Below are 48,487 nucleotides of genomic sequence, written 5' to 3'. Positions count from 1 at the left end.
GCGGCGGCATCGACGCCTGGCAAGAGCACATCTCCGAACTCTCGGCCGAAGCCGACGCCGAGGCGAGCTAGAGACCATTTCTCTCGATGACCTAGAGGCCGAACGTGGCGTGGAGAATTAACTTCATGCCGCGCGGTGCGAAAGCCTTCCGAAAGCTAGCCAGGCCAACGCAGAAGAGAGTCAGCAGGTTTCTTCGCGAAGTCTACGATTAATCAGCCAACGGGTCGGTTCCGCCGAGCTTCATCTCGAAACGCTCGTAGTCCTCTAGGTTCGCAAAGTGCCGCGAGTAGAGATCACAATCGCGGTCTACATAACCATAGAGGGCTGGCGCGACATCCACGATATGCCGTACCTTCACGTCCTCACCATCGGCCTGCTCGTTCGCCATCGCTTCAACGCGCTCTCGAGCCTTCTCTTCCGACTCCGCATACACAATATAAAAGTCCTCGCGGAAGAAGCTTTGGGCAGATGAACTGGACTTCTTAGCAAGCTCCATCACGACAATTCCAACATAAGGTTCCATTGCCGGCTACTGTCCTTTCCGGTTCTTGGTCAGCTTGGGCTCGACTCTACCTGCTCACCCAGACCACGTAGCGTGGAAAGAATCAGCCGGTCGCCCTTTAAGCTCATCTCCAATGAAGATCCATTCCGCGCCCACGGCTTCAGCAGCGTCTACTCGCTGCGCGGCGGCATCGACGCCTGGCAAGAGCACAACGACACATAGCTCGCACTCTTGCTCAGTCTCCTCTGCTCACATGGCATCTTGTAAAAGGCATCAACCAGAAGGCGTTTTCAGAGCCAAAAACGCCTTTTACCCCCGCGCAAATGGCGTTTTTGATCCCAGAGATGCCTTTTGACAGATGCCATTTGCCAGACGCCTTTCGCAGAGGTCCTCGGCCGGTCGCCTTGTAAACTCACTGGCATGAGAAGCCGCCAGTATTACGTCGCTACCGCTGTGGTGTGTGCTCTCACGCTGGCGTACATGCTGCTGCGCTGGGGCTCGGTGCCCGATCCCATCCCGGTCCACTTCGATGGTTCGGGCAACCCGGACCGCTTCGAGCCAAAGTCATTCCTCAACGCAACGGTCCTCGTGTGGATCGGCGTTGTGTTCGCCATCGCGCTTCCGTTGTGCGTGCCGCCGCTCTCGCTGGCTCGAAAGACAGCGCAGGTTCCAGCAGAGTCAGCTCTTCCGTTCTCCGAGGCCACCGCCCAGCGCGCGGAGCTGCTCACTGGAAAGACCACCATGTTCATTGCCCAAACAGTCCTCACTATGACGGTCTGCCTGTGCCTCACCGCGGTGTGCACCGTCATTCCGGACATCCCCTTCTCGGGCTTTCTCCTCGTGGCCGCGTGGATAGCCTTCACCGTGTTCATCATGATTCAGGGCCTCAGATTGACGCTGACATCTGCGAAGGCTGTGAAAGCCATACCAACCGACGATGATGAACAGGTTCGCAACGAAGCACTTCGTTTTGCCGGCAGCATGGGCATCTACAACGAGCCCATAGACCCCATGTGCATGGCGGTCTTTTCCATGAACCCTTCGAAGCTGCAGATCAACACCGCGCACGAACCGGGCCGGCGCTACCTGTGGCGCATGGGCATCGCCCTTAGCGCATCCATGGCATTCTGCGTGCTCATCGCCGTACTCTAGATGCATGGAGCAGCTGTTTGAGCGCGCACACTCGATTCTTTCTGATGCCACCCACGTCGAGGTTTTCACCGGCGCGGGCATGAGCGCGGACAGCGGCATCGCCACGTACCGCGATGCGCAGACGGGCATCTGGGAGAATGTGGATCCGGTGGCGATGGCGTCGATAAGCGCATGGCGAACCGAGCCTAAGCCCATGTTCGCCTGGTACCTGTGGCGCGCACAGCTGGCGCAGCGGGCCGAGCCCAACGCCGGGCACCGCGCGATTGCTGCCGCACGCGGCATGACGGTGACCACGCAAAACATCGATAACCTGCACGAGCGCGCCGGAAGCCAGGACGTGGTTCACCTACACGGCTCCTTGTTCGCCTTCCGCTGCACCGACTGCGATACGCCGTATGACGAGGACATTGCGCTGCCGAACGAACCGGTCGAGAGCATCACCCCACCCGAATGCCCCGTGTGCGGCGGGCTCGTACGCCCGGGCGTGGTGTGGTTCGGCGAGGCCCTGCCCGACGACGAATGGGCCGAGGCCGAGCGCCGCATGTCCACCGCGGACGCGCTGCTCATCGTTGGAACCTCCGGCGTGGTCTACCCTGCCGCCGGCCTGCCGCAGATTGCCCACGCGCGCGGCATCCCCATCGTGGAAGTCACCCCGCAGCCCACGGACCTCTCGCCGCTTGCCAGCGTGGTGGTCACCGCCACCGCAGCGGAGGCGCTATCTCGCATCCTGGCGGGGCGGATCGGATAAACAGCAACCCGATATCCCGCGACCCTTGCCCACCGAAATGTACAAGATGTACATTTGCAGTATGAAAACGATGTCAGTGGCATCCAGCCAATTCCGCCAATCCCAAAGCCAAATTCTTGAAGAGGCACAGCACACACCCGTCGCCATCACTAGCCGTGGAAGCCGTGTTCGCGCTTTTGTCGTCTCTCCCTCATTTTTCGCCCGCGCAGTCGAAGCACTAGAAGATCGTGAGGATGTTCAGGCGGCAGAGATTGCCCGAGGAGAAGCCGTAGAGATTTCACACGAAGACCTCAAAAAAGAACTCGGACTCACCTAATCGCCTTCTATGGCTAACTCCACTTATCACATCACCTATAAGGCATCCGCAGCCAAGGAGCTACGCAAGCTCGACAGGCCGACACAGAGGCGACTACTTGCTGCAATCGAAGACTTAGCCGTTACCCCTCGCCCGGATGGAGTAAAGAAACTAAAAGCTTCAGATGACCTGTACAGAATTCGAGTCGGACACTATCGCGTGGTTTATGAAATCATAGACGGAAAACTCGTGGTGCTCGTCCTGCGCGTTGCTCACCGACGAGATGTTTACCGGAAATAGGTAAAATTCCTCTCAGATAAACTAAACCGGTTCCACCCTGCCAGAAGGTGAATACTCCACTTCGATCGGAAGATAGTTCTTACACATCTAGATCGATGTCGTGCTCCTTAGCCTTTCCGTCCAGTACTTGCTCGTAAGACTCCAATAGCCGGCGAGCATTGACTGGGGAGCCGAAAAGATAATCAGTCTCTACCCACGCCGAATAGTTATCCTCTGACATCACGAAACCGCCTTCCTTACCACAACCATTATTCCCCCCGAGAGGAGATGAATCCATGCTCTACCTTGTTCCAGGAGCCTTAGCGGGAATCACCTTTTACGCCATTCTCATAGCAGTGAGCTGGGCCATCGAAAAAGCCTGGCCACAACGACGTCTAGGCGCACATAGCCGGTTGACCCTCCACTGCCTTGCCGCAGTTGCATTTTCAATTTTTCTCGCCTTGCCTGGCGGCGGCGGAAACTGGGCCACCCACCTGCAAATTAGCGGGTTCCTACTAGTGGGATGCGTTCTGAGCTGGGTGACTGCAGCGATGAACAACGGAGACAATGCCTGACGCCGTAGAGCGATAACGTCCCTTAATCGTCATTCCTCACATCCCTAATGCATACAAACCCTGTGAGTTGTTCTCCGGGGAGGCATAAGGGCTTCTTCCCTGCATTTTCTCTTCGCTCATTAACGGAGAAAACGAATTGAGCGAACTGGGGAACAATCTGTACCGATGGAAAAAGCTCCCTTAATTGGCGAGTAATACGCCATCCCGCGTCGTACCATCGAAATCTATCGAATTGGTCCTTCCAACGCGGACGCTGGCAAAAGCTATCGGGTTTCTCGAGGAAATTCTGCTGGAATTCCTCCGTCCACTCAAGGATTTCGCTTCCCAGACCGGGCCCAATCCCTAAGTCTTCAGGAAGATAGAATCCGATTCTATTAGCCCCAGAAACTATGAGTTCTTCAGACGGCCACAGCGAACTTGGGTGGCTGTACTCTGGGCGGAGGAATATTTGCCGATTGGCCATGGAACCAGAATAGCCCAGTGCCACTGCTAAATATACGCAAGATTCTGGTGCAATCACCAAAACAATTGGCGGAGGCGGCGGGATTTGAACCCGCGGTGAGTTTCCCCACGCTGGTTTTCAAGACCAGTGCATTCGGCCGCTCTGCCACGCCTCCTCGTCACGCGTCAGCATGCACCGCGCGCAACACGTTCAGAGTACTAGACTCCGCCGCGGGAGAAGAATTCGGCTCAACACGTCACCGATAATCGCCTCACAACCGCAGGTTCGCCAGTGCTACTCGTCCTACTGATTGCTTTGCGACGCCGCGGGTGCGCCATCCGACTCCTCATGCTGAATGCGCGAGACATGCAGTCGGGCGTGGGCGATGGCGTCGAGAGTGTCGTCGAAGACGTGATTCTCGTGCGCAAGCTGGTCAAATACGCCGAGTTCGCGTAACACCGGAACATGTTCGGGCTTCGTGGCTGAGAGTAGGACCCGGGTGCCGTGACGTTCAAGGCGCCCGATCGTGTCAGCGAGCATCTGGGCGCCAGTGGCGTCAATCGTCGTGACATAGCGCATGCGGAGCACGACAACCTTGACCGACGAAGCATCAGCGAGATCGAGGAGGAAATCGTGCGCTGCGCCAAAGAAGAGTGGGCCTTCCAAGCGGAAGGCGGCGATGTGCTCATCGAGGAGTTCGCGTTCCTTGTCGCGGTGGTCTCCTGTCTCCAGTGGAGCGGCCTCTAACACCGCCGTGCGGGCGGTATCGCGCAGCGCGAAGAAGCCCGCTATTACAAGGCCAATGAGCACGGCGACGACAAGGTCGAACACGACGGTGGCGGCAGCCGTAATAAGCAGGGTGACCCCGTCGCCCTTGGTGGCGCGCATCACCGAGCGGAGGTTCCGCGGATGGATCATCTGGATCGCAGTGGCGATAAGCACGCCGGCAAGCGCAGCGAGAGGAATCTCGCCCACCCACCGGGCCGCGACGAGCACTGCGACGAGCAAAAGCAGCGAATGGAACACCGCCGCCAGGCGCGTACCTGCGCCGGCCCGCACGTTGACGGCAGTTCGGGCGATCGCGGCGGTCGCGGGGATTCCGCCGAACAGGGGCGCGACGACATTGGCCACGCCCTGCCCAAAGAGCTCGCGGTCGGGATCGTGACGGTCGCCGACAGTCATCGCGTCGGCAACCGTTGCAGACAGTAACGATTCCAACGCACCGAGAGCTGCGACGGCGACCGCTGCCAACAGCAAGGAATCCAGGTGCTCCCACGGGATGTGCGGCAAGCGCGGAGCAGGCAACGTCGACGGGATGTAGCCGATTGTCTTCAGGTTACTGTCTGCCAGCATGTTGATGGCCGTCGCGGCAGCTACCAACACCAGCGCCGCGGGAAAGCCACTACGAACGCGCGCCGCAACCACGATTCCGGCCGCCACCGCGAGGGTCATCACTGGCGCCTGCCATCCCGGGGCATCTAACCAAGCTTTGATTGCGCCCCACGCCAACCCGAGGACCTTCTCGCCGTCGACGTCAACACCGAGTGCAGCAGGCAGCTGTTGGAGGCCGATGATCACCGCAATACCGGCTGTGAAACCTTCGACGACAGGCAAAGGCATGTACTTCATCGCGCGGCCAGCGCCGGTGAATGCCAGTAAGAGCAGCATGAGTCCCGCCAGCACGCCGACAACGAGCACCCCATCGGCACCATGGTCGGCCACGATGGGGATTAACACGACGGTCATTGCGCCGGTCGGGCCGCTTACCTGAACATTGCTACCACCGAAGACCGCGGCCAAGATGCCCGCGACGATGGCCGTCGTAATTCCGGCTGCGGCGCCAACACCGGACGCAACGCCGAAGCCGAGCGCGAGGGGCAGTGCGACGAGGGCCACCATGAGGCCTGCCGAAAGGTCGCGCCCGATCGTCGCGCGGGACCAGTCCGAGCGGCGCGGTGCGAAACGCAGGGCACGCGATCGGATGCCCACCTTAGAGACGGTGGAGGGGTAGGTCATGCTACTTTCTTGCTCCTTAAAAGCTCAACGACATCCAAAGGATACACAAGGCGCCATCCTTCGACGGGCCGCATTCGCAATTCTGGCCGATGCCTCATGTTGACGAATTCCCACCACACCCCAACCCTTCGACACTAACTTGGCCAAGTCAGGGTTGGGCGTGACGCCTGCCACAAATTAATGAAAACCATTGCCATATAAACCCTCCTCTGGTTTACTCGCGGCCATGCAGACAGTAGATACCCTCATCATCGGCGGTGGCGCGGCCGGCCTGCAGGCAGCCCTAGTCATGGTCCGCGCCCGCCGCAGCGTGCTCATTGTTGATTCCGCCACTCCCCGCAACCGTTTCGCCCATGAAATTCATGGAGTCATTGCCCTCGAGGGCACGCCACCCCTTGAGTTCCAGGAGCGCGGCAAGGAGCAGCTGCGCAACTACGGCGTACAGATCCTAAACGCCACCGTAAAATCCGTCACCGATAATGACCGAACACTCACCGCCACGTTGAGCAACGGTGAGACCGTCGCGGCCCGCTCCATCATCGTCGCCAGCGGCGTGGACGACGTACATCCAAACATCCCGGGCCTGCAAGAAAACTGGGGAAATACGGTCCTCCACTGCCCCTACTGCCACGGATACGAGGTGGCGGACAAGAAGCTCGGCGTGCTCTACATCGGCGAGTTCTCCTTCCACCATGCGGCAACCCTCCGCCAGTGGTCGAAGGACATCACTTTCTTCACCAATGGAATGGAATTCACCGACGAACAGCGCGCGGATCTGACCCGGCGGGGCATTGCGCTTATCGACGGCCCCGTCACCGCCTTCCAGGACGGAAAAGTCCTGGTGGAAAGCGGCGAGCATGCCGTCGATGCACTGTTTTACATGCCCATTCCCCACCCACACGATGACTTCCTCGCTGACCTCAACCTCAAGCGCCACAGCCCACCGGCTGCGATGGGCGGCAGCCTGATCGAGGCTGATCTCACCGGTGCCACCAGCCACCCGCGCGTCTGGGCGGTGGGCAACGTGGTCAATCCAGGCGCACAGGTGGCCATGGCCATGGGCCAGGCCAATGCTGCTGCTATTACGGTCAACGGCTTCCTCGTCGAGGACGATTGGATTTAAGTACGGTGGTGTGGCATGAAAGCCATCATTCAGACCAATCCGGAAGACCCACACTCGCTGGAGCTAGGGGATGCAGATAAGCCGCAGCTAGGCGCCGGCGAAGTCCTCGTTAAAGTCAAAGCCGCCGGCGTAAACCGCGCCGACCTGCTCCAGGCCCGCGGGCACTACCCACCGCCGCCGGGCGCTTCGGAGATTATCGGCCTCGAAGTCGCAGGCGAAGTCGTCGACGCAGGCGACACCGACGTCGCGGTTGGCTCCAAGGTCGGCGCACTGCTGGCCGGCGGCGGCTACGCCGAGTATGTGGCCGTGCCGCAGGGCCAGCTGCTGCCCATCCCCAGCGGCTACTCCTTTGCCGAGGCCGCCTCCGTCATCGAGGTGGCCTGCACGGTCTGGTCCAACATTGCTATGGAAGCGAAACTAGAAAAGGGCCAGACCATCCTCATCCACGGCGGCGCGGGTGGCATCGGCACCTTCGCCATCCAGGTGGCGAAGCAACTGGGCGCCACCGTCGCCGTGACGGCTGGCTCGGACGAAAAACTCGAGACCTGCAAGGAACTCGGCGCGGACATCCTCATCAACTACAACGAGCAGGACTTCGCCGAGGAACTGAAGAACCAGTGCGATGTCATCCTCGACATCATGGGCGCGAAGTACCTCAAAAAGAACCTCATCGCGCTAGCCAAGGGTGGCCACATGGTCACCATCGGCATGCAGGGTGGCACGAAGGCCGAGCTCAACATGGGTATTCTGCTTAACAAGCGCCTGACCCTGCAGGGCACCACGCTGCGCTCCCGCTCGTTGGAGGGCAAGGCCGCCATCGTTGCGGACACCGTCAAAAATGTCTGGCCTTGGTTGGAAGACGGCAGCGTCAAGCACCACCTGCATCGCACATTTGCGCTTGCTCGCGCCGCCGAAGCCCACAAAGCCCTCGACTCCGGCGAGGTCACGGGCAAGCTCGTCCTCGAGGTCTAAGCCAAAGACGCGACCACGCGGGTGAGGTGCTCGACGTCGTGATAGGTGCTAAACGGACTCAGCGAAACCGTAACGGCACCGCCAACCTCCTCCACACCCATCTCCGTAAGCAGTGGGGTGTGCGGGGCGATGGTAGTCACCAACCCATTATCGAAGAGGCGGCGGTGGATCACGTCCGCAGGCACATCGCGCACGGCGAAGGTCAGGCGCGGGAGGCGGTCATCGGAGGCGTCGGCTGCCGCTTCCCCCGTCACACCAAGGATGTGGACGGCCGGCAGCGTGCCCAACAAGCTGTAGAGATCCCCGGTGAGATCCTCCATATAGCCGGAGAGAGCTTGCATCGAACGCGTCAGGCGCACGCGGCGCGAACCGCGCTCCCCGCCGGCGAGTTCCGCCACATGATCCACTAGGGGGCCAACGCCACCCGCCAAGCCCGCGGAAACCGGGCCAACGACAAGCTCATCGAGGCGGCGGAACATCGCGGTATCGCGGAAGACCAGCGCTGCCATCTGCGGGCCACCGAGAGCACCCACATCCACGCCGAGGATATCCGCCCCAATCGCATCAAAGTCGAGGAGACGGTAGGGGGCGATCGAGGAGACGTCGACAAGCACCCAGGCGCGCGAGCGCTCATGGACCGTATCAATAATCTCCGACGCCGAGGTGACCGTACCCAGCAACTCGTGGGCGGCAGAAAAGGCCACGAAACGCGTCGATCCATCAACCAGATCGGCGTACTGGAAGGCCGGTAGCTCGCCCGTGCCCAAGTCCGGCTGCGCCCACCGAATGTCAGTACCGAGGTGTGCGAACGCGCTCGTAAACTCCGGAGAATCAAAACGGGAGAGCACCACCGAGGACTGGCGGCGCAGTAGCGGGCGCAGTGCAGCGCCCAAAGCCTGGTACAGCACCGGCAGCGATGGGCCCAGGATGACGCGCTCCGCCGTCGCTCCCGTGAGATCGGCCACCGCCCGGCGCGCGGAAGCATACATATCCGCCGCGTGGAGCTCTCCTGGGTCGTGATGCGCCGAGTGCGCGCCCACGGCATCCTCCAACGGTTTCACCGTGGCGGACATGCGGAAAGAACGGGCCACGCCAGAGGCCACGCGCTCCGCAATCTGCGGCGCGGCATGCGCGTTCAGGTAGGTCCAACCATCGGACAGACCAGTGTAAAGACCTCGCACGCTGGCGACGTCATACTGTTCCGTCATGCTTCAACCCTTCCTCCCGATGCGGATGAACGCTCCCTACTCTATACGCCCCATGTACATCTTTCCTAACCCTCGATTTTCCCAGCTCGTTCGTGTTTTCCCAGGTTAAGGGCGTGTGTGTAGGTGTTTGCCGGACGTGCGCGCTAGGGTGAAGGACGTGCAAGACAAGAAAAACCTGCGTGACGACGTCGCCCGCATGACCTCCGCGCCTGCACCCGGTGAGGAGCCGGCCTCGCGTTCCATGACCATGTCGGCGGCCTTCGCCGATCTGTTGCAAGGCGCTCGCCAGCGCGAGCTGTGGTTCAAGCTGGGCATCCAAGACATCAAGCAGCGCTACCGCCGCTCGGTGCTGGGGCCTTTCTGGATCACCATCGCGACCGGCGTGATGGCCGCGGCCCTGGGCCTGCTGTACTCCATGCTCTTCCAGATCCCCGTGGCAGAGTTCCTGCCCCACGTGACTGTGGGCCTGATTATGTGGAACTTCATTTCGGGTGCCATCAAGGAAGGCTCGACGGTCTTCATCGACAACGAGGGCCTGATCAAACAGCTGCCCGCACCACTGTCGGTACACGTCTACCGCCTGGTCTGGCGGCAGACCCTCTTCTTGGGTCACAACCTCATCATCTGGCTGTTGCTCATTCTTATTTTCCCGCGCCACTTGGGCTGGGAGTTCTTCCTGTTCATCCCGGCGCTAGGACTCTTCCTAGTCAACGGCGTGTGGGTAGCCATGTTCTTCGGCATCATCGCCACCCGTTTCCGTGACGTTGCCCCGCTGCTGGAGGCCCTAACCCAGCTGCTCTTCTACGTCACGCCGATCGTGTGGATGACCAACACCCTGAAGGATCAGGGAGGTGCCGTGGCCAGCCGCGCACGCATCGCTGAGATCAACCCGCTCTACCACTACATGGAGATCATCCGCGCCCCCATGATCGGCGAGCCCGTCGCCGGCTATCACTGGCTCATCGTCATCGGCTGCACCGTCGCCGGCCTGCTCATCGCCGGCCTGGCCATGCGCCAGTGGCGCTTCCGCGTCTCCTACTGGGTCTAGAAAGGATCGTCCATGGTTTCCATTGATACGTATAACGCTTGCGTGGACTTTCCCATCTTTGATGCCAAGTCCCGCTCCCTCAAGAAGGCGATGCTCTCCACGGCCGGTGGCTCCATTGGCAAGAATGACCAGAACGTGGTCATGGTGGAAGCGCTCAAAGACATCAACCTCCACCTGCGTGAGGGCGACCGCGTCGGCCTCGTCGGCCACAACGGCGCAGGCAAAACCACTCTGCTGCGACTGCTCTCCGGCATCTACGAACCCACGCGCGGCGCTGCCGACGTCCGCGGGCGTGTGGCCCCGGTCTTCGACCTCGGCGTGGGCATGGACCCAGAGGTCTCCGGCTATGACAACATCATCATCCGCGGCCTCTTTTTGGGCCAGACCATCAAGCAGATGAAGGCCAAGATGGATGAGATCGCGGAATTCTCGGAGCTGGGTGATTACCTCTCCATGCCGCTGCGCACCTATTCCACCGGTATGCGCGTGCGCCTAGCACTGGGCGTGGTGACCTCCATTGAGCCGGAGATCCTGCTTCTCGACGAAGGCATCGGCGCCGTCGACGCCGCCTTCATGGCCAAGGCCCGCGTCCGTCTTCAGGACCTGGTGAAGCGCTCCGGCATCCTAGTCTTTGCCTCCCACTCCAACGACTTCTTGGCGCAGCTGTGCGATACCGCCCTGTGGATCGACCACGGCCAGATTCGCTCGGTAGGCGAGGTCTCCGAGGTCGTCGGCGAGTACGAAGGCCCCGAGGTGGGCCAGTACGTGCGGGATTTGCGCAAGCGCTTCGACAACGAGGAGAACGTCTAGAGCTAATACCCAAGCATTTCGCGCAGCTCTTCACTCATCCCGGCCACAGTCACTTCCGGCCCCGGCTGATAATCCTCTTTGCGCAGCACGGCCTTGTTTCCTTCGATGGTGTAGCCCAGCTTGCGCGATACAGCCTGGGAAGCCTCATTGCCCAGTTCCCACTCGGAGCGCAGCTGGCGCGCGCCCAAGTACTCGAAGCAAAATACCGCAGCGGCGTGGCGGACCTGCGTACCTATCCCGCGACCCTGAAGACGGTGGTAGATCCACGATCCGGTTACGACCTCATGGTTATCGGGAAAATTCTGCGCCCGCAGATCCACCGAACCAATGACTTCACCGCCAAGGTGCACGCCGAAGTCCAACGACCACTCCTCCGGAGACATCTGCGCACGGTGCGCCCACCGGAAACTCGGGTCCGGCTTCTGCTTCAACCACGGGAACGTGTACTCCGGAAGCGGCTCACCAAAAATCTCAGTGGCACTAACACCGTGGATGGCGGCGATGTCGCTATCACGCAGCACCCGCAAGGTCAGCTCGCCGACCTGCACAGTGAGTTTGAATGGAGCCCACATCTCTTCGATACTTTTTACAGCCATGGCAGCATCGTATAACTCATCACGGATGGCACAATAGAATCCATGACTGCCACCCTGTCCCAGGCCGGAACGACGGCCGCTGTGATCGTCACCCACCAGCGCGTGGAGCTGCTGCGCGCCTCCCTTGAGCAGGTGGTGAACCAGACACACCCGGTGCAGTGGGTGATCGTGGTGGATAACGGTGCGGAAGCAGCAGTAGAGGATCTCCTCCACGAACTCGCCGGCGAGCGCGGCGTCTACGTGCCTTCGGAAACCAACCTTGGCGGTGCGGGCGGCTTTGCGCTGGGATTCCTGACAGCTCTGGCCCTCGGCGCGGATGCAGTGTGGTGTGCTGACGATGACGGCCGCCCCGCCGACCACCACGTGCTCGAGGAGCTCTACCGAGTTGCGGAAAACAACAGCCTCCACGAAGTCTCCCCAGCCGTGTGCAATATCGACGAGCCCGCCAAGCTGGCTTTCCCACTGCGCCAGGGCCTGGTGTGGCGGCGTTACATGAGCGAACTAGAGGGTGATTTCCTCCCCGGCATTGCCTCTCTCTTCAACGGGGCACTCATCTCTGCCGAAGCCATGGAGATCATCGGCGTACCGGACTACCGCCTGTTCATCCGTGGCGATGAAGTGGAGTACCACCGCCGCCTGGTCAACTCAGGCTTAAGCTTCGGCACCGCGCTGACCACCAGCTACCTGCACCCGGATGGCTCCGATGAATTCAAGCCCATCCTCGGCGGCAAGATGCACACGCAGTATCCGGAGGGCGAGTTCAAGCGCTTCTTCACCTACCGCAACCGCGGCTACCTTCTGTGGCAGCGCGGCATGCGCAAGCTGCTGCCGCAGGAATTCGCGCGTTTCGGCTGGTTCTTCATCGTGCAGCAGCACGACGTGAAGGGATTCATGGAATGGCTGCGCCTCCACAACCGCGGCCGCAAAGAAGACTTCCGCCGGCCCTAAAACTCAAAGGACTTTCGCGTGCTGCGGAAAATCACCCACCGCTGAACAAAGAAGTTGATAAGCGTTGCCGTGCCCTGGGCAATCACGAAAGCCACTGTCAGCGCCCAGGACGAAGGCCAGTCCAGCGTGTGATCAAAGAAGGGGAAAGCCCAGCGATACAGCACAATGTTGATCGCATAGGTCATGGCGTAGGTGGCAAACACGGCAGCAAAGCGGCGCTTCGAAGCCCGCGCGTTGAAGGTCCACCGCCGGTTCAATAAATAAGCCACGAAGGTGCCGGCGGCAAAGCCAATAGTTCTCGAGGCCACATCGCCAAACAGACCTAAACCAATTTGAAAGAGCCAGGTCAGGGAGACGTCGATAAGCGCGGCAATAGCCCCCGTGATCGCGAACTTCGTACCCTGCGCCTGCAGGGAATTCGACCGTGAGAGGCGTTCGGCGCGACCGGGCATGGTTACTTTCCTTTGAAGATGAAGGCGCGCTGAATGGCGAAGTTGGTCACCGTGGCCACGCCTTGTGCGATGACGAAGGCGATGGTGTCCTTGAGTGCGCCGTCGAAGCCCAGGCTGATCAGCGGGGCGTTGAGCACCCAATACAAGAAATTCTGCACGGCGAAAGTAGACAGATACAACAAGCCCACGGCACCGGCGGTGCGACCAGAAACCTGGGCGCCAAAAGTCCACCGGGCATTCGCCACATAGGCGGCGATAGTGCCGAAGACCCAGCCAATCGCCTTCGCCAAAGAACGGTGCAGGCCTAGGTACGTCAGAAAGAGGGTAAGGCCATAATCAATCGCCGCAGTGAAAACACCGACGGATACGAAGCGCACGAGTTGGGTCTTCATGCTAGAGGTAGGTTCAGTCACGGCGAAATACTCTACCCGCGGACAAGAGCGCGGTAAATGTCCAGGCGGTCCACGGGCGCGACGGCGTTTTCACCATAGGCGCCGAGAGAAGAAAGCACCTTAAGCGAAGCCAAGCACAGCTCCCGAATTTCCGGGCCACGCAGCTCCTCGCCATCATCGTCGACCCACCCCAGCGCGGCCATAGAGGTCTCCGCTACGGAATCGGTCAATTCGCGCCCGCCCATGCAGGACAGCGCTAGAGCCAACGACCAGAAAGCATCCTTACCCTCGTTCGTCACCTCACGCGGCAAAGTGCGCAGCTGGCGAAACACCCCAGCATCAATGCTCACCTCACGCTTCAAATCCAGCGCTTGGAGAAGTGGAACGAAGTCATAGAGCCGGGTTCTTTCAATCAGCGCGCGAACGGGACTAGCCACAAGTTCCAGAACCTCATCAATTGTTTCCTGACCGGTGAGCTCCGCATTCACGGCGGTGAGATCGAAGGGTGTGTGGAAAGAACCGGAACCGCCCACGCACAGGGCCTCCGGCGTCCCGCTATCGCGCGGGTAGGTCTCCACCACAACAATCTCGAAATCCCACAGCCCCCAGGCATAATCAACCTGCTCGCCTTCGCGGCTCAAGAATTCGCGCACGGTGTGGTTCGGATCGATGCGCTGGCCGCGGGCATCTGTGTGCTCAAAAAAGTGCCACGGTGAATCCTCGTGCGGCAGCCCGAAGCAGATTTCAAGAATATGGTGGAGCTCTTCCAACGTGAGCGCATCGGAAAAACCGATCTGACGGTGAACCTCGGCATCCGCGCGGACGTTAGATACCTGACACAGCAGGGTTCGAGCAGAATCACCACGATTGGCGCGGACCTGCGCCAAATCTGTGACCTTTGAGCTCATGTGCCCCACCATACGCACTTTTAGTTGCGGGCGGTGAGCTCGCGTGCTTCAAGCTCGCTGAGAATGAAAACGATGGCGGCACTGATTCCACCCCAGACGGTCCAGGGTCTTGCCACCCCGCGGCGGCGAATAAATCGCACCACGCTGCGCTCAGTCTTTACGGTGATCCATCCGCCCAGCAGCAGAATGCCGAAGGCAACCGGGATGGCCCACACGGGGACATCGGGAGTCTCCGGCTCCGGCCGGTCCTCGTGGCTCTCGGCATTAGTAATGGCCACGAGTGCGCCGAACCCGAGGATTGACAGCACATAGGCGAGAACGAGCGCAGTCTTATTCTTAATCCAGTCGGGGAACGCGGTCATAATGCCCACGGCCGCGGCTTGGATGATGCGTCCGGCAAGGGTGTCATCCAGCGCATAATTATCTTGCTTGGGAGAAGTCATACCGCCCCACTTTAAGCGGGCGGTAGGCTACCGTGCATGTACTCCTCTAAAAAAGAGCACCTCACCCCAGCACAGCGAGCAGCGCAAGATGAGCGCGCCGAGGAAGACAAGCGCCACGGCCACTTTCTGGCGACAGAACACACGTCGCTACCGCTCAATGGTTTTATGACGCGGCTCATCGCCGAGGAACTTCCCATCCTCGATTCCACTTCGCGCGGCCGCGTCTATGAGATCCTGCGTGAGTATGACGGCCCAGAGATTAGCTCCCAAGAAGAACTGCCGGAAGAAATCCGAGAGATCATGGATCTGTACTAATTCCGAACTAAAACCACAGACTCGGACAATACAAACGTTCCGTTTACTTGGCTTTTGTACCTAATCTCACGTTTTCACTCCCGCCACAGGCACTACCGCCTAGGTAGTGTAGAAAACCGACCCATCACATCGAATCAAAGAGTAAGAGATGGAACTGCATACTACTGAGAAGTCCCTCCACGGTTGGGGCCGCACGGCGGCGACAACCGCCCACGTTTTGTCCACCCCAGACGTCGACGTCATCAAGACCGCCGTCGCCCAGGTGGCTGAGGACAATGCTGATAAGCCTTCCCACCTGCGCCGCGGCGTCATCGCCCGCGGTATGGGCCGCTCCTATGGCGACCCCGCGCAGAACGCCGGTGGCCTCGTCATCGACATGCAACCGCTCAACAAGATCCACTCCATCGATCCGGAGTCGGGCATTGTCGACGTCGACGGTGGTGTCACCCTCGACCAGCTCATGAAGGCCGCCCTGCCCTACGGCCTGTGGGTTCCTGTTCTGCCGGGTACCCGCCAGGTCACCATCGGCGGTGCTATTGGCCCGGACATCCACGGCAAGAACCACCACTCCGCCGGTTCTTTCGGCGACCACGTCACCTCCATGGAGCTGCTCGTGGCAGACGGCCGAGTCCTACACCTGGAACCGGAAGGTGAGAACAGCGATCTCTTCTGGGCCACCGTCGGCGGCATGGGCCTGACCGGCATCATCCTGCGCGCCAAGATCAAGATGACGAAGACGGAAACCGCCTACTTCATCGCGGATACCGACCGCACGGATAACCTCGATGAAACCGTGGCCTTCCACTCCGATGGCTCGGAGCACAACTACACGTACTCCTCCGCGTGGTTCGACGTCATCTCCCCGGAACCAAAGCTGGGCCGCTCCACCATTTCCCGCGGCTCCCTGGCCACCCTGGAGCAGCTCGAGGAGCTCGCCCCGAAGCTGGCGAAAGACCCGCTGAAGTTCAATGCCCCGCAGCTGATGACGGTTCCGGATATCTTCCCGAACTTCACCATGAACAAGCTCTCGCTCATGGCTATCGGCGAGGCCTACTACCTCATGGGCGCCCCGGCGCGTAACCAGGTCAAGAACCTCACGCAGTTCTACCAGCCGCTGGATCTTATCGGAGAGTGGAACCGTGGCTACGGCTCCAACGGCTTCCTGCAGTACCAGTTCGTGGTGCCGACCGACGCCGTCGAGCCCTTCAAGGACATCATCCGCGACATGCAGAAGTCCGGACACTACTCCGCGCTCAACGTGTTCAAGCTCTTCGGCCCGGGTAACAAGGCCCCGCTGTCCTACCCGATGCCGGGCTGGAATGTCTGCGTGGACTTCCCCATCAAGCCGGGCCTGGGCGCCTTCCTCGACGACCTGGATAAGCGCGTCATGGAATTCGGCGGCCGCCTCTACCTGGCCAAGGAGTCCCGCACCTCGGCGGAGAACTTCCACAAGATGTACCCGGGCCTCGAGGGCTGGCTCAAGACCCGCAACGACATCGACCCGACCGGCGTCTTCGCCTCCGATATGTCCCGCCGCCTCGAGCTGCACTAGAAAGGAACACCCTCATGCTGAATGCAGTAGGCCAAGCACAACACATCCTCCTTCTCGGCGGCACCTCCGAAATCGGCCTGGGCATCGTCGAAGAATTCCTCGAGCGCGGCCCGGCCAAGGTCACCCTCGCGGCACGCGCCGACTCCCCGCGCATCGCGGATGCCCGCGCGACCATCGAGTCCCGCGGTGGCGACGTCGAGGTCATCGACTTTGACGCGACTGACTTCGAGGGCCACGGGGACGTCGTCAAGCGCGCCTTTGAGCGCGACGACGTCGACGTTGCCATCATCGCCTTCGGCACCCTCGGTGACCAGGAAGAACTGTGGCAGGACCAGGCCAAGGCGGTCGCCTCCGCCCAGACCAACTACACCGCACCGGTCTCCCTCGGCGTCTTGCTCGGCCAGAAGTTCAAGGAGCAGGGCCACGGCACCATCGTGGCGATCTCCTCCGTCGCCGGCATGCGCGTGCGCCGCTCCAACTTTGTCTACGGCGCCTCTAAGGCCGGCGTGGATGGCTTCTTCATCAACCTGGGTGAGGCCCTGCGCGGCTCCGGCGCCAAGGTGCTCGTAGTTCGCCCGGGCCAGGTGCGCACCAAGATGTCGGCGGAAGCCGGCGAAGCGCCACTGACCGTCAACGTCTCCGACGTGGCTAAGGCCACCGTCAAGGCGGTGCTGGATGGCAAGCAGTCCATCTTCGTGCACCCGCTGTTTGAGTACGTGTCCTTGGGATTCAAGTTCATCCCGCAGGCAATCTTCCGGAAGCTGCCTTTCTAAAGTTCCGCTAAGTCCACGGCGTGTGGGAGACTACTTACATGACTGAGTCTCCCACCATTGAATATGACGTCGACCGCCTCTCGCGTCGCGCCAGTCTCGTGGGCATTGCCGCCGCCGCTGTAGGTGGCGGCCTTGTTACGTTGATTGGTTTCTTTGCCTTTAAGACGGTCTCCCTCCCGGCGTTCAGTACGTCGATGGTGACCCGCGCGTTGAGCACGGCGGGAACTGCACTCACCGTTCTGCTGGTGGGAGCTCTGTGCGCGTGGTGGGTGATTGGCGCTTCGCCGCGCCCCCGTTGGCGGACGTGGCTCACCACCGCTGTGTGCTACATTTCGCCCGCGCTGCTCACACTAACCAGTATCGGCTTGCCTCTTTCGGCCTCCCGCCTGTGGCTCGACGGTGTCCAAGTCGACCAGGTATTCCGCACCCAATTCCTCACCCGCGCCACAGAGGCCAGCTCTTATGCGGACATGAACTACGAGGGCTTGCCTACCTTCTACCCGCTGGGCTGGTTCTGGATGGGCGGGCGGCTCGCCAACCTTCTCAACATGCCGGGCTGGGAGGTCTACCAACCCTGGAGCCTCATCTCCCTGGCCATGGCCGGGTGCATCCTGGTTCCGCTGTGGCAACGGCTTACCGGATCCCTGCCCGTTGCCACCGCCATTGCCTTGACCACCACGGCGGTGACCCTGACCATCGGTGCTGAGGAGCCCTATTCCGCAGTCATCGCCATGGGTGTCCCAGCGGTCGCCGTCCTGTGTTCGCACGCTTTCTATAGGGCTTCCTGGTTCTCCACCGCCGCAATCGCTATCTACTTGGGAATCTCAGCCTGCTTCTACACGCTGTACACGGGCGCCGTGGCGCTGACCATCGTCAGCCTCATTGCACTCGTCACGTGCGTGGGCGACCGTACGTGGACTCCCCTCGTGCGCCTCGCCGCCATCGCGGCCGGATCCCTGGCCATCGCCGCGATTGCTTGGGCACCGTATCTGCACGCCGTCCTGCACGCCACCGCCCCGCTAGAATCCACCGCGCAGCACTACCTGCCGGAGGAAGGCACCCAAATCCCGGCGCCTTTCCTCTCCTTGTCCGTCATTGGCGCCCTCAGCCTTATTGGCCTGATCTACCTCATCTTGCGCGTTGACGAACCCGAAATCAGAGCCATGGGCACCGCGCTTGTCGGAACCTACCTGTGGACTCTGGCCTCCATGGTCATGACCCTTGCCGGCAGCACGCTGCTGGGCTTCCGCCTGGAGCTTATCGTCGCGGTGCTTTTCGCCACGGCCGGCATTCTCGCGCTGGCCGACGTCCGCCTCATGGGCCTTCCCACGCTTTATCCGGCAGGATTCTCTGAAGCCACCAGCAAGCGCGTGACCCTGGCCTTTGCCATCCTCATGGGGCTTGGCGGTGTTTACTATGCCCAACAGATCCCGGCAACGAACGTGACCGCCTTGGACCACGCTTATACCGATACCGACGGCTACGGGGAACGCGCGGACCGCTACACCAGCGATTCTTCCGCTAATTACGGCAAGATCCGTGAGTTCATTGATGCCCAGGGCTACGAGGCCAATGACACCGTCGTCCTCACGGACGAAAAGCTCTTCATGGCCTATAACCCCTATTACGGTTTCAACGCCTTCACCAGCAACTACGCCAACCCGTTGGGAGAGTTCAGTACCCGCAACCTGCAAATCGAGGAGTGGGCTTCCAAGTCTTGGGAACAGACTCCGGAAGAGTTTGCGAAGTCGCTTGAGTCCGCGCCGTGGCGCGGGCCGGACGTCCTCATCTTCCGCGGCGATCTAGAAGAGCCCGGCGATGGTTATAAGACGCACTTGGCTGAAGACATCTACCCCAACCAGCCCAACGTGCGCTACCGCGCGGTGTTCTTCAACCCGGAGGTCTTTGAGGAAGGGTGGAACACGCAACAAATCGGCCCCTTCATCGTGGCGGCGCGATCTTAAGAAGCCAAGGCGGTGACGTAGACTGATCGCCGTGTCAGATCGGAAAACCTCTTCATTACGTGCACCGCAGTCCCTGCGACTCACCGCCATCATCGCTGGATTCATTGGTTTCCTGTGCTTCGTGGCGACGCCGCTGCTGCCGGTGAACCAGACCCAATCCTCCTTCGATTGGCCCCAGCAGGGCTCCCTGCAGTCCATCAACGCCCCGCTCATCTCGGTGGCGCCGGAAGAAATTGATGCAGAGATCCCCCTGGGAGCCGTCGACAAGCTGCGCGATGGCCAGGACCTGCTCTACGGCACCGTGCCCCCGGAGTCCAAGAAGGCCTCCAACCGCGGCATGTTTGTCCGCGCCGGCGAGGGTGGCCTCTCGGTGACAAGCCTCGATGAGGTCATTTTCTCTCTCACGGCCGAGCAGGTGGCACAGCTGCCAGAGGACGCCACCCTCAGCATCGCCTCCACGGGGGATGGGACCACCGTCTCCGTGGGCAAGCACAAGAAAACCACCGAGGAAGATCTGCGCCCGCAGGTCACCGGCGTCTACACCGAGATCGACGACACTCCGGAGAACCTCGCCGAGCTTGGCGACGACCTCCGCATCCACGTCGAGATCAACTCCCGGTTTACCTCCTCCCCGACACCGCTCAAGCTCATCGCCATGTGGCTGGGCCTGGCCATGGTGGTCATCAGCCTGGTCTGCCTGTGGAGGATTGACCGCCTCGATGGCAAACGCCTTGGCTTCATGCCCGAAACCTGGAAGCAGATCCGCCCGCTCGATGGCGTCGTGGCAGCTGTACTCGGCTGGTGGTATGTCTTCGGCGCCAATACCTCCGATGATGGCTTCATCCTCACCATGGGGCGCGTTTCCGATCACGCGACCTATATGGCGAACTATTACCGCTGGTACGGCGTCCCCGAGGCCCCGTTCGGCGCGCCGTATTACGACCTCGTGGCATGGCTGGCGCAAATCTCCAGCGCCTCCATCATCGTGCGCCTGCCCTCCCTCATCTCGGCGCTCATCATCTGGTTCGTTTTGTCGCGCGAGATGCTCCCGCGCTTCGGTGCCCGCGTGAACGAGCGCCGCCTCGCGCACTGGACCGCCGCGTTCATGTTCCTGGCTTTCTGGCTGCCCTATAACAACGGCGTACGTCCAGAGCCCATCGTGGCCCTCGGTGTCATGCTTACGTGGGCTTCCTTCGAGCGCGCCATCTCCACCCAGCGTCTTCTGCCTGCAGCGGTGGGCACCATCATCGCCACCATCACCCTGGCCGCTGGCCCCACCGGCCTGACCGCGGTAGGCATCTTCTTGGTCTGCCTGCCCGCGCTGTTCCGCATCATGGGCACGCGCGCCCCCGAAGTCACCTGGCCGGCACTCATTGCCCCGTTCCTTGCCTGCGGCACTGCGGTTATGGTTGCCGCCTTCGGGGACCAAACGTTAGCGTCAGTCATCGAATCCACGCGCGTGCGTTCCGCGGTCGGCCCGTCCCTGCCGTGGTACTCCGAGTTCGTCCGCTACTCCACGCTCTTCGAGCCCTCCGTGGATGGCTCCCTGACGCGCCGTTTCGCCATGTTCACCATGCTTTTCTGCTTGGCGCTCATCATCTACGCCTTCATCAAGAACCACCGCGTCGTCGGTGCGGAGGCAGATCCCACCAAGCGCCTGCTGGCCATCATGGCGCTCTCGGCCTTCTTCCTCATGTTCACGCCGACGAAGTGGACGCACCACTTCGGTATCTACGCCGGTATCGCCGGTGTCATCGCCGCGCTGGGCTCGGTGGTCCTTTCCCAGATCGCCATGCGCTCCCCGCGCGCCCGGACCTTCTCCATCGCCGCGGTGATTTTCCTCCTCGCCATCTCCCTGGGTGGCTGGAACGCTTGGTGGTACGTGTCCTCCTTCGGCATCCCGTGGTGGGACCGCACGGTGCAGTTCAAGGCCATCGAGGCCAACACCGTGGTTCTCGCGATCGCCATGGTGGTCCTAGCGATTGGCCTTTACCAATCTCTCGTCCACAGCTACCGCAAGAACAAGGCTGAAGCCGACGGCACCCTCGAGGAATTCGAGGCCGCCAACGCCGCCAAGGTCTCTCGCTGGGCAGGCGCCATGTCCGCACCGATTGCGATGGCCTGCATCCTCATCGTGGCCTTCTCCTGCGCCTCCTTTGCCAAGGGCTACGTGGCCCAGGCGGATTCCTACTCCGTGGGCAAGGGCAACCTGGCATCCCTGCACGGCGATGTCTGCTCGCTGGCAGATGCCACCATGGTGGAAACCAACACCAACGATTCCTTCCTCACTCCGGTCAATGGCGACCTCAAGGATTCGCTGGTTGATGAGGATGAGGACAACTTCGGTTTCGGCCCCAACATGATCAAGGAAGATATTGAGCCGGAGAACCTCAACTCGGCATCAGTAGGCGCCATTGCCAACACCACAGGTGATGACTCGGCTGCGTCCAATGAACAAAAGGAACTCACCGAATCCGAGGAAAAGGCAACCGAAGTCACCGACTCTTCCGCCGGTGGCGTGCGCGGAACCCTAGGCATCAACGGCTCCGAGATGCACCTGCCCTTCAACCTGGATTACACGAAGGTCCCGGTCATGGGCTCCTACGATGAGTCGCAGCGCTCCACCGCTACCATCACCACCCAGTGGTACAACTTGCCGGAGCCGGGAGAAAACACCCCCGTCCTCGCGGTCTCTGCCGCCGGTAAGATTTATCACCACGACGTCAACGGCGTGGAGCAGGAAGGCACCGAGCTCACCTTGGAGTACGGCACCCTCAAGGACGGCAAGGTCACCAACAAGGGTGAGGCCGAGCTTTCCGACGTCGGCGCGACCCCCAAATGGCGCAACCTCCGCATTGCTCTGGACGAGCTCCCAGAGGAGGCCAACGTTGTGCGCCTCGTTGCGGTAGACGATTCCACCGATGAAGACGACTGGATGGCGTTTACCCCGCCGCGCGTCCCGGAGCTTGCCACCATCAACTCCCAGTTCGATTCCTCTACCCCGGCACTCCTCGACTGGTCCGTGGCCCTGCAGTTCCCCTGCCAGCGCACCTTCGACCACTACGCCGGCGTGACCGAGATCCCGCAGTTCCGCATTCTTCCCGACGCCGCCGCACAGACCTCCCTCACGGACTTCCAGTCCTTCTCCGGTGGTGGTGCGCTGGCAACCGCGGAGGCAGTGAACTACTCCTATGAGATCCCGAGCTACCTCAACAACGATTGGGCGCGCGACTGGGGCTCCATTGAAAAGTATGAGCTGCGCACCAACTCCCGCGGCGAGGCCCCGCTCGAGGCGGACATCGACCAGGAAATCATCCAGCGCTCCGGACTGTGGAAGAACTCCGAGATGAAGATTCGCCCGGAGGGTGAGCAGTAGGGATTAGAGAAACTCGGCCGAATCTTTAATGCGCTGACGCGCCACGGTCGGGGTCGAAATACGGTGCATGGACACATACTCCGCAGTCTGTGCACCGGGGATCTCCACGCGCTCAGCAATCTCGTCCTGCGCCGCGGTCTGGACCAAGATGTCAGAATACAGCCCCGGCAGCTTCTCAACATCGAGGACGTAGTCGCCGCGGATCTCCTCCGGCAGCTTGGCCAGCGCGCCGAAGTCGGGGAAGGTGAGGAGGAGGGCGTCGGCAGGCACCAGCGCTGCGAGCGCCCCACCGGAGGAATATCCCCACACCGTCACGCGGTTGGCCCCATGGTCGCGCGCATAATCGACGGCCGCCTGAACCGACTGGACCATCTCCGCCACGGTGCGCTCCGGCGCCAACGGATAATCGACGTCAATGATCGTCGTGCCCGACAACTGCGCTGCGGCAGCAACTTCGGGCCGCCATTGCATTTCTAGTGCCTTGCCGTCACCGCGCCACCAGCCGCCGGAGTGCAGCGACACTGCCCAGCGGCCATTCGGCTCTGAAGGAACAAAAATCGCTCCCACCTCAGAGTCCTCAACGCTCACGCCTTCCGTAAAGGCGGTGCCGGGCAGCGAGTGATCCACTGCGGAGCCCAGCACCATCATGGAGGCTTGCACGATGCGGTCCGGAAGCAGCGCACAATAGCGGTCCGCATCCGGCGAACCTCCACCAGCCCACGGCGGGCGGAAATCCGGCAGCGGGTAGTGCACCTCCATGTAGGAGGAGAGCTGCTCGAGCTGTTGTTCAGGGCTTAGCTGGCGACCCTGGCCGCCGATATTCCACTCACTCATGGCCCCCAAGAGTACTACCAGATGGTGACGCGCTCCTCCGGTGCAAGACCACCCTCGACATCAAAAGCCTCGTAGAATTCATCGATGTTCTCGGCGATGATGTTGCAGCGGAACTCTGCCGGCGAGTGCGGGTCAATGGCCAAATACTGCGTGGCCATCTCCGGACGGATGGCAGTACGCCACACGCGCGCCCACGCCAGGAAGAAGCGCTGCAGACCGGTGTACTCGTGCTCTGCCAATTCCGGCTCAGCGCCCTCGGCCTCAAACGGCGCGACCTGGCCGTTGATGTCCAGGCCCTTGTCGGCGCAGTAGTTCTTGTAGGCCACCACGGCAATGCCCAATCCGCCCAAGTCACCGATGTTCTCACCCAGGGTGAAGCTGCCGTTGACGCCTGCGGAATCAGTGCCCTCCAGCACCTTCGGCACCTGCCCCTGGAACTGGTCCACCAGCTTCGCGGTCAACTTCTCGAAGGCCACGCGGTCCTCATCCGTCCACCAAGAGTTGAGGTTACCCTGGCCGTCGTACTGCGAGCCCTGGTCATCAAAACCGTGGCCAATCTCGTGACCAATCACCGCACCGATAGCACCGAAGTTCTCCGCGGCGTCCGCCTCAGGATTGTAGAACGGCGGGCGCAGAATCGCTGCCGGGAAGGTGATGTCATTGACCACTGGATTATAAAAAGCATTGACCGTTTGCGGGGTGGCGAACCATTCATCGCGGTCCGCCGGCTTACCAATCTTGGCCAGTTCATAATCGTGGTTCCACGCATTACCCGCGCGCACATTGGCCACCAAGTCCGCGCCCTTCGGTGAAAACTCCAGGTCAGAATAGTCACGCCAGGTATCTGGATAACCGATTTTAGCCTTGAACTGGGCGAGCTTCTCCAGCGCGCGCTCGCGGGTAGCCGGGGTCATCCACTCCAGCTGCGAAATCCTCTCACGATAAGCGGCGGTAAGGTACTCCACCAGCTCATCCATCTCGGACTTCGAGGAGGGCGGGAAGTGCTTGTCCACGAAAACCTTGCCGATCTCCTGTCCCACCATGTTTTCCGCCAAGCCCACGGCGCGCTTCCAGCGATCACGCTGCTCCGTGGCGCCCGAAAGCTTGGTTCCGTAGAACTCGAAATTCTTCTTACCGATCTCCTCAGTAAGGTACGGCGCGCGCGACAGCAGAATGTGCCACGTCGCCCACAGCTGCCAATCCGCCATACGGCCGGCGGTAAACAGGCCCTCGAGGTGCTCAAAATAAGATGGCATCATAGCCACCACACGGTGCTCGGGCAGTCCCCCACCCTGCAGGATGGCGCGGGTGATGCTGGGCAGCTTGGCGACGTCCACCGGGTTATACGTCTTCACCGCATCACGCGAGGCCACCACGTCCCAGTGGCCGGCCGCGATTTCCTTCTCTAGGTTTACGATGCGCGTTGCGGCCGCATCCGCACCCAGCCCGAAGAGGCGCGCGGGATCTAAGAATTCAAGCATCGCCGCAACGTGCTTCTCGTAGGCCTCGAGCGTCTGCGCGTGAGCTTCCTCGCGGTAATAAGCCTCATCCGGCAGACCTAAACCGGACTGAATAATGTAGGCCACCGCCTCCTCGGCGCCGGAGTCCTTTTCTACCCAGAAGGTAACCGGGGCGCCGACGCCCTCGCGCTCCAGCACTCCCAGGTTATGTGCCAGCTCCTCCGGGTCCGCCGCCACCAGCTTGTCCAGATCCTCGGAAAGCGGTGCCGTTCCCGCAGCATTAACTCCTTCAACGTCCATGTGGGAGGAATACACGATCCCTGGGCGGCCCGTGTCTTCCTTAACGATGTCGTGGACGAGTTCCTCGGCTTCGTCGCGAAGCGCGTGAAAAGTCCCGTCGACACCGCGATCGTCGGGAATAACGTGGGACTCGATCCAAGGGCCATTAACAAACTGATACAGATCCTTCATGCACTTCACTCTATGTCAGATGTACCCATTAGTGTGGTGTGCATGACTTCTTATCGTTTCCCGCCAGCGAAGATGACGGGGCCGTTTTTCGCTGTGCTTGGGGTGACCCTCCTCGTGCTCGGCACGCCCGCCGTCCTCAGCTTGGCGCTGCCGGACCACGATCCTGAAACCGAGCCTGTTGTCCTCGACGATCCTGAGTGGCGTCAGCCTATCGACGGCGTCGAATGCAGCGTGAACTACGATTCCGTGGCCAACCAGGCGTGGGATTGCGGCGATACCTTGGTCGAGGCCTACCTCACCTCTGATGTCGACGATGACGAGCTGGCCCTGCGCCGAGCTGTGCGCGCCACGACCTTCGGGTCGATGCCGAAAGAAGAAGTAGAAAACCAAGACGGCATCCTCGTACTGCGAACGTATACATACATCCCGGTCGTTGCCTTTAGCGTGGCCAAGGACGATCTCAACTACGAGCTCGTCTTTTCAGACGGAAACCCAGAAGAAATCGCCGATCAGTTTATGGAGGCCTTCAAGTGAGCAAGATCTTCCGCGTGGCGCTGTGGGTCTTCATTGGCGTGTGCCTACCCGCAGCTCTGATCAATCTGTTGGGTTCCTTTATCGTTGCCCCGCTGCCGGGCCTGATAAGCCTGCTCATCGGACTAGCCTTCCTCGCACTGGGTCTATACCTGTGGCATCTCAGCCCAATGTGGGCGTCACCGGCCAAGGGCTGGGCTACAGCCAGCGTGTTGTGGGGAGCCGGCACCGCGGTGTCTTTGGCTCTCCTCTCCGCGCTTCCGTTCACCTCCCTCACCAAAGGAGTGGGCTGGGAGGAATCCATGATGTCCTGGTCCGGCGCTTATCCGGAGGAGTTCGCCAAGGCGCTGGGCGTGGTCTTTGTGTTGCTCAGCTTCCGCCAGCTCAACCGACCTTGGCATGGGTTTATCGTCGGTGCGCTTGTGGGCTGGGCTTTCGATGTTTTTGAGAACATCCTCTACGTTTCCCTCGGCGCCGTGATGCACCCGACGTCTGATTGGATCGGCATGCTGCAGATGTGGGGACTCCGCCTTGTGGCAGGCCCAGGCCTGCACATGTCACTGACGGCCATCGCGGGTTTCGGCATCGGCTGGGCCATTTACGCTGCCCATAAAACCTGGTGGTGGCGTCTCGGCGTAGGCGTAGGAGCGCTCTTTGCTTCCTTCTGTCTCCACTTTGCATGGAACTACATGTGGGATGAGACGTGGCAGTTGGTCACGCAGTATATTGTCGTCGCACTCATCCTCTACCCCACCGTCATCACTCTAGGGATTCGGGCCCACCGTCTGGCTAAGACGGATGATACCTACTCGCACTCGCCCGGCCTCGCCAGCCTGCAGTGATTTAGTCGAGGTGCCCCGCCAAGGGTATTTTCACAATGGCTACGCTTAGCATGCCTGCGAAGAGCTCGGCACCGCCCGCTTTAGTTCCGCACACGCTCGATCGCGCGCGTCCTGTAGAGGCGTCGGCAAGCCAGGCACCTGCGGTGCAACCTCCACTGCTCCCAGCACATCCCCCGTGAGATCCGCAGGGGATCCATAGGTATTAGCCGCCACGCTATATCCAGGACCGAAAGAAGCACTAGCGTGAACCTGACGGTTATCCGACCACCCGAATTTCGTTCCAATGATGCCCGGGATGCGTGCGGTGCCAAAGTCCTGGCGGTAGCCGTCTGATGCTACAGGCGCCGCCGTCGCCATGCCCTTCATGAGCGGCGCGGCAACCGGATCGCCAGATATCGCCCCTATGAAGCGAGTGAGATCCTCCGTCGACGTCGTAGTATTTCCCCAATAACCATTGTGGTGAGTCTCCCCCAGTCGATACTCCCCGATGATGGAGGGAATGGCCTGTGGGTACTTCCGCTCCAAGTCGCTGGCGGTGCCGTCCTCAGAAAAACGAATCATGTTCTCCACCCGTGCCTTATCCTCCGATGCGCCATATTTCAGCACCCACATACCGAGATACAGCTTCGCCAGGGAAAGCGCGGGGCGGGACTCGTGGCTATTCCCAGTGGAAACTGAATTTCCATCGGCGTAGCGCACGGTCATCTGGGTGCGTGGTGGGACTTTTCCAGGATCGAACGTCAGAGCCTGGGCAGTAGGCGCGGTGGTGGCCGCCAGTGCAAGGCCAACAATAAAGGAGCGAGACTTAAACACTTGTATAGATTAACTCAAGTCACAGCTTTAACAGCCCTAATTGGAGCTTTAACGCCCTAAACCCCTACTGGAAGTCTCGAATGTTCGTTTCATCCAGCTCTTATCCCACAGAGAGCGTGGAGCATCAGTTTTCCCATTTACCCCTTTAATCACAACTTCCTTCCGCGGTATGGACTCCCCCAGAGATACCGAATAAGCTCTTACTTCGAAAGGGATTTCGAACGGTGGGGGTTCGTCCCTTCGCAGTAACTCGACCAATAGTAGGGGGTTGAAGTGTCTTCCACTTCAGACGTTGTTGTTTCCTATTTTTCTCATTCCAATCCGAGCGACCCAGTATGTATGAAAGGTAAAGACATACGCCAAGCAGACTACGAGTTCTGGTCTAGCGTCCTTCCCGCCTTGGACGAAGACTCAGACACAGCGTGTATGCGCCTTGGGCTCAAGACCGGCAAAACGGCCGGGGCAGTTGCTCACATAGTCATGGGGATTTACCGCCTTAGAGAACTCCCCCAGCTCAAAGCCCTGCAAGATGCTTATTATTTGCTGGACCTGCCTGCCTTGATTGCCATTGACCAGGTCATGGCTAAGCTGGGTCAGCCTTCCCCAGAGGTAGTAGCTGCCATTGATACTTCGTTGGCCCGTTGGTTCACTCCGACGAAGCCCAACCAGGCGTTTCCCAGCACCTCGCAGATTCGCCGCCGCATGCGTGATCTGGTCAAGGTTCATGATGACTCCATCGCGGTGGAAGATACACGCCCGAAGAACCGGTATTCCATACTCACGCGCGCCCAGCGCGCCACCATCGAACTAGAAGTTGACAGCAGCATCGGGGTCATTATTCATGAGGCTATTAAAGCAGCGGCCGAAAAGCATGAGGTGTCGATGGCCGAAGCACTCATCCTTCTCGTCACTGGGAAAGTAGAGCCAGAAGCAGCCCGCGTAGTACTCCACGCCTATCAAGCTAGTGATGTCGCGGATGCACCAGTATATGTAGAAGGTCATGGCTGGCAGCTAGGCAATATCCCCGCGCAGGCCGAAACAAAAAGGGATTTGAGCACTAAGCCGGAAGCCTCTCAAAGCTACGGACCAAGCACGATGGTACGCAAATACGTTGAGGGCCGCGATGGCACCTGTCGTGCAGCTGGTTGCGGAATGCCTGCGTGGCTATGTCAGTTGGACCACCGTATTAACTACGCCGATGGCGGGCCAACGCACCCAGACAACATGGTCGCGCTATGCCAGCATCACCACAACATGAAGACCGACGGACGGGCCTTTTATATTTTGGACCCGGATACCGGGGATGTGGTCTGGCTTTTTGAGGATGGGACGTGGGCAATCACCGAACCTTCCGGACCACTAGCCCCTAAGAACAAGCGTTGGGCGCGAAGTGTGGCACAAGATATTGAGGAATTCCGCGCCCGGAAACACCGTGAGGCCCAAGAACTTAAAACTGAGCTAGACAAAGAACAACAAGAAGCCGTAAACCACGCACATACAGAAAAGGCAGAGAACAAGGGATCTGAAGGCGGAGAGGAGATCCCCTTCTAAGAAAGGTCCGTCGTTTAAAACGACGAAGGGATCGTCGTCTACCCCATGTCGACTAGAAGAACTCCACCAATGATCAGCGCGACCCCTAAGACCTTAAACCAGGTGAAAGGCTCACGGAAAAGCATGAAGGACAAAAGAGCAGTAAGCGCTACGCCCGAGGCAGTCCAAATTCCATAGGCCACGCCTAGCGGTATGCCCTGCCGAAGCGCCAACGACAAGAAAGCATAAGAGGACACATAGGCCACGACGACCCACGCCACCCATGCCTTCTGGCCGTGAACGGCCAGCATGCGCAGGCCCAAAGTGCCAGCAACTTCGATGAGGATGGCAAGGGATAACCAGATCATGTCTCCACTTCCACGAGCGTTGTCTTCGGCGCCCGGCCGCCCATCTCTACGCAAACTACGCCGACGATGATGCAGCCCATGCCCACCAGCATGAGCGGCGTGAGCTGTTCGCCAAAAAGGTATGCGGACAGCCCTGCGGTAAGCACCACTCCGGTTGCGCCCCAAATCCCATAGGCCACACCCACGTGCATGCCACAGCGCAACACTTGGTGCAGGGCGGAAAAAGCGACGACGTAACCCGCCACCACCACGATATAGACCGCAGGGTACTCCAGCGCCACTTTGAGGCTTAGTGTCGCCAACACCTCACTGAAGATGGCGATGCTCAAAAAGAGCCAAGCGCGCACTTTCACCCTCCCAGATCCGCCGCATCCAGCCCGCACTCAGAGAGCACCACGCGGTCACCGCGGTGCGGGATTCCTTCTTCATCCCAATGGGCCTGGGCGGCAGAGGTGTGGGCGCGGCCGGTACTGTTGACCACCCGCCACCAGGGCAGATCCGCGCTTTTCGACATTACCCAACCCACATACCGCGGGCCGACCCCTGCCACTTTTGCAATCTCTCCGTAGGTGGAGACATTGCCAAGAGGTATGCGGAGAACTACCTCCGTGACTCTAGAGCTCGATGGGTTCTTCGGGGGCATCCTCGACCTCACACAAGGTAAGTGCCGCGCCCGTGGAATCCTCAATCAAGCACAGGCGGCCGAATGGCGAATCGTGGGGCTCGCGGATAATCTGCCCACCATTGTCCGTAACAGCCTTCGCTGCCTGGTCAATATCCCGCACACCCAAGTAGGTTTGCCAAAAGCTCGGCAAACCTTCCGCGTGCCAGAATCCAGCGAAGGCAGCGCCTTCTTCCTCCGCAACCGCGTAATGCTCATCGCCGCGGATTTCCCAATCGAAGAGCTCGCCATAAAAGTCCAGCGCGGAGTGGAAATCATCCGAGACCGTCAGCTCGTGCCACACCGGTGTGCCAGGCTCACCACCGGCGACAAAGCGGTCGAGCTCCGGCTGCGTCAAACCAAACATGGCACCGGACTTATCGAGTACGAGCGCCAGCGGGGCACCTAAAGCGAGGATTTTTCCGCCGAGTTGTTCAACCCGGGCGCAGTCGGCTTCCAAGTCGCGGGAGAGGAAGTAGGTAGCCCAGGTGTCCTGACCCGGAACAATTTCTGCGATGGGAAGGCCCTGCAGCCGAGCAATGCCATCTTCGAATTCCCAGCCCAGCACGGCCGAGTAAAACTTCTCGGAGGCTTTCACATCAGAGCTGGCCAGGGTAATCCAGTAGGGCATTCCTACTTCTGCTTCAAATGCAGGCATTAAAGGTTCCTCCACTTCTCCGGGTCGAAGTCATCATCGGCGGTGGCTTCATCAAAATAATCGTCGTCGTCTTCGACGACGCGGGCGCAGGTGTCGGAGACGCAGATGACGTCGCCAAGCGCCAGCGTTGCTCCGCGCTGCTTAGTCACCTCCCCATTGACGGTGACCTGCCCCTGCTCGATGAGTTCTTTGGCCTCACCCCCGGTGGCGACCAAGGAGGCCAGTTTGAGGAACTGGCCGAGCTTAATGGATTCTCCCTTAATTGAGACTTCTAGCATGTTGACCAGCATACCCAGCTCAAAGCGCAAGAACTCCCTCTGCCAGAATGATGATGCCAAGCAGGGCAAACACGACTCCGCTGAAGATATCTACCCCGGCGGAATTCTTTGCCATCCACTTCGCCACCGCACGGGTGCACAACGCAACGCCGACGAAAATGATGAGGCTTTCAATAATCAACACAGAGCCAACCGTGGCATTCGCGCTCAATCCCATGCCCGGATCGATGAAGTTGGCGAAAATAGCGCCGAAGAAGATGAGTACCTTGGGATTAGAAAGATCGCTGACTAGGCCCATGCGGTACGCCGTGCCGAGTCTGATGATGCCGTCCGGGGTAAACCCGCGCGGTTGCGGATTGATGGTTGCTGGAGCACGACGCTCTTTGATGCCGCTGCTTATTGCAGAAAATGCCATCCACAGCAGATAGCTGCCGCCGGCAACCTGCAGCGCCACCAGGATTTCCGGATGCGCCGAAATCAATGCGGTAAGCCCCGCTAGCGAAGCAACGGTCCACAGCATCAAGCCGGTGGTGCTACCGATTGCGGCCCACACCGCCGCGCGCGTAGAGCGTGCGCCCAAACGAATAATCTGCACCACGTCTGGCCCCGGCGAAGCCATCGCCGCGAACCACACACCCATCAAGGCCACTATGGCGCTGAAAGCCACCTAACACCCCCATACTCACATGCACTATTACTAACGCATGCCACTATAAGAGGCGTCTCACCTGCAGCGAAACAGGTAATTTAGCTTTGCGTACGCGGCTTAATGGTCATGGTGTCGATGTTGACGTGCTCCGGCAGCGAGGCCACCCAACGCACAGCCTCAGCGATGTCTTCCGCGGTGAGGTTGAGTTCGCCGTCATACACCTGTGCGGCACGATCGGTGTCGCCCCGAAAACGATTCAGGGAAAATTCTTCCGTGGCTACACGGCCGGGGTCGAGCTCGGTGACACGAACGCCGTGCTCCTCGATACGTAATGCACGAGAAATCACGCGGACGCCATGCTTGGCGGCGTTGTAGCCGGAGCCGCCCTCGTAGACGTTCCACCCGGCAACGGAGCCCATGTTAATAATGAGTCCGCCCTGCAGTTTCGGCATGAGGGCTTGGATCATGCGGACAGTGCCGAGGACGTTGACGTCATACATCCACTGCCAATCCTCGATGGTGGTCTCCACGAGGGGCTCCAGGCCCTTCGCGCCACCGGCGTTGTTGACCAAGAGGTCAACGCGGTCGAGGTGGGAAACGAATTCGGCTACGGATTCGTCCGAAGTGACGTCGAGGGCATAGGCCTCGCCGCCGATGTCGTTCGCGAGGGCCTCAAGGCGCTCCACGCGCCGCGCGCCGACGACGACATGCCAGCCGTCAGCCGCCAACGCTCTTGCCGACGCCTCCCCAATCCCCGAGGACGCTCCTGTAACGACTGCTACTTTTTCCATGCGCCCTAGGATAGGGCTTCTTCCAGCTCGGCGCAGATGTTTTCGACGATCCCGACCTTGAAATCAGCCGGGGTGAAGGTGCCATCCTTCATGTCGGTATTCAGCGAGATATCCAGCTGGGTGCGCAGCTGCTTCATAGAGAAGTTCGCCATGATGAGGCGCCACGCCTCTACCGCGCGGATGCCGCCGCTGAAGCTGTAGCCCACGTAAGCAATCGGCTTGGCCACCCACTCGGCACCGAGGGAATCGACGGCGTTCTTGAAAGCGCCCGGCACGGAGTGGTTGTACTCCGGGGTGACGAAGATAAAGGCATCACAGGAATCGATAGCATCGGACCAGGCCTGCACATTCGGGTCCTCATAGTTTTTGTTTGCCGCCATAGGAACAACGGAGGAGGTGAGGATCGGGACATCGAAAGCCTTAAGGTCGATGAGCTCGTAGTCCACGTCGCGGCCCTGAGCGAGGTCGGTGACCCACTGGGCGATGGCCAGCCCGGCGCGGTCGTCGCGGGTAGAGCCGAGGATGATGCCGATTTTCGCCATAGATATACCTTTCACATTTTGTTAACGTGTCAACGTCTGAGCCTACGCCGATATGCCGACGCAATCGACATTTCCACCCCAACATGTCTATTCTTTTGCCATGTCACAGGAGAACTTGGCGGATCGCGGATCCTTTGAACGCATGACCAGCGGGCAGTGGTTCATGCCCGGTGTCAACGAGGAGGTCAGCACCGAACATCGACGCGGCTTCCTGCTGGTCAAGGAGCTCAATGAGCTGCACAACACCAATCCAGAGCGCGCGAGGGAGATCTTGCGGGAGCTGTTTTCGCCGGAGTCCGAGGTTCCCGGGCTGCACGTCCCGCTCAACTTGGAGTATGGCTGCAATGTGACCATCGGAAAAGGCGTCTTCATCAACTTTGGTGCGACGATCCTGGCACAGGCGCCTGTAACCCTCGGGGACCACGTCATGATTGGTCCGAACTGCTCGCTTATTACCGTGGGGCATCCTGTCAACGATCATGAGATGCGGGCAGAAGGTTGGGAGATTGCGAAGCCTATCAGCGTCGGCGATAACACGTGGTTTGGTGCCAATGTCACTGTGTTGCCGGGCGTGACAATCGGCAAGAACTGCGTCGTGGGAGCAGGCACACTGGTGACTAAGGATATCCCCGATAACTCGCTGGTCCTGGGCTCACCGGGGCGTGTGGTACGCACGCTGGAGGGCAACGAGGATAGGTGGGAGCGCCACGATCTCGATGTTTGATCTCAAGGCGATCGGCACAGGACTTCCCGTCCTGGAAACCATTGATTCTCTGCCTTCCGCCGGTCACGTCGTAGTCCAGGCTCCGCCCGGCACGGGTAAGACCACGCTCGTTCCGCCGGCGCTGGCTAACCAAGTAGAGGGCAAGGTTCTCGTTACCGCGCCGCGCCGCGTAGCTGTGCGTGCGGCGGCAAACCGCCTTCAGGAGTTGTCAGGCCAGCGCATCGGCTATGCGGTACGCGGTGATTCCCGCAAAGGCGCAGACGTCGAGTTTGTTACCCCCGGCGTGCTGTTGCGCCGACTGTTGCGGGATCCGGAACTTGAAGGGATTTCCGCCGTGGCCATCGACGAGGTTCATGAACGCCAGCTCGATACCGATCTGGTACTGGGCATGTGCTTGGAGTTGGCGCAGCTCCGCGATGATTTTCGGGTTATTGCCATGTCCGCGACTGTCGACGCCTCCCGCTTCTCCCAGCTCATGGGAGGGGCTCCGATCCATTCCACTGAGGCGGTAACGTACCCGCTCAGCCTCTCCTATGAACCGATTCCAGGACGTGCCGCGGGCGATCGGGACTTTTGGAAAGGCGTGGCCAAGGTTGCCGCGCGGCAGCACGAGTCCACGCTGGTCTTTGTGCCGGGTGTACGCGAGGTCAACCTGGTGTGTGATGCCTTGAGCGGCCACAACGTTTTTCCGCTCCACGGCCGCCAGACCACGCAGGAGCAGGACGCTGCGCTCTACACCAGAGAGCAGCGCATCGTGGTAGCGACGTCCATCGCAGAATCTTCACTGACCGTGCCGGGTGTACGCACCGTCATCGATGCCGGGTTGTCCCGCGTGCCCAAGCGGGATGCGCAGCGCGGGATGAGTGGGTTGGTGACGGTGTCGACGTCGAAAAGCAGCGCCGATCAACGCGCCGGACGTGCCGGACGTGAGGCGCCCGGTACCGTCGTCCGCTGCTATTCACAGGAGGACTACCAGCACTTTTCTCCGCACGTGATTCCAGAGATCCTTTCCGCGGACCTCACGCAGGCGGCGCTGTTCATGGACTGTTGGGGCGCGGGACCGGACTTCCCGTTGCTTGATCAACCGCCGAAGGCTGCGCTTGCCGACGCCCACCGCACCCTAGATCTGCTCGATGCTGGCGAAGAGCTGGCGCTGCTGCCGACGCACCCACGGTGGGGCGCGGCACTGTTGAAGTACGGCGCGGGGGCAGCACAGACGATTGCCCGGCTGGATGATTCGGATCCGAAGCGGCTGGCCCGCTTGGTGCCCAACAAAGGTCCGGTGGACCCAGGCGTGGTGGTCGCTAGCGCCTTCCCGGAGTTCGTGGCTAAGCGCGTGGGTGACAAGGAGTTTTTGCTCGCCAGCGGTACGCGTGCGCAGTTTCTCGAGAATGGCCACGACTGGTTGGCGGTGGCGGAGGTGTCGTTGGCGCAATCCGGTAACGCCATCATTCGTGAAGCAGTGCCCATCGCGGAGAAGGATGCGCTCGAAATCATCGGCGTGACGGAGGAAACCCGAGCTTTTCTCGACGGCTCCAAGGTCCGCGGCGTGCGCGTGCGTGCGGCAGGTGCCATCGTGTTGTCGGAGACGCCAGTGAAGGTCTCCGGCGATGAAGCAGTGGAGGCGCTCCGCAACTCCGGACAGGGTTTAAACCTGTTTCACTTCAACGACAAGGCCCAGAACCTGCGGGAACGTATGCGGCATCTGCATAAAGCATACGGTGCGCCCTGGCCAGACGTGGACAGCGATGACCTGAGCTGGCTGGAGCCGGAGCTGCATGAGTTGGCGATTGGCGGGCGCCCAGACATGTATCCAGCGCTGCAGCGTCTGCTGCCGTGGCCCGAAGCTAGCCGCTTGGATGAGCTCGCACCGGAACGTTTGCCAGTTCCGTCCGGACGTGCTGCGAGGATCGATTGGTCCGGCGAGCGCCCAGTGGTCTCCATCAAGTTGCAGGAGTGTTTCGGATTGGCGGAGTCTCCCGAATACTGCGGCCACCGAGTGCAATTCCATCTACTGTCCCCCGCCGGCCGGCCGCTCGCCGTCACCGATGATCTAGCGAGCTTCTGGTCCGGGCCTTATGCCGGTGTGCGCGCGGACATGCGCGGGCGCTACCCCAAGCACCCGTGGCCGGAGGATCCGTGGATTGCGGTGGCCACCGCAAAGACGAAGAACAGGATTTAACCCCACTGCTGCCAAGCCAGGTACACGCTCATCACCACGACGAGCGTGAGGAGTGCATAACGGATGAGCTTCGCACCGCCGCCGAGCACTGTTCGCGCGCCCAGTTGCGCGCCAATGATATTTGCTGCTGCGAGAACTAAGGCGAGGCCCCACACCACGTGGCCGCCCACGATGAAGACCACGAGCGCGCCAACGTTGGTGCACGTGTTGACCACCTTGGACATCGCGGCGGAGGTAAGGAAGTTCTGGGAAAAGATGGCGGTGAAGGCCATGATGAGGAACATACCGGTGCCGGGGCCAAAGATGCCGTCGTAGAAGGCAATGGCTGCTACAGCGGCTAACCCTGCCCACGTGCGCCAGCCGCCGCGGATACCGTCTCCTTCGCCGCTGCCGAAGTCTGGGCGAAAGGCCACGAAGAGGCCGACTGCCACCATGAGCACGATGATGACCGGCCGCATGACGTCCTTGTCCATGAGTGCGGCTGCTGCAGCGCCGAGCCCGGAGCATAGGAGGGCGATAAGGCCCATACGGATGAGCTCGCCCTTCGGTGGGCGCACCTTCTTGACCAGTGTGATGGCAGCAGAGGCCGTTCCAGAGACCGCCGCCACCTTGTTCGTGGCCAGGGCGGTGGCGGGAGCAAGCTGGGGTGCGACCGCCAGGATGAGCGGAATGAGCACGAGCCCGCCGCCGCCAATGACGGCATCGATCCATCCGGCCACGGCAGCGCCAATGGTGAGTATCGCCCAACCGCTTAATCCGAAATCCATGTCCATCATTAAACTCGATTCCATGTCTGTTCGTACGAGATGGGTCATCGTGGCCCCGGGGTCTGCAGCACTCGGGGCATTATTTAGCTACCTTCACGTACCCGCAGCCTGGATCCTCGGCGCCATCGTGGTCTCGGGTGCCATGGCCTTGACGACGGGCAAAGAACTCGCCGTTAATAAGCACTTCTATTCTGTCGCCCGCGGATTCATCGGAATGATGGCCGGCATACCACTAACCCTGGTTCCTGCCTCCACGCTCATTGGCTTTGTGCCGGCCGCGGTGACGATGTCACTCATAACTGTTTTAATCGGCGTCGCCGGCGGCGTGCTGCTACACCGCTCACAGCCGAAGGATATTTCCTGGGAAACGGGCATTTTATCCATGCTGCCCGGCGGAGCCTCACTCATGCCCGCGCTGGCTAGCGAGCTGGGTGCTGACTACCGCTACGTGGCGCTGACGCAATACCTGCGCCTTCTGGCGGTCTCGGTATCGCTGCCTTTGGTGGTCTCCTTGTTAGACGCCCCCGCGGGCAAGGGCGTGGACATGAGCGTTGACGGCGAGATCACGTGGTGGATCGTGCTGCTGACCCTCGCCATCGCTGTGGTTGGTGAAAAGCTGGGCAAGCTGGTGCGTTTGCCCGCTGCTGCTGTATTGGGGCCGCTCATCTTGACGGTGCTGGTCGCTCAGGTTATTCCAGCCGGCCACACTTTGGAGCCGCTCTACGTGTTCAAAATCATGGCGTTTATGTCCATCGGCTGGGTCTGCGGTGGTGGGCTGTCGGTACCGGCACTGCGGGCCTTCGCCAAGCAGCTGCCGGCGACGATCCTCTTTATCATTGTCGTGATCGGCGTGTGCGCACTGACCGCCCTGCCTTTGACCGCATGGCTGGACATCACCTACTTCGAGGCTTACCTCGCCACCTCCCCCGGCGCACTGGAGACGGTGCTTGCGCTGTCTGCGGAAGGCGGGGCGGGCCCCACCGTGGTAGCCGTGCAGATTATCCGGCTCATCATCGTGCTGGTTATCGCCGGCTACCTGCCGCAGATTTTGCGGCTATTCCGCCGCTAGTCCAGGATGGTCTCGCGCAGAATCGACATCGGCACCGAGCCTAGGGCCAACGCCTGGGAGTGGAAGTCACGTACGTCCATCCCTTGTTCAACTGCGGCGTCGCGGGTCTGCTGCCACAGGCGCTGGCCCAGGGCATAAGACGGCGCCTGGCCCGGCCAACCCAGGTAGCGGGTGACCTCGAAGGAGAGGTTGGCGTCATCCATCGCGGTGTTTTCACGCATGAAGGTCTTGACGTGGGACTTGTCCCAGACGCCGGACGCGGTGCAATCCGGAAGGGCTTTACCCAGGTGAAGTCCGATGTCGACCACGACGCGGGCGGCGCGGAAGCGTTGGGCGTCGAGAAGCCCCATGCGGAAGCCCGGATCATCCATGTATCCCAGCTCCGCCATGAGGGCTTCTGCATAGAGCGCCCAGCCCTCACCGTGGCCAGAGTTCCACGTCACCGCACGGCGCCATAGGTTGAGATCCGGCTGGGTCAGCGCGGCGCCAATCTGCAGATGGTGGCCCGGCGCGCCCTCATGGTGGACGGTGGTTAGTTCCTGCCAGGTGTGGAAAAGCTCCTGACCAGCGGGTACGGACCACCACATGCGGCCGGGGCGGGAGAAGTCATCAGACGGCGAGGTGTAGAAGATGCCGCCGGTGCCTGCCGGGTCGATGCAACACTCGATTTCTTTAACGGCCTCCGGGATGTCGAAGGCGTTGCCGTCAAGGTCCTTGATCACGCGGTCCGCGGTGGACTGCATCCACTCCACTAACGCGTCGGTGCCGTGCAGCTGGTAGCGCTCTTCCTCGTTGAGCTTGCGCATGGCCGCGCGCACGGTGGCGTCGGAGCCATAGAGCTCGTGGGCGATTTTTTCTTGTTCCGCCTTGATGGAGCGCACTTGGTCCATGCCCCACTCATAGGCCTCATCGAGGTCCACAACATCGCCGACGAAGAGCCTGGAGAAGCGCTCGTAGCGCTCGCGGCCCACCGCATCCTGCGATGGAGCCTGCGGCTGGAGCTCGTTAGAGAGCCAATCGGCGAATTCGCCGAAGGCTTCCTTGGCCGCGTCCACCTCTGGGCCCTCAACGCCAAGGTCCTCGAGCATGGAGCCGGCGTCGGCAAGCCGCTCGCATTGCACGAAGACATCGGAGATCTGGCGCTGCGGCGCCACCATGCCACGCGAGGCCGCCTCGGTAAGGGACTCCTTGTAGCCGTTGAGCGAGGTTGCTACCTTCGACAGGCGCGAACGCAGTGCATCAAGCTGCTCCGGGGTGTCCTTCGGCATGAGCATGAGGGTGTCGCGGATAGTCTGCACCGGGGAGGCAATGTTGTTAAGGCAGCGGATGTCCTCACCGGCATGGTGCAGGTCAAGATCCAGGCAGAGACGGTCGCGCAAGACGGCGGCGGTGACGTAGTCAACTTCATCGAAGTCATCGTCATCATCAGACTCGTCGGTGGTGTCATCGAGGGCATCGAGATCCGCCATCATCTCACGAGTGCGATCCGCCACTGAGGAGTAGTACTCCGGGGAGAAATCTTCCAACTCACCGTCGAAGCCGGGAATTCCCCACGCGGTGGCATCGGTGGGCGTGAGCTGCGCGAGGTCGTGGACGAAGTTATCGCACGACGCGTCCAGCAGCGAAGGCTGGCGCTCTGCGTTCTGGTCAAAACTCATAAGGGCGAAGTCTAACGAAGATCCAGGGGTTTGGGCCAACCCAGCGCCGCCTTATTTACCAGGTTGTTAGCTAATTGTTGCTCCACTTACTTCCCGGGCTTGTCCACGACGAGAATCCATCGAGTACCCCGGCCGGGGAAGGGTTGACCACGAGAGCATCGAGGAAGCGCTTCTGAACAAAGCCTTCCTGCACCATTGCGGAGTACATCTGCACGAAAGGCTGCCAGAAACCGTTGACGTCTACCAGACCCACCGGGCCGTCGAGGTTGCCTAATTGCTGCAGGGTGAGCACCTCGGTGAGCTCTTCTAGGGTCCCCACGCCACCCGGCAGGCACACGAAGGCATCCGCGAGTTCCTCCATGCGCGTCTTGCGCTGTGCCATGGTGTCCACGACCTCGAGCTTGGTTACCCGCTGGTGTGACATCTCGTAATCAACGAGCTGCCGCGGGATTACCCCAATGACTGTGCCGCCGGCGGCAAGGCAGGAATCTGCAACGATGCCCATCAGGCCTACGTCACCACCGCCATAGACCAGGGTGAGGTTTCGCCGCGCGAGCTCCTCCCCCAAAAGGTGTGCGGCTTGGCCATAGGCTTCAGAGTTTCCAGCGGCGGAGCCGCAGTACACAGCAACAGAATCCATGAATACTACTCTAACGCAGGCACATTTCTAGACTATGATGTCTACTGAATCCCAATTTCTATTAGACAATGCGGTCTGGTGAATTTATACTTGCGCCATGATTAAATCTGGTCCCGTGTTCACTCGCCCCCGCACCCCGGCGGCGAAGTGCCTCCACATCATTCGACTCAACCCCGTTGTTACCCGCAGTGAACTTGTCGAAGCCACGGGACTCTCCCAGCCGACGATTACCCGCGCCACTGCTGCGCTGCTGGGCGCTGGACTGATTCGCGAGCGCACGGATTTGACGCAGTCCCGCGGCCGCGGGCGCCCCACCGTGCCCCTGGAAGTAGCGGATAATGATTGGATGCTGGCCGGCATCGCGGTCGGTACCGCCTTCACCCACATCGCCTTCTTCGACACCAAGGGGCGCACCCTGCGCGAGGAAGACGTGGCTACCCCGGTGTCACGCTTGAGTGCAAGTGATGTCATCGAGCACATCATCGCTGGTGTCAACCGCCTGATGACCGGCCTGGATCGACGTTTGGTTTCAGTCGGCGTGACCACCTCCGGCAGCGTGAACGAAGCTGGACGCATTACCGCCCACAACCTGGGCTGGGACGAGATGGATATTGCTAGCCGTCTGGAGTACCAGTTCGGCGTTCCGGTTGTCGTATCCTCCGTCATCCCCGCCATCCTGGGATCCGAGACGCAGTCCGCGGAGCTGGGCGCGGAGAAACCCGTCATGGTGCTCTACGCGGATGACTCCGTTGGTGCTGCGCTCACAGTCGGCGATGAGATCGTGCAGCTCGACATCGATGACCCTGATTCTCTCGCTACGCAGGCGGTGCTCGATGTGACAGGTGAGGAGTCTTTCCCAGACGTGGTTGCGAACGCTGACGATGAGACGCGGGCGCTTCTCGACGACCGCGCGCGCTCCCTCGGGGCCACCGCTGCTGAACTTTTGACGCAGCATAAGCCCGATACCCTCGTGGTTGCCGGCGGTGCTTTCTCGGACGATCCGGCGGCTCCGAAGCTCTTTGCTTCCGCCGTGCGCCAAGCCACTGAGCACCCAGTGGAGCTGCGCATGATTCCCTCGCACACCGAGATTGTTCGCGCCTGCACCCGCGCCGTGGCGCTCGATCCGCTGCTGCGAGTTCCGCTGGAGCTCGGCCGCGAGGCCAAAGCTGCCTAGAAGGGGATTGAAGTAATTCCCGTAAAAAGGTGGGCCTTGAGCCCAAGGTGCTGAGCACCGGCGACGAAGTCCGGCCGATCGTCGAAGAAGTGGGTGTCCTTGGCCTGGGCCCCGAGGGCATCCACGGCCACGAGGTAGGCTTCCGGATCCGGCTTGGCCACCCCGATATCGCAGCTCAGCGTCACGGCGGCGCATTCTTCCAGCCAGGGCTGCGTCTGGCGGATCCTGGTTCCCAATGCCGCTGGCACATTCGCCAGGATGCCAACACTATGGCCTTGGCCAATAAACCCTAGGACCGCACGAACCATTTCTTCGTCGGCTACCAGCAAATGCTCGGTGTCCAATTCGATAGCGTGGCTGACATCAAAAGGAGCAAGACCGGCCAGCGCGCGAATGCGGCCCCAATATTGCGCATCGCTCAGGTGCCCAGCGTCATATGCAGGGCGAAACTCCTCATAAAGAGACCAAAAGTGCTCTACATTGTCGGGACGGAGGTAATCCTCCAGCTCAGCGTTCCCGGCGGGCGTAGCTGACCGCATGAGCACGCCGTAGAGGTCGAAGAGCAAAGTGGCCATGCGCCCAGTGTAGCCAGACCGCAAGAGCGCCAGTCAGCGTGCCCGCTACGAAGAGCGGAAGCGATAGTGTGCCATGCGCCCACAGCGTCGAGGTTGCCCCCACTAGGAACAAGCCGCCGACGCTAAACAGGGAGCGGCTCAGCGCCGTCGCCGCCGCGGCGGCGCACAATAAGAGGGCAAGCCCGGCAAACGGGCCGAGCATCACCGCGAGGGCGAAGAAAAAGGTTCCCAGAGCCATGTTCGTTGCCGCCAGCCACATGCCACCGACCAATGCAATCGCTAGCCCGGCAAGGGCACCGCAGATGAGCATGAGGCGCGTTGTAGTCATAAAAAAATTCTCCCACCAACCGCAGGGGGCCGTGGGAGAATCCACGCAAACTATATGGCTTCGTTACCGTTGCGCCAGCGAGCCATCGACGCGCAACAGGCCCGAACCGTCATTGCCCACCAGCTTGAGCTGGTCAATGATCTCAGACACGGAGGACTCTTCCTCAACCTGCTCCTCGAGGAACCAGTTGATGAGACCACGGGAATCCAGGTCCCCAGCCGCATCTGCGGTGCGGGCGATCTCTCGGATCTGCTCCGAGACCTTCTGCTCATGCGCGAGGGATGCCTCGAAGGCATCCAGCGGCGTAGCGGCCTTGACGGAGCCAACCTGGATATCCTCCAGCTCCACGCGGTAGCCGCGGTCCAGCAGGTGCTCGGCGAACTTCTGCGCGTGCTCGCGCTCTTCCTCTGCCTGCTTGAAGAACCAATCGCGCATGCCCGGGAAGGACAGATTGTCCATCTCATATGCCAGCTGGGTATAAATCAGGGCCGCGCCGTGCTCGTTGTTGACCTGCTCGTTGAGGAGGGTTTGCAGCTTCTCATCCATGAGGGTGCTTCCTTTCATCCGTTTTTGTGTTACCCACAATACAGGAAAACTCAGGACGCGCTAGCAAGGCGATCTTAAGCAAACTCGCACGTCATAACACTTTTTCTGGTAGGTTTACCTAACCCAAACCAGAAATCCTCTGGTAGCGCGCGAGGCTCACACCATCGAGGCCGCGGAATTCCACCGCTACTCCCCGGCTTGCGTACTTGTTTTCCACGGATTCAAGCACCGCCACGGTTGAGGCATCCCAAATATCGGCCTCTGAGAAATCCACGATGACCTTCTCCACCGGCAGGGTGTAGTCGAAGGCATAGACCAGATCGTTCGAAGAGGCGAAGAAGAGCTGGCCGCGCACGGTATAAACGTTGCCCTCTAGCTCCACCGACACGAGGTGGGCGACGCGGCGTGCAAAGGCCACCGAGGCAGTGAGCACACCGAGGATCACACCGACCGCCAGGTTATTCGTGGCCAAGGTGCCAATCACCGTCACCAGCATGACGAGGGTTTCGCTCAGAGGCATGCGGTGAATCGTGCGCACCGAGCGCCAATCCACGGTGTGAAAGGACACCATGAACATGACCGCCACGAGAGCAGCCATGGGGATTTTCCCTACGGTGTCCCCCAACACGAGGATGAGGATAAGGAGGAAGACGCCGGCGAGGAACGTCGACAAGCGCGTGCGTGCCTGCGATTCCTTGACGTTGATCATGGTCTGGCCAATCATCGCGCACACGCCCATGCCGCCGATGGCAGCGGCGAGCATGTTGCCGATGCCCTGGCCTACGGATTCGCGCGTTTTATCGGAGTGGGTATCCGTGAGGTCGTCGACAAGCTTGGCGGTGAGCAGGGATTCCATGAGTCCGACGAGTGCCACCCCCAGTGCATAGGGAAGGCAGAGGAGGAAGGTATCGCGGCTAAACGGCACGTCTGGAATGACGAAACCGGGCAGGGAGGTCGGCAGCTCGCCTTGATCCGCGACGTCGGGAACCTGCCAGCCGAAAATCACAGTCAACATGGTGACAACCACGATCGCCACGAGCGGCGCGGGGATCACCGTGGTGATTCGCGGCCACACCACCATGATTCCCAGACCTAGCGCGACAAGGGGATAGACCAGCCACGGCACCTGCCACAGATGGCCCAGCTGCGCGGTGAACATGAGGATGCCCAGCGCGTTGACAAAACCCAGCATGACGCTGCGGGGGATGAAACGCATGAGCTTGGCGACGCCCAGCATTGCCATCACTACTTGCAGAATTCCCGCCATCCAGATGGTCAGCAGCACGTACTGCAAGCCATGCTCGTGAGCGAGCGGCGCGATGACGACGGCGACCGAGCCCGCCGCAGCGGAAATCATGGCCGGGCGCCCACCGGTGATGGCGATGGACATCGCCATAATGACGGAGGCGAAGAGCCCCACCTTAGGGTCGAGCCCGGCGAGAATGGAGAAACTTAAAACTTCCGGGATGAGGGCCAGCGCAACAGCAAGCCCGCCAAACACCTCCTTGCGGAAGCGGGCGGGCGAGCTGAAGGCCGCGCGGAAAGAACCGGCGGAGGCTTCTGGCATTAATGTCCTTCCTGGAAAGAGCCATCGCGGGTGATGACCGGCAGGACGGACCACGCGAAGTTGATCCACTGGTCGGTCTTCTTCCACGAGAAGTCCGGCTCAAAGATGGTGGTCGGCTTCGTATAGATCACCGCGGACTTGACCTCGGATGCGGTCTGCTCAAGCAGGTTAACCACGAGGTCGAGGGTCTTGCCAGAATCCGCCACGTCATCAACGACGAGGACCTTCTTGCCCTTCAGCGAATCCGTATCCAGCTGCGGGTTAAGGAGAATCGGCTCCGGGAGGGTCTCACCGATATCGGTGTAAAACTCCACATTGATAGCGCCCATTTCTTTGACGCCGATGGCGTAGCCAATGGCGCCGGCAGGGATCAGCCCGCCGCGAGCAACGCCCACGATGAGGTCTGGGAACCAGCCCGAATCCACGATTTGTTGCGAAAGGTAGCGGCTGGCCTCACCGAAGACCTCCCACGTCAGGTTCTCGCGTTCCGGGTTCCACCAATCCGGGGTGCTCATCGTCTAGGTCTCCTTCGCCAGATTTTGCATTTCCCTCAGTCTAATCATCTCCCTCAGCGGAACGGAACCTCTGCCACCGTTCGCCGCAATTTGCGGGTGCGCAGACGCTCCGGATTCTCCGCCAAAGCTTCCACCGCGCGCACCGCGCACATGACGTGGGCCTCCTTCGAATTCGAATAAAAGGCCTGCGCTTGGGCGGGAAGTTTGGGTACGGCGTGCAGGGGCAAATCAGAAACCGACAATAGCGTGCCGTACGGGATGCGGTAGCGGTAGCCGTTGGCGGCGAGGGTGCAGGATTCCATGTCCACGGCCACTGCGGTGGAGTGGCGCAGCCATTCCCACAAGTCCCGTGAGGTTCGCCACTCCCAGTTGCGGTCATCGGTGGAGAGCACCGTGCCGGTGCGCATGAGTGAATTGTCTTTCCCATAGACCTCGTCGACGGCGGCCTCCAGCATGCGCTGGATTTCTGGAATGGCGGGAATCGGGTTGCTGGTGGTGACGGTGCCGTCGAGGATGTGGTCCTCGCGCTGGTAGGCGTTGCCCAGGATGAGGTCGCCGATGCGCATGCGGCCATCGAGCCCCGCGCAGTGTCCGATCATGATCCAGGCCTCCGGGCGCAGGACCGCCAAGCAGTCCGTAATGGTCTTGGCGTTAGAGGGGCCTACACCGATATTGATCATGGTGATGCCATCGCCGCCGGCGGTGATGAGATCAAAGCGGGGCATCTGGTAGCGGGAGGTGAGGGTGAGCTCGTCGACGTCGAGAAGCACCGCGTCATTGGAGTGGATGGTCTCCCCCGTGGGCAGCACGAGCGCGGTGTAGCGCGAGTCTTCCCGGGCCAGCTCGCGCAGGCCGAACTTAACGAACTCGGTGGTGTGCATGGCGTAGTTGGTGAACAGGATGTACTTCTGCACGGTGTCCACCTCGATGCCGGTGTAGTGCTCGATGCGAGCGCAGGCGATGTCGAAGCGCTGCGGGCCAAAGTGAAAGAGCGGCTTTTCTTTCCCATGGAAGGCCTTCCACGCGCCGTCAACGATTCCGTCATGAACCGCATCGAGGGTGGGCCGGGGTATGTCGCCGCGGTCCTGGGGAATTTCTGTAATCCCCCGGATATATTCCGGCGGGATGCGCTCATCCGATTGACCGACGTAGATATCGCAGGGGTAGTTATTGGTGAGCCGCGTGAGCTGCTCCGTGAGGTAGCTACGAATCAGCCATGGTTTTGATATCACTGCCGAGTAGCGGCCCTCTTGGTCCACGTAGCCGAAAGGTTCGGAGCGGTCGATGGGCGTCCATTGGCGGATATCCACGGTGATCTTCGGGTAGACCACGTGGCGGTAGGCGTCGTGGTCCCCCGAGGCGAGAGCGTGACGTGCCAGCTCGCAGGAACTGTCATAGAGCTCACTGAGGCGGGAAATCGCTTCATTGACGGAGTGGACATGCTGCAGGTCGGTCATGCTCGCGAGTGTATCCATGAAAGAAGCCCGCCGCGGTGAGGCGGCGGGCTCTATCCCCATGACTAATCCGGTAACGCGTGCGGTGTGGAGCTCACCGCCCGGCCCGTATTAGGCAAGCCTTAGCTTAGTAAAAAAGTTGGAGGGGCGTCAAGGGTAAACTGCAATCCCATGACCACACTCCCCCTCGGTGCCCGCAGGCGGACGCGAGGCGTGTGCGAAGACGACTGGTCCGCGCGCCCCACCGCCGAACGACCCTGGCCGGTTATTTTGATCCACGGAACCTGCGACAGCAAAGGCGTCTGGCAAGTCCTCGCAGACATGCTCCGCGCCGCTGGCTGGGCCACCTTCGCGCCTGACTACGGGACCCGCGCCACCGCTCCCCTGCAGGAATCCGCCCGTCAGCTCGACGCCTACATCAATGCCGTACGCACCATCACCGGCGCGGAAAAGGTGATCCTCGTGGGGCATTCCCAGGGCGGATTGCTGGCTCGCTACTGGATGCGCATGCACGACGGCGCGGAGTTTGTACGGCACGTCGTCTGCATCAGTGCTCCCAACCACGGAACGACCCAGGGCGGAATTGCCAGCCCTCTCTTTCGCAGCGAAAGACAGGAGGAGGTGGCGCGCTCGCTTATCGACGGCTGGTTTGGCCCCGCCGGCATGCAGCAAGTGGCCGGCAGCAAGATTGTGGAGGATACGAACCGGGGCAGCGAGGTCGAACCCGGGGTGAGCTATACGTGCATCGCCACCCGCTCCGATGCCATCGTGGTTCCGCCCAACACCTGTTTCCTCAATGGCGAGCAGGTACGAAATATCTACATTCAGGACATCGAACGCCTTGCGATTATTCGCCACGAGGATATGCCCATGGATAAACGGGTCTGCCAGGTAGTGCTCGAAGAACTGGAGCGACTCTAGAGTTCTAGCTCGTCCAGAATCGCGTCGAAAGCCGGGCCCACCTGGGTGCGCCACAGCGTGTCCACACGGTCATCCGCGCGCCCCGGCCCACCATTGATGGTGGCCACGCGCTTGCCCTGTTTCTTGGCCTCCAGAACGAAGCGGAAGCCGCTCATGACCGCCAGCGAAGAACCAGCTACCAGCAGGGAGTCAGACACGTTGACCATCGCGTAGGCGGCGTCCTTCTTATGGGTGGGGACGGGCTCCCCAAAATAGACCACGTCTGGTTTGAGGCGCTGCGAGCCGCACCGCACGCAGCCGGGCATGACAAATTCTTCGACCGCTTCTTGGCTGAGGGCAACATCACCGTCGGGGTTAACGTCCTCTTTGTTGACTGCCCAGCGTTGGAGGTACGTCGGGTTGGCTGTGGCGGCTCGGGCGTCGTAATCCGCGCGTGTCTCTTCATATCCGCAGCTCAAGCACACCACGTGCTGCATGTCCCCGTGCAGGGCAATGAGGTTGCCCTGCCCGGCTTCCTCGTGCAGGCCGTCGACGTTTTGTGTGACAACACCTGTAAGGAGCCCGGCGCGCTCAAGCTCGACGAGGGCATAGTGCGTGCGGTTGGGGTGCGCGGCCTGCATGACCCGCCAGCCAACGAAAGCACGGGCCCAGTAGCGGTGCGAGGCCTGCGGGTCGTGCAGAAACTCCTGGTAGGTCATGGGGCGGTGCCGGCTGAGAGAACCGTGCGGGCCGCGGTAGTCGGGCACGCCTGATTCCGTGGACACACCCGCCCCGGTGAGGACCATGACGTTGCCGCGGCGCAGTTGCTCGGCGACGGCCTTCAACGCTTGTTGTGGAGGCGTCGGGGTCGCAATCTCGGTGACGACGCGGGAAATCGAGCGCAGCGCAGACCGATGGGCGTGGGCAACAGCGGGATCCATGGTGCCCCAGCTTACGGAAGTGCCTCCTCATAAAGGTGGTCCGAGTCAAGCTCGCCGTGCCGCGAACAGCGCGCGTTCCAACCATCCGGGCGCACCTGCACCACCATGCGGCGCCCGCACAACTGGCAAT

General features: G+C 60.8%; 54 protein-coding genes and 1 tRNA gene (1 of these 55 only partly in view). 23 read left to right on the top strand and 32 right to left on the bottom strand.

Translation table 11 applies throughout. The annotated features are described in order from the left end of the window. Nucleotides 1-208: 208 nt before the first annotated feature. A complete protein-coding gene (locus HMPREF2537_RS01900) occupies nucleotides 209-523 on the bottom strand; it encodes a DUF4288 domain-containing protein (RefSeq protein WP_010188343.1) in 315 nt (104 codons plus the stop codon). 72 nt (nucleotides 524-595) lie between these two features. On the opposite strand from HMPREF2537_RS01900, the gene HMPREF2537_RS13105 reads away from it, so the two are divergent. The 5 genes from HMPREF2537_RS13105 to HMPREF2537_RS12360 all read left to right on the top strand — a co-directional run bounded on the left by HMPREF2537_RS13105 (nucleotide 596) and on the right by HMPREF2537_RS12360 (nucleotide 2,997). Continuing rightward, complete coding sequence (locus HMPREF2537_RS13105) at nucleotides 596-724, top strand: rhodanese-like domain-containing protein (RefSeq protein ID WP_256375158.1); 129 nt, start codon at nucleotides 596-598, stop codon at nucleotides 722-724. Between the two features lie 198 nt (nucleotides 725-922). Further along, nucleotides 923-1,654 carry a DUF1648 domain-containing protein gene (locus tag HMPREF2537_RS01895; protein WP_070525086.1) on the top strand — a complete coding sequence of 244 codons (732 nt, stop codon included), beginning with the start codon at nucleotides 923-925 and terminating at the stop codon, nucleotides 1,652-1,654. A gap of 4 nt (nucleotides 1,655-1,658) precedes the next feature. Continuing rightward, nucleotides 1,659-2,402, top strand: coding sequence for an NAD-dependent deacylase (locus tag HMPREF2537_RS01890; protein WP_070525084.1), 744 nt, complete (start codon nucleotides 1,659-1,661; stop codon nucleotides 2,400-2,402). A gap of 61 nt (nucleotides 2,403-2,463) precedes the next feature. Continuing rightward, a complete protein-coding gene (locus HMPREF2537_RS01885; RefSeq protein ID WP_371591512.1) occupies nucleotides 2,464-2,718 on the top strand; it encodes a type II toxin-antitoxin system Phd/YefM family antitoxin in 255 nt (84 codons plus the stop codon). 9 nt (nucleotides 2,719-2,727) lie between these two features. After that, nucleotides 2,728-2,997 (top strand): type II toxin-antitoxin system RelE family toxin, encoded by a 270-nt coding sequence (locus HMPREF2537_RS12360; protein WP_083298940.1) that lies wholly within the window; start codon nucleotides 2,728-2,730, stop codon nucleotides 2,995-2,997. Nucleotides 2,998-3,076: 79 nt separating this feature from the next. Here the strand turns inward: HMPREF2537_RS12360 and HMPREF2537_RS12735 are convergent, their stop codons facing one another. From HMPREF2537_RS12735 to HMPREF2537_RS01870, 3 genes are all read right to left on the bottom strand, one after another. Beyond that, a complete protein-coding gene (locus tag HMPREF2537_RS12735) occupies nucleotides 3,077-3,217 on the bottom strand; it encodes a type II toxin-antitoxin system Phd/YefM family antitoxin (protein ID WP_010188335.1) in 141 nt (46 codons plus the stop codon). Between the two features lie 863 nt (nucleotides 3,218-4,080). Further along, nucleotides 4,081-4,168, bottom strand: a tRNA-Ser gene (locus HMPREF2537_RS01875). 128 nt (nucleotides 4,169-4,296) lie between these two features. Continuing rightward, on the bottom strand, nucleotides 4,297-6,009 hold the full coding sequence (locus HMPREF2537_RS01870; RefSeq protein ID WP_070517122.1) for a SulP family inorganic anion transporter: 1,713 nt from the start codon (nucleotides 6,007-6,009) through the stop codon (nucleotides 4,297-4,299). 226 nt (nucleotides 6,010-6,235) lie between these two features. Between HMPREF2537_RS01870 and HMPREF2537_RS01865 the strand changes: the two genes are divergently transcribed. Further along, nucleotides 6,236-7,132: an NAD(P)/FAD-dependent oxidoreductase gene (locus HMPREF2537_RS01865; RefSeq protein WP_070525082.1), complete on the top strand. Its 897-nt coding sequence runs from the start codon at nucleotides 6,236-6,238 to the stop codon at nucleotides 7,130-7,132. Between the two features lie 15 nt (nucleotides 7,133-7,147). Then, the gene (locus tag HMPREF2537_RS01860; protein WP_070525080.1) at nucleotides 7,148-8,104 is read left to right on the top strand and encodes an NAD(P)H-quinone oxidoreductase; all 957 of its coding nucleotides are present in this window, start codon (nucleotides 7,148-7,150) and stop codon (nucleotides 8,102-8,104) included. Here HMPREF2537_RS01860 and HMPREF2537_RS01855 read toward each other — a convergent pair. Next, on the bottom strand, nucleotides 8,101-9,312 hold the full coding sequence (locus HMPREF2537_RS01855) for an aminotransferase class V-fold PLP-dependent enzyme (protein ID WP_070525078.1): 1,212 nt from the start codon (nucleotides 9,310-9,312) through the stop codon (nucleotides 8,101-8,103). The genes HMPREF2537_RS01860 and HMPREF2537_RS01855 overlap by 4 nt on opposite strands. Before the next feature lie 196 nt (nucleotides 9,313-9,508). Between HMPREF2537_RS01855 and HMPREF2537_RS01850 the strand changes: the two genes are divergently transcribed. Both HMPREF2537_RS01850 and HMPREF2537_RS01845 read left to right on the top strand, forming a co-directional pair. Beyond that, nucleotides 9,509-10,360 carry a galactan export ABC transporter permease subunit Wzm/RfbD gene (locus tag HMPREF2537_RS01850; protein ID WP_070525268.1) on the top strand — a complete coding sequence of 284 codons (852 nt, stop codon included), beginning with the start codon at nucleotides 9,509-9,511 and terminating at the stop codon, nucleotides 10,358-10,360. Nucleotides 10,361-10,372: 12 nt separating this feature from the next. Next, nucleotides 10,373-11,170: a galactan export ABC transporter ATP-binding subunit Wzt/RfbE gene (locus HMPREF2537_RS01845; protein WP_010188329.1), complete on the top strand. Its 798-nt coding sequence runs from the start codon at nucleotides 10,373-10,375 to the stop codon at nucleotides 11,168-11,170. Nucleotides 11,171-11,172: 2 nt separating this feature from the next. On the opposite strand, the gene HMPREF2537_RS01840 is transcribed toward HMPREF2537_RS01845, so the two are convergent. Continuing rightward, entirely contained in the window at nucleotides 11,173-11,766 is a 594-nt protein-coding gene (locus HMPREF2537_RS01840) for a GNAT family N-acetyltransferase (protein ID WP_083298939.1), read from the bottom strand. A gap of 42 nt (nucleotides 11,767-11,808) precedes the next feature. Here HMPREF2537_RS01840 and HMPREF2537_RS01835 point away from each other — a divergent pair, with 42 nt between their 5' ends. Further along, complete coding sequence (locus HMPREF2537_RS01835; protein ID WP_070525076.1) at nucleotides 11,809-12,714, top strand: galactofuranosyltransferase GlfT1; 906 nt, start codon at nucleotides 11,809-11,811, stop codon at nucleotides 12,712-12,714. On the opposite strand, the gene HMPREF2537_RS01830 is transcribed toward HMPREF2537_RS01835, so the two are convergent. From HMPREF2537_RS01830 to HMPREF2537_RS01815, 4 genes are read right to left on the bottom strand one after another with little or no spacing between them, the layout of a single operon-like run. Further along, nucleotides 12,711-13,166, bottom strand: coding sequence for a GtrA family protein (locus tag HMPREF2537_RS01830; protein ID WP_070525074.1), 456 nt, complete (start codon nucleotides 13,164-13,166; stop codon nucleotides 12,711-12,713). The genes HMPREF2537_RS01835 and HMPREF2537_RS01830 overlap by 4 nt on opposite strands. Before the next feature lie 2 nt (nucleotides 13,167-13,168). Continuing rightward, nucleotides 13,169-13,558 carry a GtrA family protein gene (locus tag HMPREF2537_RS01825; RefSeq protein WP_010188318.1) on the bottom strand — a complete coding sequence of 130 codons (390 nt, stop codon included), beginning with the start codon at nucleotides 13,556-13,558 and terminating at the stop codon, nucleotides 13,169-13,171. 32 nt (nucleotides 13,559-13,590) lie between these two features. Continuing rightward, entirely contained in the window at nucleotides 13,591-14,466 is an 876-nt protein-coding gene (locus tag HMPREF2537_RS01820; RefSeq protein WP_070525072.1) for a plasmid pRiA4b ORF-3 family protein, read from the bottom strand. Between the two features lie 20 nt (nucleotides 14,467-14,486). Next, nucleotides 14,487-14,909 (bottom strand): hypothetical protein, encoded by a 423-nt coding sequence (locus tag HMPREF2537_RS01815; RefSeq protein ID WP_070525070.1) that lies wholly within the window; start codon nucleotides 14,907-14,909, stop codon nucleotides 14,487-14,489. Between the two features lie 36 nt (nucleotides 14,910-14,945). On the opposite strand from HMPREF2537_RS01815, the gene HMPREF2537_RS01810 reads away from it, so the two are divergent. The 5 genes from HMPREF2537_RS01810 (at nucleotide 14,946) to HMPREF2537_RS01790 (ending at nucleotide 22,889) form a co-directional block, all read left to right on the top strand. Continuing rightward, complete coding sequence (locus HMPREF2537_RS01810) at nucleotides 14,946-15,224, top strand: hypothetical protein (RefSeq protein WP_070525068.1); 279 nt, start codon at nucleotides 14,946-14,948, stop codon at nucleotides 15,222-15,224. 148 nt (nucleotides 15,225-15,372) lie between these two features. After that, complete coding sequence (locus HMPREF2537_RS01805; protein WP_070525066.1) at nucleotides 15,373-16,776, top strand: decaprenylphosphoryl-beta-D-ribose oxidase; 1,404 nt, start codon at nucleotides 15,373-15,375, stop codon at nucleotides 16,774-16,776. 14 nt (nucleotides 16,777-16,790) lie between these two features. Further along, nucleotides 16,791-17,549, top strand: a complete 759-nt coding sequence (locus HMPREF2537_RS01800) for a decaprenylphospho-beta-D-erythro-pentofuranosid-2-ulose 2-reductase (RefSeq protein ID WP_070525064.1) — start codon at nucleotides 16,791-16,793, stop codon at nucleotides 17,547-17,549. A gap of 38 nt (nucleotides 17,550-17,587) precedes the next feature. Next, nucleotides 17,588-19,513, top strand: a complete 1,926-nt coding sequence (locus HMPREF2537_RS01795) for a galactan 5-O-arabinofuranosyltransferase (protein WP_070525062.1) — start codon at nucleotides 17,588-17,590, stop codon at nucleotides 19,511-19,513. Between the two features lie 31 nt (nucleotides 19,514-19,544). Further along, nucleotides 19,545-22,889: an arabinosyltransferase domain-containing protein gene (locus HMPREF2537_RS01790; protein WP_070525060.1), complete on the top strand. Its 3,345-nt coding sequence runs from the start codon at nucleotides 19,545-19,547 to the stop codon at nucleotides 22,887-22,889. 3 nt (nucleotides 22,890-22,892) lie between these two features. Here HMPREF2537_RS01790 and HMPREF2537_RS01785 read toward each other — a convergent pair whose 3' ends face one another. After that, nucleotides 22,893-23,723 (bottom strand): alpha/beta hydrolase, encoded by an 831-nt coding sequence (locus HMPREF2537_RS01785; protein WP_070525058.1) that lies wholly within the window; start codon nucleotides 23,721-23,723, stop codon nucleotides 22,893-22,895. A gap of 14 nt (nucleotides 23,724-23,737) precedes the next feature. Further along, the gene (locus HMPREF2537_RS01780) at nucleotides 23,738-25,654 is read right to left on the bottom strand and encodes a M13 family metallopeptidase (RefSeq protein ID WP_070525056.1); all 1,917 of its coding nucleotides are present in this window, start codon (nucleotides 25,652-25,654) and stop codon (nucleotides 23,738-23,740) included. A gap of 42 nt (nucleotides 25,655-25,696) precedes the next feature. Between HMPREF2537_RS01780 and HMPREF2537_RS01775 the strand changes: the two genes are divergently transcribed. Beyond that, nucleotides 25,697-26,188 (top strand): hypothetical protein, encoded by a 492-nt coding sequence (locus HMPREF2537_RS01775; RefSeq protein ID WP_070520291.1) that lies wholly within the window; start codon nucleotides 25,697-25,699, stop codon nucleotides 26,186-26,188. Beyond that, nucleotides 26,185-27,027 carry a PrsW family intramembrane metalloprotease gene (locus tag HMPREF2537_RS01770; RefSeq protein WP_070525054.1) on the top strand — a complete coding sequence of 281 codons (843 nt, stop codon included), beginning with the start codon at nucleotides 26,185-26,187 and terminating at the stop codon, nucleotides 27,025-27,027. The genes HMPREF2537_RS01775 and HMPREF2537_RS01770 overlap by 4 nt, the downstream gene beginning before the upstream one ends. Nucleotides 27,028-27,072: 45 nt before the next feature. On the opposite strand, the gene HMPREF2537_RS01765 is transcribed toward HMPREF2537_RS01770, so the two are convergent. Next, nucleotides 27,073-27,840 (bottom strand): hypothetical protein, encoded by a 768-nt coding sequence (locus HMPREF2537_RS01765; RefSeq protein WP_143342288.1) that lies wholly within the window; start codon nucleotides 27,838-27,840, stop codon nucleotides 27,073-27,075. A gap of 273 nt (nucleotides 27,841-28,113) precedes the next feature. Between HMPREF2537_RS01765 and HMPREF2537_RS01760 the strand changes: the two genes are divergently transcribed. Beyond that, on the top strand, nucleotides 28,114-29,391 hold the full coding sequence (locus tag HMPREF2537_RS01760; RefSeq protein ID WP_070525051.1) for an HNH endonuclease signature motif containing protein: 1,278 nt from the start codon (nucleotides 28,114-28,116) through the stop codon (nucleotides 29,389-29,391). A gap of 38 nt (nucleotides 29,392-29,429) precedes the next feature. Here HMPREF2537_RS01760 and HMPREF2537_RS01755 read toward each other — a convergent pair whose 3' ends face one another. The 8 genes from HMPREF2537_RS01755 to HMPREF2537_RS01720 form a co-directional block, all read right to left on the bottom strand. Continuing rightward, nucleotides 29,430-29,738, bottom strand: a complete 309-nt coding sequence (locus HMPREF2537_RS01755) for a DMT family transporter (RefSeq protein ID WP_070525049.1) — start codon at nucleotides 29,736-29,738, stop codon at nucleotides 29,430-29,432. Further along, nucleotides 29,735-30,085, bottom strand: a complete 351-nt coding sequence (locus HMPREF2537_RS01750; RefSeq protein WP_070525048.1) for a DMT family transporter — start codon at nucleotides 30,083-30,085, stop codon at nucleotides 29,735-29,737. Before HMPREF2537_RS01750 ends, HMPREF2537_RS01755 begins: the two co-directional genes overlap by 4 nt. Before the next feature lie 2 nt (nucleotides 30,086-30,087). Beyond that, entirely contained in the window at nucleotides 30,088-30,381 is a 294-nt protein-coding gene (locus tag HMPREF2537_RS01745) for an MGMT family protein (protein WP_070525046.1), read from the bottom strand. Beyond that, nucleotides 30,353-31,057 (bottom strand): VOC family protein, encoded by a 705-nt coding sequence (locus HMPREF2537_RS01740; protein ID WP_070525044.1) that lies wholly within the window; start codon nucleotides 31,055-31,057, stop codon nucleotides 30,353-30,355. The genes HMPREF2537_RS01745 and HMPREF2537_RS01740 overlap by 29 nt, the downstream gene beginning before the upstream one ends. Then, on the bottom strand, nucleotides 31,057-31,335 hold the full coding sequence (locus HMPREF2537_RS01735; protein WP_046648682.1) for an RNA-binding S4 domain-containing protein: 279 nt from the start codon (nucleotides 31,333-31,335) through the stop codon (nucleotides 31,057-31,059). The genes HMPREF2537_RS01740 and HMPREF2537_RS01735 overlap by 1 nt, the downstream gene beginning before the upstream one ends. A gap of 19 nt (nucleotides 31,336-31,354) precedes the next feature. After that, entirely contained in the window at nucleotides 31,355-32,002 is a 648-nt protein-coding gene (locus HMPREF2537_RS01730; protein ID WP_083298938.1) for a LysE family translocator, read from the bottom strand. 80 nt (nucleotides 32,003-32,082) lie between these two features. Beyond that, entirely contained in the window at nucleotides 32,083-32,775 is a 693-nt protein-coding gene (locus HMPREF2537_RS01725; protein ID WP_070525040.1) for an SDR family oxidoreductase, read from the bottom strand. Nucleotides 32,776-32,780: 5 nt separating this feature from the next. Beyond that, nucleotides 32,781-33,317 carry an NADPH-dependent FMN reductase gene (locus HMPREF2537_RS01720; RefSeq protein WP_070525038.1) on the bottom strand — a complete coding sequence of 179 codons (537 nt, stop codon included), beginning with the start codon at nucleotides 33,315-33,317 and terminating at the stop codon, nucleotides 32,781-32,783. A gap of 100 nt (nucleotides 33,318-33,417) precedes the next feature. On the opposite strand from HMPREF2537_RS01720, the gene HMPREF2537_RS01715 reads away from it, so the two are divergent. Beyond that, nucleotides 33,418-34,041: a sugar O-acetyltransferase gene (locus HMPREF2537_RS01715; RefSeq protein ID WP_070525036.1), complete on the top strand. Its 624-nt coding sequence runs from the start codon at nucleotides 33,418-33,420 to the stop codon at nucleotides 34,039-34,041. After that, complete coding sequence (locus HMPREF2537_RS01710; RefSeq protein ID WP_070525035.1) at nucleotides 34,034-36,223, top strand: ATP-dependent RNA helicase; 2,190 nt, start codon at nucleotides 34,034-34,036, stop codon at nucleotides 36,221-36,223. Before HMPREF2537_RS01715 ends, HMPREF2537_RS01710 begins: the two co-directional genes overlap by 8 nt. Here HMPREF2537_RS01710 and HMPREF2537_RS01705 read toward each other — a convergent pair. Next, nucleotides 36,220-36,996 carry a TSUP family transporter gene (locus HMPREF2537_RS01705; RefSeq protein ID WP_371326365.1) on the bottom strand — a complete coding sequence of 259 codons (777 nt, stop codon included), beginning with the start codon at nucleotides 36,994-36,996 and terminating at the stop codon, nucleotides 36,220-36,222. The two genes, HMPREF2537_RS01710 and HMPREF2537_RS01705, sit on opposite strands and share 4 nt — an antisense overlap. A 16-nt stretch (nucleotides 36,997-37,012) precedes the next feature. On the opposite strand from HMPREF2537_RS01705, the gene HMPREF2537_RS01700 reads away from it, so the two are divergent. Then, nucleotides 37,013-38,059, top strand: coding sequence for an AbrB family transcriptional regulator (locus HMPREF2537_RS01700; protein WP_246820183.1), 1,047 nt, complete (start codon nucleotides 37,013-37,015; stop codon nucleotides 38,057-38,059). On the opposite strand, the gene HMPREF2537_RS01695 is transcribed toward HMPREF2537_RS01700, so the two are convergent. Further along, the gene (locus tag HMPREF2537_RS01695) at nucleotides 38,056-39,717 is read right to left on the bottom strand and encodes a DUF885 domain-containing protein (RefSeq protein ID WP_070525031.1); all 1,662 of its coding nucleotides are present in this window, start codon (nucleotides 39,715-39,717) and stop codon (nucleotides 38,056-38,058) included. The genes HMPREF2537_RS01700 and HMPREF2537_RS01695 overlap by 4 nt on opposite strands. Nucleotides 39,718-39,787: 70 nt before the next feature. Next, nucleotides 39,788-40,357 (bottom strand): LOG family protein, encoded by a 570-nt coding sequence (locus tag HMPREF2537_RS01690; protein WP_070525029.1) that lies wholly within the window; start codon nucleotides 40,355-40,357, stop codon nucleotides 39,788-39,790. A gap of 97 nt (nucleotides 40,358-40,454) precedes the next feature. On the opposite strand from HMPREF2537_RS01690, the gene HMPREF2537_RS01685 reads away from it, so the two are divergent. Continuing rightward, nucleotides 40,455-41,531 carry an ROK family protein gene (locus HMPREF2537_RS01685; RefSeq protein WP_070525027.1) on the top strand — a complete coding sequence of 359 codons (1,077 nt, stop codon included), beginning with the start codon at nucleotides 40,455-40,457 and terminating at the stop codon, nucleotides 41,529-41,531. On the opposite strand, the gene HMPREF2537_RS01680 is transcribed toward HMPREF2537_RS01685, so the two are convergent. From HMPREF2537_RS01680 to amn, 6 genes are all read right to left on the bottom strand, one after another. Then, nucleotides 41,528-42,106 carry an HAD-IA family hydrolase gene (locus HMPREF2537_RS01680; protein ID WP_070520350.1) on the bottom strand — a complete coding sequence of 193 codons (579 nt, stop codon included), beginning with the start codon at nucleotides 42,104-42,106 and terminating at the stop codon, nucleotides 41,528-41,530. The two genes, HMPREF2537_RS01685 and HMPREF2537_RS01680, sit on opposite strands and share 4 nt — an antisense overlap. After that, nucleotides 42,039-42,434 carry a hypothetical protein gene (locus HMPREF2537_RS01675; RefSeq protein ID WP_070525025.1) on the bottom strand — a complete coding sequence of 132 codons (396 nt, stop codon included), beginning with the start codon at nucleotides 42,432-42,434 and terminating at the stop codon, nucleotides 42,039-42,041. Before HMPREF2537_RS01675 ends, HMPREF2537_RS01680 begins: the two co-directional genes overlap by 68 nt. Before the next feature lie 63 nt (nucleotides 42,435-42,497). Further along, a complete protein-coding gene (locus HMPREF2537_RS01670; RefSeq protein WP_070525023.1) occupies nucleotides 42,498-42,980 on the bottom strand; it encodes a ferritin in 483 nt (160 codons plus the stop codon). A 118-nt stretch (nucleotides 42,981-43,098) separates the two neighbouring features. After that, entirely contained in the window at nucleotides 43,099-44,547 is a 1,449-nt protein-coding gene (locus tag HMPREF2537_RS01665; protein WP_070525021.1) for a SulP family inorganic anion transporter, read from the bottom strand. Beyond that, nucleotides 44,547-45,062: a phosphoribosyltransferase gene (locus tag HMPREF2537_RS01660; protein WP_070525018.1), complete on the bottom strand. Its 516-nt coding sequence runs from the start codon at nucleotides 45,060-45,062 to the stop codon at nucleotides 44,547-44,549. Before HMPREF2537_RS01660 ends, HMPREF2537_RS01665 begins: the two co-directional genes overlap by 1 nt. Nucleotides 45,063-45,115: 53 nt before the next feature. Beyond that, nucleotides 45,116-46,519 carry an AMP nucleosidase gene (amn, locus tag HMPREF2537_RS01655; RefSeq protein ID WP_070525017.1) on the bottom strand — a complete coding sequence of 468 codons (1,404 nt, stop codon included), beginning with the start codon at nucleotides 46,517-46,519 and terminating at the stop codon, nucleotides 45,116-45,118. Nucleotides 46,520-46,687: 168 nt separating this feature from the next. On the opposite strand from amn, the gene HMPREF2537_RS01650 reads away from it, so the two are divergent. Next, nucleotides 46,688-47,437 (top strand): esterase/lipase family protein, encoded by a 750-nt coding sequence (locus HMPREF2537_RS01650; RefSeq protein ID WP_070525015.1) that lies wholly within the window; start codon nucleotides 46,688-46,690, stop codon nucleotides 47,435-47,437. Here HMPREF2537_RS01650 and HMPREF2537_RS01645 read toward each other — a convergent pair. Next, nucleotides 47,434-48,357: a Sir2 family NAD-dependent protein deacetylase gene (locus HMPREF2537_RS01645; RefSeq protein WP_070525013.1), complete on the bottom strand. Its 924-nt coding sequence runs from the start codon at nucleotides 48,355-48,357 to the stop codon at nucleotides 47,434-47,436. The two genes, HMPREF2537_RS01650 and HMPREF2537_RS01645, sit on opposite strands and share 4 nt — an antisense overlap. A gap of 11 nt (nucleotides 48,358-48,368) precedes the next feature. Next, nucleotides 48,369-48,487, bottom strand: the final stretch of a protein-coding gene (locus HMPREF2537_RS01640) for a biotin synthase auxiliary protein BsaP (protein WP_070525011.1). The gene runs 136 nt beyond the window's last position; only the last 119 of its 255 coding nucleotides appear in the window; its start codon lies off the right edge, out of view; it ends in the stop codon at nucleotides 48,369-48,371.

This window comes from Corynebacterium sp. HMSC074E01 (genome assembly GCF_001808885.1).
Classification (GTDB): Bacteria; Actinomycetota; Actinomycetes; order Mycobacteriales; family Mycobacteriaceae; genus Corynebacterium.
Note: the sequence above shows the minus strand (reverse complement) of the source record. Positions and strands in the feature narration are given on the sequence as shown.

Coding starts and splice junctions, on each gene's coding strand:
- HMPREF2537_RS01855 (WP_070525078.1), bottom strand. CDS start 9,312: ATGACGGAACAGTATGACGTCGCCAGCGTGCGAGGTCTTTACACTGGT.
- HMPREF2537_RS01800 (WP_070525064.1), top strand. CDS start 16,791: ATGCTGAATGCAGTAGGCCAAGCACAACACATCCTCCTTCTCGGCGGC.
- HMPREF2537_RS01815 (WP_070525070.1), bottom strand. CDS start 14,909: ATGACTTCTCCCAAGCAAGATAATTATGCGCTGGATGACACCCTTGCC.
- HMPREF2537_RS01645 (WP_070525013.1), bottom strand. CDS start 48,357: ATGGATCCCGCTGTTGCCCACGCCCATCGGTCTGCGCTGCGCTCGATT.
- HMPREF2537_RS01665 (WP_070525021.1), bottom strand. CDS start 44,547: ATGCCAGAAGCCTCCGCCGGTTCTTTCCGCGCGGCCTTCAGCTCGCCC.
- HMPREF2537_RS01690 (WP_070525029.1), bottom strand. CDS start 40,357: ATGGATTCTGTTGCTGTGTACTGCGGCTCCGCCGCTGGAAACTCTGAA.
- HMPREF2537_RS01850 (WP_070525268.1), top strand. CDS start 9,509: ATGACCTCCGCGCCTGCACCCGGTGAGGAGCCGGCCTCGCGTTCCATG.
- HMPREF2537_RS01885 (WP_371591512.1), top strand. CDS start 2,464: ATGAAAACGATGTCAGTGGCATCCAGCCAATTCCGCCAATCCCAAAGC.
- HMPREF2537_RS12735 (WP_010188335.1), bottom strand. CDS start 3,217: ATGTCAGAGGATAACTATTCGGCGTGGGTAGAGACTGATTATCTTTTC.
- HMPREF2537_RS01835 (WP_070525076.1), top strand. CDS start 11,809: ATGACTGCCACCCTGTCCCAGGCCGGAACGACGGCCGCTGTGATCGTC.
- HMPREF2537_RS01785 (WP_070525058.1), bottom strand. CDS start 23,723: ATGAGTGAGTGGAATATCGGCGGCCAGGGTCGCCAGCTAAGCCCTGAA.
- amn (WP_070525017.1), bottom strand. CDS start 46,519: ATGACCGACCTGCAGCATGTCCACTCCGTCAATGAAGCGATTTCCCGC.
- HMPREF2537_RS01700 (WP_246820183.1), top strand. CDS start 37,013: ATGTCTGTTCGTACGAGATGGGTCATCGTGGCCCCGGGGTCTGCAGCA.
- HMPREF2537_RS01870 (WP_070517122.1), bottom strand. CDS start 6,009: ATGACCTACCCCTCCACCGTCTCTAAGGTGGGCATCCGATCGCGTGCC.
- HMPREF2537_RS01685 (WP_070525027.1), top strand. CDS start 40,455: ATGATTAAATCTGGTCCCGTGTTCACTCGCCCCCGCACCCCGGCGGCG.
- HMPREF2537_RS01660 (WP_070525018.1), bottom strand. CDS start 45,062: ATGAGCACCCCGGATTGGTGGAACCCGGAACGCGAGAACCTGACGTGG.
- HMPREF2537_RS01670 (WP_070525023.1), bottom strand. CDS start 42,980: ATGGATGAGAAGCTGCAAACCCTCCTCAACGAGCAGGTCAACAACGAG.
- HMPREF2537_RS01840 (WP_083298939.1), bottom strand. CDS start 11,766: ATGGCTGTAAAAAGTATCGAAGAGATGTGGGCTCCATTCAAACTCACT.
- HMPREF2537_RS01820 (WP_070525072.1), bottom strand. CDS start 14,466: ATGAGCTCAAAGGTCACAGATTTGGCGCAGGTCCGCGCCAATCGTGGT.
- HMPREF2537_RS01810 (WP_070525068.1), top strand. CDS start 14,946: ATGTACTCCTCTAAAAAAGAGCACCTCACCCCAGCACAGCGAGCAGCG.
- HMPREF2537_RS01735 (WP_046648682.1), bottom strand. CDS start 31,335: ATGCTAGAAGTCTCAATTAAGGGAGAATCCATTAAGCTCGGCCAGTTC.
- HMPREF2537_RS01775 (WP_070520291.1), top strand. CDS start 25,697: ATGACTTCTTATCGTTTCCCGCCAGCGAAGATGACGGGGCCGTTTTTC.
- HMPREF2537_RS01755 (WP_070525049.1), bottom strand. CDS start 29,738: ATGATCTGGTTATCCCTTGCCATCCTCATCGAAGTTGCTGGCACTTTG.
- HMPREF2537_RS01650 (WP_070525015.1), top strand. CDS start 46,688: ATGACCACACTCCCCCTCGGTGCCCGCAGGCGGACGCGAGGCGTGTGC.
- HMPREF2537_RS01895 (WP_070525086.1), top strand. CDS start 923: ATGAGAAGCCGCCAGTATTACGTCGCTACCGCTGTGGTGTGTGCTCTC.
- HMPREF2537_RS01680 (WP_070520350.1), bottom strand. CDS start 42,106: ATGGCCACTTTGCTCTTCGACCTCTACGGCGTGCTCATGCGGTCAGCT.
- HMPREF2537_RS01740 (WP_070525044.1), bottom strand. CDS start 31,057: ATGCCTGCATTTGAAGCAGAAGTAGGAATGCCCTACTGGATTACCCTG.
- HMPREF2537_RS01805 (WP_070525066.1), top strand. CDS start 15,373: ATGGAACTGCATACTACTGAGAAGTCCCTCCACGGTTGGGGCCGCACG.
- HMPREF2537_RS01860 (WP_070525080.1), top strand. CDS start 7,148: ATGAAAGCCATCATTCAGACCAATCCGGAAGACCCACACTCGCTGGAG.
- HMPREF2537_RS01890 (WP_070525084.1), top strand. CDS start 1,659: ATGGAGCAGCTGTTTGAGCGCGCACACTCGATTCTTTCTGATGCCACC.
- HMPREF2537_RS01720 (WP_070525038.1), bottom strand. CDS start 33,317: ATGGCGAAAATCGGCATCATCCTCGGCTCTACCCGCGACGACCGCGCC.
- HMPREF2537_RS01845 (WP_010188329.1), top strand. CDS start 10,373: ATGGTTTCCATTGATACGTATAACGCTTGCGTGGACTTTCCCATCTTT.
- HMPREF2537_RS01715 (WP_070525036.1), top strand. CDS start 33,418: ATGTCACAGGAGAACTTGGCGGATCGCGGATCCTTTGAACGCATGACC.
- HMPREF2537_RS01830 (WP_070525074.1), bottom strand. CDS start 13,166: ATGCCCGGTCGCGCCGAACGCCTCTCACGGTCGAATTCCCTGCAGGCG.
- HMPREF2537_RS01780 (WP_070525056.1), bottom strand. CDS start 25,654: ATGAAGGATCTGTATCAGTTTGTTAATGGCCCTTGGATCGAGTCCCAC.
- HMPREF2537_RS01825 (WP_010188318.1), bottom strand. CDS start 13,558: ATGAAGACCCAACTCGTGCGCTTCGTATCCGTCGGTGTTTTCACTGCG.
- HMPREF2537_RS01705 (WP_371326365.1), bottom strand. CDS start 36,996: ATGGACATGGATTTCGGATTAAGCGGTTGGGCGATACTCACCATTGGC.
- HMPREF2537_RS01695 (WP_070525031.1), bottom strand. CDS start 39,717: ATGAGTTTTGACCAGAACGCAGAGCGCCAGCCTTCGCTGCTGGACGCG.
- HMPREF2537_RS01865 (WP_070525082.1), top strand. CDS start 6,236: ATGCAGACAGTAGATACCCTCATCATCGGCGGTGGCGCGGCCGGCCTG.
- HMPREF2537_RS01900 (WP_010188343.1), bottom strand. CDS start 523: ATGGAACCTTATGTTGGAATTGTCGTGATGGAGCTTGCTAAGAAGTCC.
- HMPREF2537_RS01795 (WP_070525062.1), top strand. CDS start 17,588: ATGACTGAGTCTCCCACCATTGAATATGACGTCGACCGCCTCTCGCGT.
- HMPREF2537_RS01675 (WP_070525025.1), bottom strand. CDS start 42,434: ATGACTACAACGCGCCTCATGCTCATCTGCGGTGCCCTTGCCGGGCTA.
- HMPREF2537_RS01725 (WP_070525040.1), bottom strand. CDS start 32,775: ATGGAAAAAGTAGCAGTCGTTACAGGAGCGTCCTCGGGGATTGGGGAG.
- HMPREF2537_RS01745 (WP_070525046.1), bottom strand. CDS start 30,381: ATGCCCCCGAAGAACCCATCGAGCTCTAGAGTCACGGAGGTAGTTCTC.
- HMPREF2537_RS12360 (WP_083298940.1), top strand. CDS start 2,728: ATGGCTAACTCCACTTATCACATCACCTATAAGGCATCCGCAGCCAAG.
- HMPREF2537_RS01710 (WP_070525035.1), top strand. CDS start 34,034: ATGTTTGATCTCAAGGCGATCGGCACAGGACTTCCCGTCCTGGAAACC.